The organism is Cellvibrio sp. PSBB006 (genome assembly GCF_002162135.1).
Classification (GTDB): Bacteria; Pseudomonadota; Gammaproteobacteria; order Pseudomonadales; family Cellvibrionaceae; genus Cellvibrio.
This window is the reverse complement of the sequence record NZ_CP021382.1, coordinates 4,073,557-4,131,227: the sequence shown is the minus strand read 5'-3', so window position 1 is coordinate 4,131,227 and position 57,671 is coordinate 4,073,557. Positions and strand designations below refer to the sequence as shown.

The 57,671-nt window shown below is 52.8% G+C and carries 49 protein-coding genes and 1 pseudogene (1 of these 50 running past the window's edge); 29 read left to right on the top strand and 21 right to left on the bottom strand.

Features of this window, described 5'->3' with window-relative positions:
- Nucleotides 1-75 precede the first annotated feature (75 nt).
- The 4 genes from CBR65_RS17120 (at nucleotide 76) to CBR65_RS17105 (ending at nucleotide 3,639) form a co-directional block, all read left to right on the top strand.
- A complete protein-coding gene (locus CBR65_RS17120) occupies nucleotides 76-321 on the top strand; it encodes an exodeoxyribonuclease VII small subunit (protein ID WP_087469134.1) in 246 nt (81 codons plus the stop codon).
- Nucleotides 318-1,220: a (2E,6E)-farnesyl diphosphate synthase gene (ispA, locus tag CBR65_RS17115; protein WP_087467983.1), complete on the top strand. Its 903-nt coding sequence runs from the start codon at nucleotides 318-320 to the stop codon at nucleotides 1,218-1,220. The genes CBR65_RS17120 and ispA overlap by 4 nt, the downstream gene beginning before the upstream one ends.
- Nucleotides 1,221-1,344: 124 nt before the next feature.
- The gene (gene dxs / locus CBR65_RS17110) at nucleotides 1,345-3,252 is read left to right on the top strand and encodes a 1-deoxy-D-xylulose-5-phosphate synthase (protein ID WP_087467982.1); all 1,908 of its coding nucleotides are present in this window, start codon (nucleotides 1,345-1,347) and stop codon (nucleotides 3,250-3,252) included.
- A gap of 39 nt (nucleotides 3,253-3,291) precedes the next feature.
- The gene (locus CBR65_RS17105; RefSeq protein ID WP_087467981.1) at nucleotides 3,292-3,639 is read left to right on the top strand and encodes a Dabb family protein; all 348 of its coding nucleotides are present in this window, start codon (nucleotides 3,292-3,294) and stop codon (nucleotides 3,637-3,639) included.
- Between the two features lie 5 nt (nucleotides 3,640-3,644).
- Here CBR65_RS17105 and CBR65_RS17100 read toward each other — a convergent pair whose 3' ends face one another.
- Entirely contained in the window at nucleotides 3,645-4,535 is an 891-nt protein-coding gene (locus tag CBR65_RS17100) for a LysR family transcriptional regulator (RefSeq protein ID WP_087467980.1), read from the bottom strand.
- Nucleotides 4,536-4,688: 153 nt separating this feature from the next.
- On the opposite strand from CBR65_RS17100, the gene CBR65_RS17095 reads away from it, so the two are divergent.
- The 8 genes from CBR65_RS17095 to yjfF all read left to right on the top strand — a co-directional run bounded on the left by CBR65_RS17095 (nucleotide 4,689) and on the right by yjfF (nucleotide 14,369).
- On the top strand, nucleotides 4,689-5,798 hold the full coding sequence (locus tag CBR65_RS17095; RefSeq protein ID WP_087467979.1) for an S-(hydroxymethyl)glutathione dehydrogenase/class III alcohol dehydrogenase: 1,110 nt from the start codon (nucleotides 4,689-4,691) through the stop codon (nucleotides 5,796-5,798).
- A gap of 128 nt (nucleotides 5,799-5,926) precedes the next feature.
- On the top strand, nucleotides 5,927-6,778 hold the full coding sequence (gene fghA / locus CBR65_RS17090; protein WP_198300775.1) for an S-formylglutathione hydrolase: 852 nt from the start codon (nucleotides 5,927-5,929) through the stop codon (nucleotides 6,776-6,778).
- A 260-nt stretch (nucleotides 6,779-7,038) separates the two neighbouring features.
- Nucleotides 7,039-8,781: an IlvD/Edd family dehydratase gene (locus CBR65_RS17085; RefSeq protein ID WP_087467977.1), complete on the top strand. Its 1,743-nt coding sequence runs from the start codon at nucleotides 7,039-7,041 to the stop codon at nucleotides 8,779-8,781.
- A gap of 52 nt (nucleotides 8,782-8,833) precedes the next feature.
- On the top strand, nucleotides 8,834-9,604 hold the full coding sequence (locus CBR65_RS17080) for an SDR family NAD(P)-dependent oxidoreductase (RefSeq protein WP_087467976.1): 771 nt from the start codon (nucleotides 8,834-8,836) through the stop codon (nucleotides 9,602-9,604).
- Between the two features lie 226 nt (nucleotides 9,605-9,830).
- Complete coding sequence (locus CBR65_RS17075; RefSeq protein ID WP_087467975.1) at nucleotides 9,831-10,778, top strand: ABC transporter substrate-binding protein; 948 nt, start codon at nucleotides 9,831-9,833, stop codon at nucleotides 10,776-10,778.
- Nucleotides 10,779-10,882: 104 nt separating this feature from the next.
- Nucleotides 10,883-12,385, top strand: coding sequence for a sugar ABC transporter ATP-binding protein (locus CBR65_RS17070; protein ID WP_087467974.1), 1,503 nt, complete (start codon nucleotides 10,883-10,885; stop codon nucleotides 12,383-12,385).
- A 30-nt stretch (nucleotides 12,386-12,415) separates the two neighbouring features.
- On the top strand, nucleotides 12,416-13,426 hold the full coding sequence (locus CBR65_RS17065; RefSeq protein WP_087467973.1) for an ABC transporter permease: 1,011 nt from the start codon (nucleotides 12,416-12,418) through the stop codon (nucleotides 13,424-13,426).
- Nucleotides 13,419-14,369, top strand: a complete 951-nt coding sequence (yjfF, locus tag CBR65_RS17060; RefSeq protein ID WP_087467972.1) for a galactofuranose ABC transporter, permease protein YjfF — start codon at nucleotides 13,419-13,421, stop codon at nucleotides 14,367-14,369. The genes CBR65_RS17065 and yjfF overlap by 8 nt, the downstream gene beginning before the upstream one ends.
- A gap of 60 nt (nucleotides 14,370-14,429) precedes the next feature.
- On the opposite strand, the gene CBR65_RS17055 is transcribed toward yjfF, so the two are convergent.
- The 8 genes and pseudogenes from CBR65_RS17055 to grpE form a co-directional block, all read right to left on the bottom strand.
- Entirely contained in the window at nucleotides 14,430-15,971 is a 1,542-nt protein-coding gene (locus CBR65_RS17055) for a DUF5924 family protein (protein WP_232461235.1), read from the bottom strand.
- 131 nt (nucleotides 15,972-16,102) lie between these two features.
- On the bottom strand, nucleotides 16,103-17,323 hold the full coding sequence (locus tag CBR65_RS17050) for a sugar MFS transporter (RefSeq protein WP_087467970.1): 1,221 nt from the start codon (nucleotides 17,321-17,323) through the stop codon (nucleotides 16,103-16,105).
- 119 nt (nucleotides 17,324-17,442) lie between these two features.
- Nucleotides 17,443-18,585 (bottom strand): Gfo/Idh/MocA family protein, encoded by a 1,143-nt coding sequence (locus tag CBR65_RS17045; protein ID WP_087467969.1) that lies wholly within the window; start codon nucleotides 18,583-18,585, stop codon nucleotides 17,443-17,445.
- Nucleotides 18,586-18,649: 64 nt separating this feature from the next.
- On the bottom strand, nucleotides 18,650-19,708 hold the full coding sequence (locus tag CBR65_RS17040) for a sugar phosphate isomerase/epimerase (RefSeq protein ID WP_087467968.1): 1,059 nt from the start codon (nucleotides 19,706-19,708) through the stop codon (nucleotides 18,650-18,652).
- A gap of 440 nt (nucleotides 19,709-20,148) precedes the next feature.
- Nucleotides 20,149-20,967, bottom strand: coding sequence for a polysaccharide deacetylase family protein (locus CBR65_RS17035; RefSeq protein ID WP_087467967.1), 819 nt, complete (start codon nucleotides 20,965-20,967; stop codon nucleotides 20,149-20,151).
- A 259-nt stretch (nucleotides 20,968-21,226) separates the two neighbouring features.
- Complete coding sequence (gene dnaJ, locus CBR65_RS17030; RefSeq protein ID WP_087467966.1) at nucleotides 21,227-22,360, bottom strand: molecular chaperone DnaJ; 1,134 nt, start codon at nucleotides 22,358-22,360, stop codon at nucleotides 21,227-21,229.
- A gap of 138 nt (nucleotides 22,361-22,498) precedes the next feature.
- A pseudogene (dnaK, locus tag CBR65_RS17025) lies at nucleotides 22,499-24,442 on the bottom strand (molecular chaperone DnaK); the annotation flags it as partial.
- Nucleotides 24,443-24,621: 179 nt separating this feature from the next.
- Nucleotides 24,622-25,197, bottom strand: a complete 576-nt coding sequence (gene grpE / locus CBR65_RS17020) for a nucleotide exchange factor GrpE (protein ID WP_087467964.1) — start codon at nucleotides 25,195-25,197, stop codon at nucleotides 24,622-24,624.
- A gap of 205 nt (nucleotides 25,198-25,402) precedes the next feature.
- Here grpE and recN point away from each other — a divergent pair, with 205 nt between their 5' ends.
- Complete coding sequence (gene recN / locus CBR65_RS17015) at nucleotides 25,403-27,070, top strand: DNA repair protein RecN (RefSeq protein WP_087467963.1); 1,668 nt, start codon at nucleotides 25,403-25,405, stop codon at nucleotides 27,068-27,070.
- Between the two features lie 148 nt (nucleotides 27,071-27,218).
- Here recN and fur read toward each other — a convergent pair whose 3' ends face one another.
- On the bottom strand, nucleotides 27,219-27,629 hold the full coding sequence (gene fur / locus CBR65_RS17010; protein ID WP_087467962.1) for a ferric iron uptake transcriptional regulator: 411 nt from the start codon (nucleotides 27,627-27,629) through the stop codon (nucleotides 27,219-27,221).
- A 76-nt stretch (nucleotides 27,630-27,705) separates the two neighbouring features.
- On the opposite strand from fur, the gene CBR65_RS17005 reads away from it, so the two are divergent.
- Nucleotides 27,706-28,161: an outer membrane protein assembly factor BamE gene (locus CBR65_RS17005; RefSeq protein WP_087467961.1), complete on the top strand. Its 456-nt coding sequence runs from the start codon at nucleotides 27,706-27,708 to the stop codon at nucleotides 28,159-28,161.
- Between the two features lie 42 nt (nucleotides 28,162-28,203).
- Here CBR65_RS17005 and CBR65_RS17000 read toward each other — a convergent pair whose 3' ends face one another.
- Nucleotides 28,204-29,844: a diguanylate cyclase gene (locus CBR65_RS17000; protein WP_087467960.1), complete on the bottom strand. Its 1,641-nt coding sequence runs from the start codon at nucleotides 29,842-29,844 to the stop codon at nucleotides 28,204-28,206.
- A gap of 228 nt (nucleotides 29,845-30,072) precedes the next feature.
- On the opposite strand from CBR65_RS17000, the gene CBR65_RS16995 reads away from it, so the two are divergent.
- The 4 genes from CBR65_RS16995 to CBR65_RS16980 all read left to right on the top strand — a co-directional run bounded on the left by CBR65_RS16995 (nucleotide 30,073) and on the right by CBR65_RS16980 (nucleotide 34,329).
- On the top strand, nucleotides 30,073-31,290 hold the full coding sequence (locus CBR65_RS16995) for an HD-GYP domain-containing protein (RefSeq protein ID WP_087467959.1): 1,218 nt from the start codon (nucleotides 30,073-30,075) through the stop codon (nucleotides 31,288-31,290).
- Nucleotides 31,291-31,658: 368 nt separating this feature from the next.
- The gene (locus CBR65_RS16990) at nucleotides 31,659-32,609 is read left to right on the top strand and encodes a tetratricopeptide repeat protein (RefSeq protein WP_198300774.1); all 951 of its coding nucleotides are present in this window, start codon (nucleotides 31,659-31,661) and stop codon (nucleotides 32,607-32,609) included.
- Between the two features lie 104 nt (nucleotides 32,610-32,713).
- The gene (locus CBR65_RS16985; protein ID WP_087467957.1) at nucleotides 32,714-33,889 is read left to right on the top strand and encodes a DNA topoisomerase IV; all 1,176 of its coding nucleotides are present in this window, start codon (nucleotides 32,714-32,716) and stop codon (nucleotides 33,887-33,889) included.
- 11 nt (nucleotides 33,890-33,900) lie between these two features.
- Nucleotides 33,901-34,329 carry a phosphate ABC transporter substrate-binding protein gene (locus tag CBR65_RS16980; RefSeq protein WP_369825626.1) on the top strand — a complete coding sequence of 143 codons (429 nt, stop codon included), beginning with the start codon at nucleotides 33,901-33,903 and terminating at the stop codon, nucleotides 34,327-34,329.
- A 59-nt stretch (nucleotides 34,330-34,388) separates the two neighbouring features.
- Here the strand turns inward: CBR65_RS16980 and CBR65_RS16975 are convergent, their stop codons facing one another.
- From CBR65_RS16975 to CBR65_RS16965, 3 genes are read right to left on the bottom strand one after another with little or no spacing between them, the layout of a single operon-like run.
- Entirely contained in the window at nucleotides 34,389-34,772 is a 384-nt protein-coding gene (locus CBR65_RS16975) for a response regulator (protein WP_087469132.1), read from the bottom strand.
- 16 nt (nucleotides 34,773-34,788) lie between these two features.
- Nucleotides 34,789-36,753 carry a PAS domain-containing protein gene (locus tag CBR65_RS16970; RefSeq protein ID WP_087467956.1) on the bottom strand — a complete coding sequence of 655 codons (1,965 nt, stop codon included), beginning with the start codon at nucleotides 36,751-36,753 and terminating at the stop codon, nucleotides 34,789-34,791.
- 36 nt (nucleotides 36,754-36,789) lie between these two features.
- On the bottom strand, nucleotides 36,790-41,076 hold the full coding sequence (locus CBR65_RS16965) for a response regulator (RefSeq protein WP_087467955.1): 4,287 nt from the start codon (nucleotides 41,074-41,076) through the stop codon (nucleotides 36,790-36,792).
- A gap of 154 nt (nucleotides 41,077-41,230) precedes the next feature.
- On the opposite strand from CBR65_RS16965, the gene CBR65_RS22170 reads away from it, so the two are divergent.
- Nucleotides 41,231-41,422 (top strand): hypothetical protein, encoded by a 192-nt coding sequence (locus CBR65_RS22170; protein ID WP_157672128.1) that lies wholly within the window; start codon nucleotides 41,231-41,233, stop codon nucleotides 41,420-41,422.
- Nucleotides 41,423-41,543: 121 nt separating this feature from the next.
- Here CBR65_RS22170 and CBR65_RS16960 read toward each other — a convergent pair whose 3' ends face one another.
- Entirely contained in the window at nucleotides 41,544-41,888 is a 345-nt protein-coding gene (locus tag CBR65_RS16960; protein ID WP_087467954.1) for a hypothetical protein, read from the bottom strand.
- Nucleotides 41,889-41,929: 41 nt separating this feature from the next.
- Between CBR65_RS16960 and CBR65_RS16955 the strand changes: the two genes are divergently transcribed.
- From CBR65_RS16955 to CBR65_RS16915, 10 genes are all read left to right on the top strand, one after another.
- Entirely contained in the window at nucleotides 41,930-42,229 is a 300-nt protein-coding gene (locus CBR65_RS16955) for a hypothetical protein (protein ID WP_087467953.1), read from the top strand.
- Between the two features lie 76 nt (nucleotides 42,230-42,305).
- Nucleotides 42,306-42,578 carry a hypothetical protein gene (locus CBR65_RS16950; protein ID WP_087467952.1) on the top strand — a complete coding sequence of 91 codons (273 nt, stop codon included), beginning with the start codon at nucleotides 42,306-42,308 and terminating at the stop codon, nucleotides 42,576-42,578.
- A 159-nt stretch (nucleotides 42,579-42,737) separates the two neighbouring features.
- Nucleotides 42,738-43,145 carry a BlaI/MecI/CopY family transcriptional regulator gene (locus CBR65_RS16945; RefSeq protein ID WP_232461234.1) on the top strand — a complete coding sequence of 136 codons (408 nt, stop codon included), beginning with the start codon at nucleotides 42,738-42,740 and terminating at the stop codon, nucleotides 43,143-43,145.
- The gene (locus CBR65_RS16940) at nucleotides 43,145-44,125 is read left to right on the top strand and encodes a M56 family metallopeptidase (protein ID WP_087467951.1); all 981 of its coding nucleotides are present in this window, start codon (nucleotides 43,145-43,147) and stop codon (nucleotides 44,123-44,125) included. The genes CBR65_RS16945 and CBR65_RS16940 overlap by 1 nt, the downstream gene beginning before the upstream one ends.
- A 13-nt stretch (nucleotides 44,126-44,138) precedes the next feature.
- Nucleotides 44,139-45,305 carry a TolC family protein gene (locus CBR65_RS16935; RefSeq protein WP_198300772.1) on the top strand — a complete coding sequence of 389 codons (1,167 nt, stop codon included), beginning with the start codon at nucleotides 44,139-44,141 and terminating at the stop codon, nucleotides 45,303-45,305.
- Between the two features lie 2 nt (nucleotides 45,306-45,307).
- Nucleotides 45,308-45,673, top strand: coding sequence for a hypothetical protein (locus CBR65_RS22165; RefSeq protein WP_157672126.1), 366 nt, complete (start codon nucleotides 45,308-45,310; stop codon nucleotides 45,671-45,673).
- Nucleotides 45,663-47,186 carry an efflux RND transporter periplasmic adaptor subunit gene (locus tag CBR65_RS16930; protein ID WP_157672125.1) on the top strand — a complete coding sequence of 508 codons (1,524 nt, stop codon included), beginning with the start codon at nucleotides 45,663-45,665 and terminating at the stop codon, nucleotides 47,184-47,186. The genes CBR65_RS22165 and CBR65_RS16930 overlap by 11 nt, the downstream gene beginning before the upstream one ends.
- A 38-nt stretch (nucleotides 47,187-47,224) precedes the next feature.
- Nucleotides 47,225-50,323 (top strand): efflux RND transporter permease subunit, encoded by a 3,099-nt coding sequence (locus CBR65_RS16925; RefSeq protein ID WP_087467948.1) that lies wholly within the window; start codon nucleotides 47,225-47,227, stop codon nucleotides 50,321-50,323.
- Nucleotides 50,320-50,670 (top strand): DUF3147 family protein, encoded by a 351-nt coding sequence (locus tag CBR65_RS16920; protein WP_087467947.1) that lies wholly within the window; start codon nucleotides 50,320-50,322, stop codon nucleotides 50,668-50,670. The genes CBR65_RS16925 and CBR65_RS16920 overlap by 4 nt, the downstream gene beginning before the upstream one ends.
- A gap of 205 nt (nucleotides 50,671-50,875) precedes the next feature.
- On the top strand, nucleotides 50,876-51,925 hold the full coding sequence (locus tag CBR65_RS16915; RefSeq protein ID WP_087467946.1) for a sulfite exporter TauE/SafE family protein: 1,050 nt from the start codon (nucleotides 50,876-50,878) through the stop codon (nucleotides 51,923-51,925).
- Between the two features lie 82 nt (nucleotides 51,926-52,007).
- Here the strand turns inward: CBR65_RS16915 and chrA are convergent, their stop codons facing one another.
- The 6 genes from chrA to CBR65_RS16885 form a co-directional block, all read right to left on the bottom strand.
- A complete protein-coding gene (chrA, locus tag CBR65_RS16910) occupies nucleotides 52,008-53,375 on the bottom strand; it encodes a chromate efflux transporter (protein ID WP_087467945.1) in 1,368 nt (455 codons plus the stop codon).
- A 25-nt stretch (nucleotides 53,376-53,400) separates the two neighbouring features.
- Nucleotides 53,401-54,159, bottom strand: coding sequence for an alpha/beta fold hydrolase (locus CBR65_RS16905; protein WP_087467944.1), 759 nt, complete (start codon nucleotides 54,157-54,159; stop codon nucleotides 53,401-53,403).
- Nucleotides 54,156-55,295, bottom strand: coding sequence for a DUF2817 domain-containing protein (locus CBR65_RS16900; protein WP_087467943.1), 1,140 nt, complete (start codon nucleotides 55,293-55,295; stop codon nucleotides 54,156-54,158). Before CBR65_RS16900 ends, CBR65_RS16905 begins: the two co-directional genes overlap by 4 nt.
- A 235-nt stretch (nucleotides 55,296-55,530) precedes the next feature.
- Nucleotides 55,531-56,076 carry a glycine zipper 2TM domain-containing protein gene (locus tag CBR65_RS16895; RefSeq protein WP_087467942.1) on the bottom strand — a complete coding sequence of 182 codons (546 nt, stop codon included), beginning with the start codon at nucleotides 56,074-56,076 and terminating at the stop codon, nucleotides 55,531-55,533.
- Nucleotides 56,077-56,263: 187 nt separating this feature from the next.
- Nucleotides 56,264-56,593, bottom strand: coding sequence for an RnfH family protein (locus tag CBR65_RS16890; protein WP_087467941.1), 330 nt, complete (start codon nucleotides 56,591-56,593; stop codon nucleotides 56,264-56,266).
- 79 nt (nucleotides 56,594-56,672) lie between these two features.
- Nucleotides 56,673-57,671: the 3' portion of a hypothetical protein gene (locus CBR65_RS16885; protein WP_087467940.1), read on the bottom strand. It continues 489 nt past the right edge of the window; only the last 999 of its 1,488 coding nucleotides appear in the window; the start codon falls outside the window, past its right edge; the stop codon is at nucleotides 56,673-56,675.

The following is a 57,671-nucleotide window of genomic DNA, read 5'->3' as shown; positions in this document are numbered from 1 at the left end:
CCCTTTGCAGGCGACGCCATATCCCCTAATAAATCGATGCGACGCAACCACAAAGCCCCACCCTTGGAGCAGACTATGGCAGTAAAAAAGAAAGGCGCAGACTTTGAGCAGTCCCTTAATGCGCTGGAAACCCTGGTTAACAAGATGGAACAGGGCGACATGACACTGGAAGAGTCCCTCAAAGCGTTCGAAACCGGCATCCAATTAACACGGGATTGCCAGGCACGGCTGGCGGCCGCCGAGCAACAGGTACAGAAATTGGTGGAAAATCAGGGCGTTATCAACCTCGAGCCATTTGACGCCCAAGGCGACGACGAATGAGTGACGATTTCAGTCAGTTTGTAGCCAATTGCCGCCATCGTGTCGACAGCGCCTTGCAGAATCTGCTCCCTGTCACCATGGGTGCCGGCGAACGCTTGCGGGACGCCATGCGTTACAGCCTGTTCAATGGCGGCAAGCGCGTGCGCCCCATCCTGGTCTATGCCAGCGGACTGGCGGTCGGCGGCGCGTTAAACCCGGCACAACAGGCTTCTCTCGATACCATCGCCTGCGCGCTCGAATGTATTCATGCCTACAGCCTCGTTCATGACGACCTACCCGCCATGGATGACGATGATTTGCGGCGCGGCAAGCCCACCTGCCATATTGCCTTTGATGAAGCTACAGCCATCCTCGCCGGTGATGCGCTGCAAACCCTGGCGTTTGAGTTACTCAGTGAAGCACCCCACCTGGACGATGCCTGCAAGATTACCTTGCTGCAACAGCTGACCCGCGCCTCCGGGGTACGTGGCATGGTGTTGGGTCAATCCATTGATTTGGCTGCGGTCAACCATCAATTGGATTTAACGCAACTGGAAACCATGCACCGCCATAAGACCGGTGCATTAATTAGCGCAAGCGTTGCCATGGGTGCTATTGCCTGTGGCGCAGATGAACCACGATTACACGCGCTTGGCACCTATGCCGCCGCTATTGGGCTGGCGTTTCAGGTGCAGGACGACATCCTGGACGTTATTACCGATACCGCGACTCTCGGCAAGCAGCAAGGCGCAGATATAGCACGCAACAAGCCTACCTACGTGTCTTTATTAGGGTTGGATAACGCACGCGCCAAAGCACGGGAATTGCACCAGCAGGCTCTGGCGGCGCTGACGGAATTTGATCAACGGGCTCAGCCGTTACGGGCTCTTTCGGCGTATATCATCGAACGCAGTCACTAAACCGCTGCCTTAATCTGGGAATACGCATGTAATCGGGCGCTAGGCAATGAGCCGCAGCCCGCCTACAATGTCGCCCTTTGACCGGCGTAATATAAGATCAATTTTGACCAACCGATGGCAGTCAATGTTTAACGAGATACCCACCAGCCGACCGTCCACCCCGCTTCTGGATAGCATTGACTCTCCAGCGGAGCTGCGTGCGCTCAACGAAAAACAACTGCCCGAACTGGCTGAAGAACTGCGCGCGTTCCTGCTTTATACGGTAGGCCAGACCGGCGGTCATTTTGGTGCCGGCCTCGGTGTGGTGGAACTCACCATAGCACTGCATTACGTTTACCAGACTCCCGATGATCGCCTGGTATGGGATGTGGGCCACCAGACTTACCCGCACAAAATTCTCACCAACCGCCGCGAACGGATGCACAGCATGCGTCAGGGCGGCGGTTTATCGGGCTTTCCCAAGCGCGATGAAAGCGATTACGACACCTTTGGTGTCGGCCACTCCAGCACCTCCATCAGTGCCGCATTGGGCATGGCCATCGGCAGTCAGATGGCCGAAAGCGAGCGCAAATGTGTTGCCGTGATCGGCGATGGTGCCATGACCGCTGGTATGGCTTTTGAGGCGCTGAACCATACGGCGCACATCAACAGCGACATGTTAGTCATCCTCAATGACAACAATATGTCGATCTCGCCCAATGTGGGCGGATTGGCCACCTATCTATCCAAGATCTGGGGCAGCAAGTTTTACAACTCCCTGCGCGAAGGCAGTAAGCAAGTACTCACTAAAATCCCGCAGGCCTGGGAATTTGCCCGTCGCACCGAAGAACACTTCAAGGGCTTTGTCTCTCCCGGCACCCTGTTTGAAGAGATGGGCTTTAACTATATCGGCCCCATCGATGGCCATGACCTCATCAGTCTGGTGCGCTACCTGCGCAACCTGCGCGAAGTTAAAGGCCCCAAGCTGCTACATGTGATAACCCAGAAGGGCAAGGGCTTTGGCCCTGCCGAGGAAGATCCGGTGGGGTATCACGCGCTCAACAAGATCGAACCCAAAAAAACAGTTATCAAAAACGCCAACATCGCCGTAAAGCCCAAATACCAACAAGTCTTTGGTGACTGGTTATGTGATATGGCCGCACAGGATGAACGCCTGGTCGGTATTACCCCCGCCATGTGCGAAGGCTCAGGCATGGTGGAGTTTGCGCAGAATTTCCCCGAGCGGTTTTACGATGTTGCCATTGCCGAACAACATGCGGTAACCCTGGCCGCCGGTATCGCTTGCGAGGGCCAGAAGCCGGTGGTGGCGATTTACTCCACTTTTTTACAGCGGGCATACGATCAGTTAATCCACGACGTAGCCTTGCAAAACCTCGATGTGACCTTTGCCATCGATCGCGCTGGCATGGTCGGCGAAGACGGTGCAACCCACGCCGGTGCCTTTGATATCAGCTTCCTGCGCTGTATTCCCAATACGGTAATCGCCGCACCGAGCGATGAAAATGAATGCCGCCAGCTGCTCTATACGGCCTACCAACATCCCGGCCCCGCCGCTGTGCGCTATCCGCGCGGCACCGGCACCGGCGCAGCTATTAACGCCACCATGACGGCTTTACCCCTCGGCAAAGGTCTGATCAAACGCGAAGGCAAACAGGTGGCGATTCTCAGCTTTGGCACCTCGCTGGCAAGCGCCTTACAGGCAGCCGAAAAGCTCAATGCCAGTGTTTGTGATATGCGCTTTGTAAAACCGCTGGATACTGAATTGATTGAGCGTATGGCCGCCGAACACAGCCTGCTAGTAACGCTCGAAGAAAATGTCATCGCCGGCGGCGCAGGTGCAGCAGTCAGTGAGCATCTGGCCAGCGCCGGCGTGGTTATGCCGGTCCTGCACCTGGGGTTCAGTGACCGCTTTGTTGAGCAGGACAGCCAAAAACAACAACTGGTTGATCAGGGGCTGGATGCCGCCGGCATTGAGCAGGCGATCATGGCCCGCCAGGCATTGCTGGCAGGAAAAAAGATCGTTGCGAGCTAATTGATTCCTTCAGGAGCGAACTATGAGCAGGAATGAACTATGAGCGGCCACATTGCCAAGCTATCCCACCAGGTGTTCTTCTGGCTGAAAAACCCCGACTCTGCCGAAGACCTGGAACAACTACTCGCCGGTATCCGCAGTTTGTCCGCCATTGAAACGGTGCGCGGCATGCATGTGGGCGTGCCCGCTGCTACCGAGCAGCGCCCGGTGATCGACAACAGCTATAGCGCCTCCGAATTACTGTTCTTCGATAGCATTGAAGATCAGAACACCTACCAAAACCATCCGCTGCACGAGCAGTTTATCGCCGAGTACTCCCACCTGTGGAGCAAGGTGATGGTGTTTGATTCCATCAGCCGCGCCACTGAAAATGAGTTTGGCCTCTAAGCCGGTTACTGCTCCCACGGGATACCGGCTGCAAATTTTTCCACCAGAAAATCAATAAACAGGCGCACCTTGGCGGCGAGATAACGTTGTTGCGGATACAAAACCCAGACACCCGTATCGATGAATTGATACTCATCCAGGACAGGTATCAGTTGCCCGCTGGCCAGATACTCGGTGACGTAATAGTCCGGCAGTTGCGCCAGACCAATACCACGCAAGGCGGCATCCACCAGAGCGGGACCGGAATTGGCATGCCAGTTACCGGTAACCACCAGATCCTTACGAGCGCCCTTATCCAGAAACAACCAATGATCGCGCGAGCCAATCAGGCAGTTATGCTGCTCCAGCTCTGCCAACTTGCGCGGTTGGGGATGGTGAGCAAAATAATCCGGCGATCCCACCACAAATTCCCGTCGATCACATAAACGGCGCGCCACCAGGGTGGATTCTTTTAATACCCCCATACGGATCGCGATATCGTAGCCTTCCTCAATCAGCTCCAACTGTCGATTCGTCAGGTGCATACTGATTTTTAACTGCGGATACAGGGTATGAAATTCATTGACCAAGGGCGCGATATAACGCTCGCCAAAGGTGGTGGCGGCAGTAATCTTTAATAAACCGGTCGGATTGGTTTGATGGTGGTCCAATGCCAGTTCGGCATCTTTAAAGCCTTCGAACAGCTGGCGACAACTTTCGTAGTAAAGTGCCCCACTGTCGGTCAGGCGGATCTGGCGGGTGGTGCGATAGAGCAATTGGGTACCCAATTGTTGTTCCAACTGGCTGACCAGCCGGCTGATATGCGAACTTGATACTTGCAATTGCCGGGCTGCTGCCGAAAAATTCCCCAAACGTACCACTTCAACAAAAGCTTCAATTCTCTCCCAACGCTGCATTATTGTCCCTCTGCAATAATTATCTGTATTAGTCGATGTTTATGATGTGTGCGGGGATAGTCTACACTGATCGACTCAGCCAATGAATCCGTTAAAACAAACCTTAACCCTTTACACTCCAAGCTGCTTCTACCAATTCCCGGAGGAATGCCCATGAAATCCCGAGCTGCTGTCGCCTTTGCTGCAGGAAAACCGCTGGAACTTGCCGAGATTGATGTTCAAGGCCCCAAGCAGGGAGAAGTGCTGGTAAGAATTGTGGCTACCAGCGTCTGCCATACCGATGCCTATACGCTCTCCGGCGCTGATCCTGAGGGTTTGTTCCCGGCGGTGCTGGGCCATGAAGGCGCCGGTATCGTAGAAGAGGTCGGTCCGGGCGTCACCAGCCTCAAACCGGGTGATCACGTCATTCCGCTGTACACCGCCGAATGCGGCAAGTGCAAATTCTGCCTCTCCGGCAAAACCAATTTGTGTGGCGCCGTGCGCGCGACCCAGGGCAAGGGTTTGATGCCGGATTCCACCTCCCGTTTTTCGCTCGATGGCAAACCGCTGTTTCACTACATGGGTACCTCAACGTTCTCTGAATACACCGTCCTGCCGGAAGTGTCTCTTGCCAGGATCTCGCCTGAAGCGCCTTTGGACAAAATTTGTTTGCTGGGCTGCGGCGTGACCACCGGCATCGGTGCGGTGATCAATACCGCCAAGGTACAACCCGGCTCCACCGTCGCAGTGTTCGGCCTGGGCGCCATCGGCCTGGCGGTGATTCAGGGTGCGAAGATGGTGAATGCCGCGCGCATCATTGCTATCGATATCAATCCCGATAAATTCGAACTTGCCAAACAATTTGGGGCAACAGATGTTGTGAATCCCAAGGACTACGCTGATCCAATCCAGCAAGTCATCGTCGGTATGACCGATGGTGGGGTGGATTATTCCTTTGAATGCATTGGCAATGTGAACGTCATGCGTTCAGCGCTGGAGTGCTGTCACAAAGGTTGGGGTGAGTCCATCATCATCGGCGTGGCCGGTGCCGGCCAGGAAATCTCCACCCGTCCCTTTCAGTTAGTGACCGGGCGAGTATGGAAAGGCTCAGCCTTTGGTGGGGTGAAGGGCCGCAGCCAATTGCCCGGCTACGTGGAACAATACATGCGCGGCGAGATCAAGATTGATGAGTTCATCACTCACGATATGCCGTTCGAGAAGATCAATGAAGCATTTGATTTGCTTCATGAAGGCAAGAGCATTCGTACAGTCTTGCATTATTAATTGAAAGCATCCGATCCCGTAGGTCGGATTAGCGCGGCGTAATCCGACAAAGCTGTTCGAATGAGATCGCGTCGGATTACGCCTGCGGCTAATCCGACCTACGACTATTACCCTACAACGGAATGATCATGTCAGATACATCCCTCACCTTAGTCTCCTCCACCAAAAGCTTCGGCGGTTGGCTTAAACGTTACAAGCACACCTCAAGCGTTCTGAACTGCGAGATGATCTTCGCCATCTATCTGCCACCCCAAGCGGAACACAGCACTGTGCCGCTGTTGTGGTGGCTCTCCGGGCTCACGTGTACCGACGAAAATTTTATGCAGAAAGCCGGGGCGCAGCGTATGGCGGCCGAGCTTGGTCTGGCGATTATCTGCCCCGACACCAGCCCGCGCGGCGTTAACTTGCCGGGGGAGGATGACAGCTACGACTTCGGCTCTGGTGCCGGTTTCTATGTCAATGCCACTGAGACGCCCTGGAGCCGGCACTATCGGATGTATGACTATATTGTCGATGAATTGCCCGCATTGGCTGGCAATCATTTCCCGCTGAATGGCCGGGAGGCGATCAGTGGCCACTCCATGGGCGGCCATGGTGCACTGGTGATGGCGCTACGCAATCCAAAACGTTATGCCTCGGTGTCAGCCTTCGCGCCCATCGCGAATCCCAGCCATTGCCCCTGGGGGCAAAAGGCTTTCAAAGGCTATCTCGGCGACAATCCCGACTTGTGGGCGCAGTACGATACCTGTGAGTTGATCGCCAGTGGCGCCTCCAAACAACCCTTGTTTATTGATCAGGGCGAGAATGACAACTTCCTCAAAGATCAATTAAAGCCCGCATCGCTTGAGCAGGCCTGCCGGGACAACAACCACCCGCTTACCCTGCGGTACCAGCCGGGCTACGACCACAGCTACTTTTTTATCGCCACCTTTATCGATGAGCACCTGCGTTATCACGCAGAGCATCTCCAGAACCCGTGATGGGGCTCGGCAAGGATGCCGCTTTTAAAACTCCCCGCCCTTTCTCTCTCAGCTCTCCCTTTACCTCTCTTTACCCCATTTTGGTCAGGCCAAACCGCGACTACACCTTGCCCGCGCCACCGCTTTCGGGTAACCTTTTGCACAATAGATTATATTATATTACTAATTAAACCCGATGTTTTTGACTCAGCCTTAGCCTTGATAGCAGTAACGCAGCATGCAGCTGCGCTGATCCTTATCAGGCTCTTGAGTGGTAATTGATGTCTGACAATAACAAGATCAAAAAACCCCTTCGCTCGGCGCAATGGTTCGGCCAGAGAGATAAGAATGGTTTTATGTACCGCAGTTGGATGCGCAATCAGGGCATTCCCGAGCATCATTTCCAGGGCAGGCCCATCATCGGTATCTGTAATACCTGGTCGGAGCTGACTCCCTGCAATGCCCATTTCCGTGAACTGGCCGACCGTGTGCGGCGCGGTGTGCTGGAGGCAGGCGGCGTACCGGTAGAGTTCCCGGTGTTCTCCAATGGTGAATCCAACCTGCGCCCGACTGCCATGTTGACCCGCAACCTGGCCTCCATGGATGTTGAGGAATCGATTCGCGGCAATCCCATTGATGGTGTCGTGCTACTGGTGGGCTGCGATAAAACCACTCCCGCGCTACTGATGGGCGCAGCCAGCTGTGATCTGCCAACCATTGTCGTCACCGGCGGCCCCATGCTCAACGGCAAGCACAAAGGGATGGATGTAGGTTCCGGCACCCACGTCTGGCGCATGAGCGAAGATTACAAAGCCGGGCTAATTTCGTTACAGGAATTTATGGATGCGGAGGCGGATATGTCGCGCTCCGCCGGCACCTGCAACACCATGGGTACCGCCTCCACCATGGCCTGTATGGTGGAAGCCATGGGCGCCTCCCTGCCACACAATGCCGCGATTCCGGCGGTCGATGCGCGACGCAATGCCCTGGCTTTCGCTTCCGGTATGCGCATTGTGGAGATGGTTGCCGAAGACCTCAAACTATCGCAACTGCTGACCCGCGAAGCTTTTATCAATGCCATTCGGGTCAATGCAGCTATTGGCGGCTCGACTAATGCGGTGATCCATTTGAAAGCCATTGCCCAGCGGGTCGGCGTTGAGTTGACGCTCGATGACTGGCAAACCTACGGTCAGGACGTGCCGACCCTGGTGAACCTGCAACCATCCGGCCAGTATCTGATGGAAGAGTTTTACTATGCCGGAGGCCTGCCCGCTGTGCTGCGCCGGCTGGGCGAAGCGGATTTGTTACATAAACCCGCCCTGACCGCCAACGGTAAAAGCTTATGGGACAACAATCGCGACGCACCGTGTTACAACGACGACGTGATTCGACCGTTGAACAACCCTTTATGCGAGAGCGGGGGTATCTGCATCTTGCGCGGCAATCTCGCCCCGCGCGGCGCAGTACTTAAACCCTCTGCCGCAACCCCGGCATTGATGAATCATCGCGGATGCGCCGTGGTATTTGAAAACTTTGAGCATTATAAAGAGCGCATTATGGACCCGGATCTGGAGGTGGATGCCACCTCTGTCCTGGTGATGAAGAACTGCGGGCCCAAGGGCTATCCCGGCATGGCGGAAGTCGGCAACATGGGCTTGCCGCCGAAGCTGCTGAAACAAGGTGTAACGGATATGGTGCGCATCTCTGATGCTCGCATGAGCGGCACCGCATTTGGTACCGTGGTGTTACATGTGGCACCGGAGGCGATGGAGCTCGGTCCGCTGGCTGCCGTGCAGGATGGCGATATGATTCATCTTGACGCGCACAACGGATTGCTTGAGATAGACATCAGCAACGAAGAATTACAGGCACGCATCGCGCAGCTGCGTGTCACGCGTAAACCGGTACAACCCGGCGGTTATCTACAGTTGTATATTGACCATGTGATGCAGGCCGATGAGGGCTGCGACTTTGATTTTCTGGTGGGCTGTCGGGGTGCTGAAGTGCCCGCACATTCCCACTGACATAATCAAACCCATTAACAACAGCATGCACATAACAACATAAGAGCCGTCGATGAATCTCAGTAACCAGTACCCGAGTTTACGCGGGAAGATCGTATTGATTACCGGCGGCGCTTCCGGCATTGGCGCCAATTTGGTAGAGGCGTTTTGTCGCCAACACGCACGCGTAGCGTTTATCGATATCCGCAACGAGGATGCAGAAAAACTGGTGGCGTCGCTCAGTGATATTCCCGACTGCATAGCGCCGGTGTACTACCACTGCAATTTGCTGAATATTCCGCGCGTGCAGGAAACCATTGCCAGGGTGCGCAAAGAATTAGGGTTGGTGAGCGTGCTGATCAACAACGCCGCCAACGACACGCGTCACGATTTTCGTAAAGTGACTGTGGCCTATTGGGATGAACGCCTGGCAGTCAATTTGCGACATCATTTTTTTGCGGCGCAGGCAGTTTACTGGCACATGAAAGAATTGGGCGGAGGCTCGATTATTAATCTCGGTTCCATGAGTTGGTACGCTACCCAGGGCGGTATGCCCGGCTACACCAGCTCAAAAGCCGCGATCGAAGGTTTAACCCGCGGCTTGGCGCGGGACATGGGCAGCGACAATATTCGCGTAAATACCCTGGTGCCCGGCTGGGTGATGACCGAGCGACAATTGGCGATGTTGATGAACGAAAAAAGCGCGCAGACGATCCTCGACAACCAATGCATGAAAAAAAATGTCATGCCGGAAGATATCAGCGCGATGGCTTTGTTCCTTGCGTCGGATGACAGTCGAGTGTGCACCGCGCAACACTTTATCGTCGACGGCGGCTGGATTTAATATGACTCCAAATCGTAAACCGTAGGTCGGATTAGCGCAGCGTAATCCGACAAAAACATTAAGAAAGAAAATACGTTTTAAACAAGTACCACATAAAAATTACGGGGTGATTATTTATATATTGCACCCGGACAGTGTCGGATTACGCTGCGCTAATCCGACCTACAAAAGCAATTAAAGTAACACGTGAACATCCAATAATTTTATTCGTCACGAGGAAGTCACAATGAAACGATTTTTACGCTCGCTCTACACCACCGCGCTCGCATCCAGCTTCTTGATCGCCAGCACTGCCTCTGCACTAACGGTCGGGTTCTCCCAGGTCGGCTCGGAAAGTGGATGGCGCACCAGCTTTTCTGAATCCGTGAAAGCCGAAGCTGAGAAGCGCAACATCACACTGAAATTTTCCGATGCACAACAAAAACAGGAAAACCAGATTAAAGCCGTGCGCAGTTTTATTGCGCAGGGTGTAGATGCCATCATCATCGCGCCGGTGGTAGAAACCGGTTGGCAACCAATCCTGATGGAAGCCAAACGCGCGCGCATTCCTGTGGTGATTGTTGACCGCAATGTGGCCGTCAATAACGATTCACTCTACCTCACCCGCATTGCGCCCGACTTCGAGCTGGAAGGTGAAAAAGCCGCAAACTGGTTGATGGAAAAAACCGAGGGCAAATGCAATATTCTTGAACTGCAAGGCACTGTCGGTTCCAGCGCGGCTATCGGACGGATGAAAGGGTTTAATAAAGTATTGGCGCAAAACCCGGATGCCAAAATTGTGCGCAGCCAGACTGCTGAATTCACTCGCGCCAAAGGCAAGGAAGTGATGGAAAGTTTGCTGAAAGCCGAAGGCGGTGGCAAAAATATTTGCGCGCTGTGGTCACACAACGATGAAATGGCGCTAGGCGCGATTCAAGCGATTAAAGAAGCGGGCCTGCAACCGGGCAAAGACATCCTCGTGGTATCCGTGGATGCTGTGGACGACGCACTCAAAGCCATTGTTGATGGCACCATCAATGTATCGGTCGAACTCAGCCCTCACCTGGGTGGTCCGGCCTTTGATGTCATTGAACAACATCGCAACGGTAAAAAAGATTTTGAAAAGTGGATTCGCATGGGCGGTAAAGTCTTCACTGCCGAAAACGCCGCCGATGAATTAGCTAAACGCCAATAACCTAGGTCGGATTAGGCGTGCAACGCCGTAATCCGACATCATGCACATTTAACTTCTTCGTCGGATTACGCTGCGCTAATCCGACCTACTGCGACGATTGATTTATGTCTAACGCTATTGCTGTTCTCCAGTTACGGGGAATCCATAAAAAATTTCCCGGTGTTCACGCCCTGAAAGGCGTGGATTTTACGTTGCGCGCTGGTGAAATCCATGCCTTGCTCGGCGAAAACGGCGCAGGAAAATCCACGCTGATTAAAGTGATGACCGGTGTGTATACCCGCGACGGGGGTGACATCCTGCTGGACGGAAACGCTATTTTTCCCGGTAACACCGGCGACGCTCAGGCGCTGGGTATCAGCACCGTCTATCAGGAAGTTAACCTGCTGCCCAACCTCAGCGTTGCACACAACATTTACCTCGGCCGTGAGCCGAAACGCTGGGGTTTGATCGACTGGAAAACCATCAATCAAAAATCCCACGCATTGTTGAAAGATTACGACCTGGACATTGACGTTACACAACCGCTGTCCAGTTACTCGATTGCCGTGCAGCAATTGATTGCCATCGCGCGCGGTGTCGATATGTCAGCCAAGGTGTTGATTCTTGATGAGCCCACGGCCAGCCTGGATGCAGACGAGGTGCAATCCCTGTTTCGCATCATGCGCAGCTTGAAAGAGCGCGGCATTGGCATCGTGTTTGTTACACATTTTCTCGATCAGGTTTACGCGGTATGTGATCGCATCACGATCTTGCGCAACGCGGAACTCGTTGGCGAATTTGATGCTGCCACCCTGACACGCCCCGAACTGGTGGGGCATATGTTAGGCAAAGAATTGGCGGCACTGGAAGATCGTTTGCACCAAACAATTGGCGAACAACAGGCGCCGCCAGCATTAACGCTAACACAAGTCGGCAAGTCCGGTTCGCTGGAACCTATTGACTTGCAAGTCGCGCAAGGCGAAGTGGTCGGATTGGCGGGTTTGCTTGGTTCGGGTCGTACAGAATTATGCCGGTTGATTTTCGGTGTAGATAAAAAACAAACCGGCACGGTAATTTTTCACGGCAAGGAAATTAATCTGTCGTCCACCAAAGACGCGATTGATCTGGGTATGGGTTTGTGTCCGGAAGATCGCAAGCACGATGGCATCCTCGGACCACTGTCGATCCGTGAAAATATTATCCTGGCGCAACAGATCAAACAGGGCTGGTGGCGATTTATTCCGCGCAATCAACAAAATGCCATCGCGGAAAAGTATGTAAAAGACATCAATATCGCTACCTCGGATATCGAAAAACCCATCGAGCAATTAAGCGGTGGCAATCAACAAAAAGTCATCCTCGCACGCTGGCTTGCGTCAAACCCCAGCCTGTTGATTCTTGATGAACCTACACGGGGTATCGACATTGGTGCCCACGCCGAGATCATCAAATTAATCCGGCAATTGTGCGAGCAAGGGTTGTCATTGATCGTCGCCTCTTCGGAGCTGGAAGAACTGGTAGCCTTCAGCGATAAAGTGGTTGTGCTGCGCGATCACAAAAAAGTGGCCGAGTTAACCGGCCAGGACATTCAACCCAATACCATCATGCGCGCGATTGCATCCGCATAACTTTCAGCCGAGACGTAAACGAGCCCGACTATGAATGCTTTCTTATCCAACCCGCAACTGCGCCGCTATATTTGGCCACTTGCCGGACTGTTACTCCTGCTGTTAATCAACCTGATTATCTCACCGGAATTTTTTAACCTGACATTTAAAGATGGCCGCTTCTACGGCAGCCTGATTGATGTTTTAAATCGCGCAGCACCGATAGCCTTGCTGGCCATTGGCATGACCCTGGTTATTGCCACCGGCGGTGTAGATCTTTCCGTCGGCTCAGTGATGGCCATTGCCGGCGCCGTCAGCGCTTATTTAATCGTGTCCGGTGTCGACAGCCTGACCGTAATCATTGCCGGCGGTCTTGCGGCCGGTTTGGTGGGCGGCATGATCAACGGTTTGTTGGTGGGCTATTTAAATATCCAGCCTATTGTTGCCACGTTAATCTTGATGGTCGCCGGGCGTGGCGTAGCGCAATTGATTAATGAAGGGCAGATCGTCACTTTTCAGCACGATGCGTTCAGTTTTCTCGGCACCGGTTATTTTCTGGGGCTGCCCTTTCCCGTGGTGCTGGTGATCATTACCTTTGTGCTGGTGCAATTATTGATGCGCCGCACAGCACTCGGTTTGTATGTCGAAGCCGTCGGCGCCAATGCCTCGGCAAGCCGTTATCTCGGCATCAACGCCAAGGCTATTAAATTAAGTGTGTACTGTCTGGCCGGTCTGTGCGCTGCCCTGGCAGGCATGATTGCCGCCGCTGACATTAAAGGCTCTGATGCGAATAACGCCGGCTTATGGCTGGAACTTGATGCGATTCTGGCCGTGGTTATTGGTGGTGCTTCATTGATGGGTGGACGCTTCTCATTATTTTTATCCATCATCGGCGCACTGATTATTCAAACGCTCACCGTCACCATCATCATGAGCGGTATCCCACCCAAATTTAATTTATTGATCAAGGCTTCGGCCATTATCCTGGTGTTGCTGATGCAATCTCCGCGTTTCCAGCAACAGCTGTCCAGCATCATGGTGTGGAGAAAGCGTCATGGTTAATCGTAAGTTTATTCCACTCATCGTTACCTGCTGCCTGTTTTTTTTATTGTTTGGCATAGGCTCGGTACAATTTGAATCCTTCGGTACACCGCGCGTTTTTTTCAATTTATTAACCGACAATGCGTTTTTGATTATCGCTGCTGTCGGCATGACCTTTGTGATTTTATCGGGCGGCATTGATTTATCCGTGGGCGCTGTTATTGCATTGACAGGCGTGATCAGCGGTGTATTGATTTCACAATACAACTGGCATCCGCTGGTGGTGTTTCCGGTGGTATTGCTGCTCGGTACCAGCTTCGGCGCCGCCATGGGCGCATTGATTTATGTGTATAAGCTGCAACCGTTTATTGTCACCTTGGCCGGCATGTTCCTCGCGCGCGGATTGGCCAGCGTCATCAGTGAAGAATCTATCCCTATCACGCATGAATTTTATGACGCTGTTTCCATGTTCGGCTTTGAATTGCCGGGCGGTGCCTGGATCGGCAGCTCCACGATAATCTGTTTATTGGTGTTGATCATTGCCATTGTGGTTGCGCATTACACACGCTTTGGTGGCCGGGTGTACGCATTGGGTGGCGACAACAATTCTGCTGCGCTGATGGGTGTTCCCCTCGCGCGTACTACTATTGCCATCTACGCCACCAGCTCATTTCTCGCCACACTTTCCGGTATCGTCTACTCGTTCTACACCTTTTCCGGTTACTCACTCGCCGCCGTCGGGGTAGAGCTTGATGCAATTGCCGCCGTCGTTATCGGCGGGACATTGCTCACGGGTGGTTATGGTTATGTTATCGGAACGTTGATCGGCGTGTTGATCATGGGCGTCGTGCAAACCTATATTTCGTTTGACGGCACGTTAAGCAGCTGGTGGACCAAGATCGTGATCGGTGTACTGTTATTCTGTTTTATTGCCATGCAGCGGGTGTTGAGTAGAGGTCGCTAATTTTCCTTCTGCTTTGGGTGGTCTTGAGATAATCAAGGTCACCCACATCAAGCGGCTCATTTATTCTGCTGGTTCTGAGGAATGCTCGGAACTCTCCGATGTTATAGACTCTTCTTCCACTACATCCTGTTCTATTTTTTCCTGATCCGGCTCTTGCTCAACAATCTCTTCAACCCTCTCGTTGGATGAATCTACTTGCTCATCCTTCTCCTCATCACGGGGCTTATCAATCGAATCGTCGGTTGTTTGATCCGGCGACGGTGAAGACGGAGGTTGTTCGGATGCATCTCCATCGGTCGATATCTGTTCAGGTTCTTCTTCAACAGGTTCATCCGCAGGTAATTCTTCCGGCGAGAATTCAGACTCCTGGGCTGGTTGTGCAGATTCATTCTCGCCAGAAATATCTTCCTCAGAAACACCAGTTTCTTCTTGATCGCCATCGGTTTCTGATTGTTTATCTTCACCACCCAATTGCTCAAGCGGAATCAAATCTTCCGGCAGCACCGCGCGAATCTTTTCCACCGGATTCATATCATCGTCTTCAACAATGACTTCGTCCGTCGACTCAACTACCTGAAATCGCAGGATGCCAATTACCTGATTCGCTTCGGTCACTACATGAATTTGCCAGCGGCCGCTGGGATAAGGGGGAAAGTTTAATTTGTGGGTCCAGGCGCGGTATCCCGCCTCGCGCCCGCCACTGATATCGAGCGCAATTTTATCCACGATGCGACCGTTGCGCCGCCAAACGTGATAGATGCGCTCGTTTAATCCGCGTGGTGCACGAATCGCCGTATAGGCATAAAGTCCCGAGCGCAACTGGTCTACGCTAATCACTTTTAATGAATTTTCCGGTGAGCGATTGCGATCATCAATGCGATCTGTCACGGCAACTTCAGTTAAACGCAAGGTGGCGGGTGGAATCCAGGCGCGCACAGATACACCGATAATGGCCACAATCACAATGCCGGTTATTGTTAGCAGGCTGCGCTTCCACCAATTGAACGGCAAGGCGCGCACGATTCCCGGCAAGGAAAGGAGTATGGCGATACCCAGGGACAGCAAATAGCTTTTTGGGGTGGGTAGTTGGAAGATAATCGGTAACGCGGTGAGCAAGACAGCGAACAGCGTTACACCGTGAAAGATAAAATATAACCAGCGTCTGGCGGCCAGCCAGCGATAATAAATAGGATCAACAATTGAGATAAACGCGGCGATGATCAGCAGCGAGGTAAACACCATCTGCCCGCCGTTCCACACTGTGGTGATAAAGAAAAAGGGGACAACGAAAAACAAACTTTCCTGATGCACTAGCTGCGTGGCAAAACTCAATAAGGGCGGCGGCAGTTTAAAACCAAACCAGGATGACACACTGCGCTGTAATAAATTTTCCAGCGCCAGCCAGCCCCAACTGAGCAGCATCAATGCCGAGACTATCTGGGCAAATTTTTCCTGTTCCCGTTCGACTAACAGAAAACTGGCCACACCGGAAACAAAACCGAAGATCGCCACAGCCCAGGGAAAACGGGTAACCAGCGCAATGCACTGCAACACCACCATCTTGGTGACGTTCATCGAGCTTGCTACCAAGGGTCGCATCATCGGGTCTACTCAATCTCTCGTCAGGTGTAAGTCGGATCAACCATTAAAAAAGGCGATAACATACCGGATGTTATCGCCTTTATCAGTTGTATGACGCACTTATTTATGCGCCGTTAAAAATTAACGCTGACTTATTCCGTTGCGTGAACCTGGCGCTCAAGCTTGTGCCGCATAAAGAACAGCAGACCAAATGCAAGGATCAGAAATGCCGGGAACAAAGCCAGGTTTTGCAAGGTGGCCTGCCCGGCCGCCACTTCGACCGCCTCGGCGGTTACGCCACTGGCAATAGCCTCTGCTTTTGCTTCATCGAGCCAGCCGCCAATAACCGGATTCCAGATAGACATGGAAAACATACCCGCCCCGCCAATCAACGACATACCCAAAGCACCGGTTTTAGGTTGGTATTCACTGATAAAGCCGATCATGGTTGGCCAGAAGTAAGTAACCCCCAAGGCAAACACGACCGCGGAGATATAGACCATCGCGCCCGACGCCGTGCTCAGTAAAAAGATACCTATCGTGGTAATAATCGCCGACATCAGTAACACACCCACCGCATTAAAGGCTTCAACAATGGGCCCCGCAAAATAACGCCCCAGAGCCATTACACCGGTAACCAAAGCCAGGAACAACATCGGATGCGCACCGGATGCGCCGAAGATTAATTCTGCCCATTGGGTTGTGCCAAATTCCGAGGCAGCGGTAAGCGTCATACAGAAGAACATAAAGATAAATAACGGCGAGAAAAGCGCACGGATATTTGTTGCGGTGGAAGTCTCGGAGTTCGCTGTCGCCGGGAACGGATGGCCGAAGATCATAAAGCCGTAGATGATAGTAGGAATAATCATCACCGCAATTTGCAATTGCCAACCCAACCCCATCTTGGTCATCGCTGCGGACACCAGGGCACCGATCACAATACCGCCGGGGAACCACACGTGGAATTTATTCAGCATGGCCGTTTTGCGCGTGTGGTACATGTCCGCAATCAACGGATTACACGCTGCTTCTACTGAACCATTAGCAAAACCGATGAAGAAACTGGATAACAATAATGTCCAGAATCCGGTGGCGGTCATGGTTAACACCAGGCCAAGCAAGTGGCAAATAAATGCCAGGTACAATAATTTTTTTGCGCCCAGGTAGTTATAAATCAAACCACCAAACATCATCGCCACTGGAAAACCGAAGAATGCCATGCCGTTGATCCAACCGAGTTGCTGGTTGGTCAGATTAAAGCTGAGGCTGAGGTCGTTGAGGATACCCGCGCGAATGGCGAAGGTCATGGCAGTAACAATCAGCGCGATACAACTCGCATTGAAAATTCGTGAGGGATTAACGGTATTAACCATAGCGTTTACCTAATTATTGTTGTGACGATGTTATGTGTTGGTGATTCATGACTCTTGGCTTACGACATCAAGCGGGGTGCGCGCGCTTTGCATCACCCCGCTCGTTATAAGCACACGGGTTACAGTGCTGTCCAGGTACCGTTTGCGCCGGATGAATGTAGCACGGCCTGAATAAAACGCATACCTTCAACACCGGTTTCGATACCAGGCACCCAGGCTTGCATCTCATGGGTTTTGCCTTGCTGACGCGCCAGGAGGATATCGGCAAAGTCCTGATACAAGTTGGCAAAACCTTCGAGGTAACCTTCCGGATGGCCACCCGGTGTACGCATACCGCGCGCCGCTATGTCACTGCCGATATCACCGCGACGGGTAACGCGCTGGCGCGGCTTGTTTAATTCACAGAACCATAATTCGTTGGGATTTTCCTGCGCCCATTCGATGCCGGCTTTTTCGCCGTAGACGCGAATGCGCAAACCGTTTTCACAACCCGGAGCAACCTGGCTGCTCCACAACATGCCTTTGGCACCTTCGGCGAAACGCAACAGTACATGTACGTTGTCATCCACCGGGCGGCCGTCCACAAAACTGGCCAGATCGGCACACACGGTTTCCACTTTTTGTTGCGTAATAAAACGGGCGAGTTGAAATGCATGGGTGCCGATATCCCCCAGACAACCGGCCAAGCCAGAGCGCGCCGGATCAGTACGCCAGGACGCTTGTTTATTGTCATCGTCGGCCGCTTCAGTGAGCCACTCTTGCGGATACTCCACCTGCACCACACGCAACTTGCCCAACTTGCCCTGGGCAACCAATTCGCGTGCATAACGTACCAGTGGATAACCGCTGTAGTTGTGCGTCAAACCGAAAAAGCAACCCGAGGACTGCACGAGTTTTTCCAGCTCCAGCGCTTCTTCAAGGGTGCGCGTCACCGGCTTGTCACAGATCACATCCATACCCGCTTCAAGACAGGCTTTCGCCACGGGAAAGTGCATGTGGTTCGGCGTAACGATGACGACGACCTGCGCACCATCCGGGCGATTTTTTTCCGCGCGAATCATGTCTTCATAAGAGGTATAAGCACGATCGGCAGCAATGTGTAAATCCGTTGCGGAAGCCTGTGCGATATCCGGTTTGGATGAAAGTGCGCCGGCGACTAATTCAAAGCGGTCGTCTATCCGCGCCGCAATACGATGCACTGCACCGATAAAAGCACCGCGACCACCGCCAACCATTGCGTATCGAATTTTTGGAGTTGTCATTGTGAATCTTCTTTTGTGTGTTGTGGAAAATGCCTGCATGTTCTCCATGCAGGACGCACGCGAATTAAATTTTTAAACCGAGAATACGACGGTTGGCCACTTCATCGGTACCGCCTTTGGCAAAATCATCAAAAGCTTTTTCAGTGACACGGATAATATGTTCCTGAATAAATTTCGCACCTTCTTTCGCGCCATCTTCCGGATGCTTCAGGCAGCATTCCCATTCCAGTACCGCCCAGCCTTCATAATTGTAAGACGCGAATTTGGAGAAGATTTGTTTGAAGTCGACCTGGCCATCACCCAATGAACGAAAACGTCCGGCACGGTCTACCCAATTTTCATAACCACCGTATACGCCTTGCTGTGCGGTGGGATTAAATTCCGCATCTTTCACATGGAACATCTTGATGCGGTCGTGGTAGCGGTCGATAAACGCGAGGTAATCCAGTTGTTGTAAAACGAAATGGCTGGGATCGAAAAGAATGTTGCAGCGCGGGTGATCTTCAACAGCGGCGAGGAAACGTTCGAAGGTTGCACCATCGTGCAAGTCTTCACCGGGATGGATTTCATAACAGACATCCACACCGGCTTCATCAAACGCATCCAGAATCGGTAACCAGCGCGCCGCCAGCTCACGGAAACCGGTATCCACCAAACCGGCAGGACGTTGCGGCCAGGGATACAAATAAGGCCACAATAATGCGCCGGAGAAGGTCGCGTGCGCATTGAGTCCGAGATTTTTACTGGCTTGCGCCGCCAGCATCAATTGGTTCACCGCCCACTTCTGGCGCTCAACAGGATTGCCGCGCACCGACTCCGGCGCGAAGCCATCGAACATTTCGTCATAAGCCGGATGCACGGCTACTAACTGGCCTTGTAAATGCGTGGATAATTCAGTGACTACCAGGTCATATTTGGCCAGGATAGATTTAAATTCATTGCAGTATTCCATGCTGGTCGCCGCGCGCTCCAGATCGAATACGCGACCATCCCACGTGGGAATCTGCACGCCTTTGAAGCCCAAACTGCTGGCCCAGGCGGCGATGGTATCGAGGGAGTTAAAGGGCGCTTCATCACTACAGAATTGCGCGAGAAATATTGCGGGACCTTTGAGGGTTTTCATGGCCGTTCTCCAAAGCGATTTCAGATGAATTTATTGTAATGAGGATATTGTCAGGCAAATTATAGTCCGCAAGACTTTATTCCATGTCGTATAGCGGTGCGACAGATCAAACAGTAATTTACACAACTTAACGCTGCTCGGACAGCGATGATTTCTACCTGTTCAAACGGCGCATAATTTTTCATTTTCGCCATGAAACAGGATGCGCATTTTGTTACATCCGTTTTGTTTTTCCTGTGCGAGTCTCCAGTGTCGGTATTTTACTGGTAAAAAACTGCAAGGCGAGTAAGGTTTTGTGAACGTGAGATTCAATGCAGGAAATGTGACCCGAGCGTGGCGCAACGGAATCGTTACGCGGCTCGTGATGTATAAGCTGAGTGATGTGTGTCGGATTACGCAGCGCTAATCCGATCTACATGCGACTCAGGTTTTGCTTGCGACTATAGGCGCGCTTGTTCGGCTTTAACGTGTTTCATGATATTGAGAAAGGTATCCGTCCAATAGGTATCTTTGTTGTCGGCCAGATATTTGAGCAGTTCTTCGTGCGCCTCTTTGGATACCGATAAATGATCACCGCCAATGCCGTGGAACGTGAAATTGGCCATGGTGCCTTTTTCAGCCGCTTCTTTTACAACCGCGATTAATTGCTTGCCGGTAACATTTTCGGGAACAGCGACTGTCACTGCGTAAGGATCAAGGGTTGCCATATCCGGGATAACGCCGCCGAAGGCTGATTTGATTGCAACGAATTCTGATTTGACAGCGGGCAAGTAGGCTTCGCCGCCGGCTTTTAAATCGCCGCAAGGCGTGGTGTAGGTCCGCTCGCGTTTACCATCGATAGAAAACAGGACGGTGTTGGCAAAACGAATTTGATCAGCCAGTGCATCCACGCTGATCTTGTCCAGATCGCGATGAGGAACCACCCAACTTTCACGTCCGGGAATCGCACCGGAGCATTGATGGAAGATGGTATGGTTCGCCAATTCATGGCCATTAGCCGCCGCCGCGCGCCAATCTTCCAATCGCTTATCAATGGTGTCGCTCGCCAGCGTCAAATAAAAACTGCCTTTTAATTTGTATTTATCCAGCGCAGGAATGGCATTATCCAGCTGTGAATTCAGTGCATCATCATAGGCAAGATTTACCGCAGCCTTGGCACCGTTAGGCCAGGTAAACGGTTTTTTCTCCGCCGCAAACCCGGATGGCACGGTTGCGGCTACACCCAATAATAAAAATGCTTTCAAGAATGTAAATTTCATGGTTTCCCCTCGTTATTGTTACTCACGCATCATCATCGCGTAGGTCGGATTAGCATCAGCGTAATCCGACACTGGATCACGTTCAGGCTAGGCTCTATTTCGTGGTACAGCCAGTAACTTTATATTTATTAACGCTTCGGTTATTTGAGGCTTTTTGTCGGACTACGCTGGCGCCAATCCGACCTACGGGATTAAAAAAAACGGGTTGGTCCTTGTGGGACCAACCCGTTTGCTTAAAAGACTGAATAATGGGTCATGATTAAATTTTCATATCACCGAAAAAATTTTTCATGCCGTCAAACCAGCTGCGTTGTCGGGGCGAGTTTTTTCCGCCGTGCATGGTAGCCTGGAACTCGCGCAGCAAATCTTTTTGTTTGGCGGTGAGGTCCACCGGTGTTTCTACCACTACGCGACAAAGTAAATCACCGGCTTGACCACCGCGCACCGGCGTCACACCTTTGCCACGCAATTTAAACATCTTGCCAGTTTGGGTTTCGGCCGGAACTTTCAATTTTACGCGGCCATCCAGCGTGGGCACTTCCAGTTCACCGCCCAATACTGCATCGACAAAATCAATCGGCACTTCGCAATATAGATCATTACCTTCGCGCTCGAAGATATCATGGCGGCGCACGCTGACTTGCACATACAAATCACCGCTGGGGCCACCACCAAAGCCGGCTTCGCCTTCACCGGACAAACGAATACGATCACCGGTATCCACACCAGCAGGCACTTTAACGGAAAGGGTTTTGGTTTCTTCTACACGCCCTTGGCCGTGACACGACTTACAGGGATCGGAGATCACCGTGCCGCGTCCATGACAACTTGGACAAGTCTGTTGCACCGAGAAAAAGCCCTGCTGCATACGCACCTGACCGCGTCCACCGCAGGTGGTACAGGTCACCGGTTTACTACCGGATTTTGCACCACTGCCGTCGCAGGTTTTACAGGACACCAGAGTAGGGACTTTGATTTGAACCGTCGTACCTTTAACGGCTTCTTCCAGGCTCAGCTCAAGGGTATAGCGCAGGTCTGAACCGCGACTCGCACCGCCACGTCCACCACGACCACCCGCCGCTGCACCGAAGATATCGCCAAAGACATCGCCAAAAATATCACTGAAATTACTGAAGCCGGCACCGGCGCCACCCATGCCGGATTGCGGGTCTACTCCGGCGTGACCGTATTGGTCATAGGCCGCACGCTTCTGTGCATCAGAGAGTACTTCGTAGGCTTCGTTGGCCTCTTTGAATTTTTCTTCAGCGGATTTGTCATCCGGGTTGCGATCCGGATGATGCTTCATTGCCTCGCGGCGATAGGCTTTTTTTAAATCCGCGGCAGACACGTCGCGAGAGACGCCCAGCACTTCGTAGTAGTCGCGTTTTGCCATGCTTGCAGCTTTCCAATAAATCAATTCAAAAAAATCGTTGAGGTGGAATTTTCGTTATAAAAATACGATTCGCCTTAACGTGACAAATGCGGGACTTGCCCGCATTTGTCGTCGCTCACTTACACGTTCGGATAATAATTATTTTTTATCATCCTTCACTTCTTCGAATTCGGCTTCTACTACGCCGTCATCATCAGCTTTTCCGTTGTCCGCTCCGCCAGCAGCACCTGCGCCACCCTGGCCTTGAGCAGACTGTTCTGCGTAAAGTTTCTGCGCCAGTGAACCGGAAGCTTCCGTCAACTTGGTCGTGGCGGCCTGGATTTTCTCCAGATCTTCACCTTTAACAACCTCTTCCGCTTCCTTGATGGCCGATTCGATGGCTGACTTCTCGTCACCGGTCGCTTTATCGCCCGCTTCTTTCAAGGTTTTTTGCGTAGCGTGAATCAAACCTTCCAGAGTGTTGCGCGCACCAACAACTTCCGCGAACTTGCGATCCGCCTCGGCATTGGCTTCAGCGTCTTTCACCATTTTTTCGATTTCGTCATCGGATAAACCGGAAGACGCTTTAATCACAATAGACTGCTCTTTGCCAGTAGCCTTGTCTTTCGCGCTCACGTTCAAAATACCGTTAGCGTCGATATCGAAGGTCACTTCAATTTGTGGCATGCCACGCGGTGCCGGCGGAATGTCACTCAGGTCGAAACGACCCAGGGATTTGTTTTGTGATGCCTGCTTGCGCTCACCTTGTACAACGTGAATCGTCACCGCTGTCTGGTTGTCATCCGCCGTGGAGAACACTTGTGATTTCTTGGTCGGAATCGTGGTGTTCTTGTCAATCAATGGCGTTGCAACACCGCCCATGGTTTCGATACCCAATGTCAGCGGGGTAACGTCGAGCAGCAATACGTCTTTTACATCACCGGCCAGTACCGCGCCCTGAATCGCCGCACCGATTGCAACAGCTTCGTCCGGGTTAACATCTTTGCGCGGCTCTTTACCGAAGAAATCAGCTACCGCTTTTTGCACCAATGGCATACGGGTTTGGCCGCCCACCAGAATCACATCATCAATATCGCTGATGGATTTGCCGGAATCTTTAATGGCCATCTTGACCGGGTCCATCGAGCGAGTCACCAGCTCTTCAACCAGTGATTCCAGTTTGGCGCGAGTCAATTTCACCACCAGGTGTTTCGGGCCGCTTGCATCAGCAGTGATGTACGGCAGATTCACTTCCGTCTGCTGGCTGGACGACAATTCGATCTTCGCTTTCTCAGCCGCTTCTTTCAAACGCTGCAAAGCCAGAGGATCGTTATGCAGATCAATACCGCTGTCTTTCTTGAAGGTATCGGCCAGGAACTCGATCAAACGCAGGTCGAAGTCCTCACCACCAAGGAAAGTATCACCATTGGTAGAAAGCACTTCAAATTGATGCTCACCATCAACGTCTGCAATTTCAATGATAGAAATATCGAAAGTACCACCACCCAGGTCGTATACCGCAATGGTGCGATCGCCTTTGCCTTTATCCAAACCGTAGGCCAGTGCGGCAGCGGTCGGTTCGTTGATGATACGTTTTACATCCAGACCGGCAATCTTGCCCGCATCTTTGGTTGCTTGACGTTGTGAATCATTGAAGTAAGCCGGTACCGTAATAACGGCTTCGGTGACTTTTTCGCCGAGATATTCTTCAGCGGTTTTCTTCATTTTTTTCAGCACTTCGGCAGAAATTTGCGGCGGTGCTTTTTTATCGCCTTTCACTTCGACCCAGGCATCCCCATTGTCGGCAGCAACAATTTTGTAGGGCACCATCTTGATGTCTTTCTGAACCACGTCGTCTTTAAATTTACGACCGATCAAACGCTTGACAGCATAAAGCGTGTTGTTAGGGTTGGTAACGGATTGACGCTTTGCACTCTGGCCCACCAGAATTTCGTCATCGCCGGTAAACGCGACGATAGACGGCGTCGTGCGGTCGCCTTCAGAGTTTTCAATTACCTTGGGCTTGCCGCCTTCCATAATGGAAACGCAAGAGTTGGTGGTGCCCAAGTCGATGCCGATAATTTTACCCATGTGATATCTCCTGAATTTTTTACCCGGCGCAAGCGCTGCTCACGCACATAAATCTTGATTGAATGTTTACTGTCTCACCGGCACCCGGCCTGTTGTTGACACTTGGTGATCTATATTGGCCTGCCCGTGTGGATTTCAAGGCTGGGGACGACAAATCCCTACAAACAGACCGACTATTTTCAGCGGTTTGATCAATCCGCTGCCTTGGCTACCACGACCATGGCCGGGCGCACAAGACGACCGTGCAAGGTGTAGCCTTTCTGGAATACATTAATTACCGTGTTGGGCTCAACATCCGGGTTTGGCACAGCTGAAACCGCTTGATGAAGTTGCGGATCAAAGGGCGCACCCTGTGGGTCAACAGCGACCACCTGATGACGAGCCAGAGAATCGAGAAAGGATTTCAGCGTTAACTGGATACCTTCAGTTACCGGCGCAAAGGATTCGTCGCTGGTATCTATCGCTGCCAGTGCACGCTCAAGGTTATCAACCACTGGCAAGAGGTCATTTACCATTCTTTCCAGGCCGAATTTATGGGCTTTTTCCACATCCTGTTCCGCGCGACGGCGGGCATTCTGGGCCTCGGCCTGAGCGCGCAACGCATTTTCGCGCGCAGTATCCAGGTCAGCAGTTAAACTGGCAATTTGCGCCTGCAGGGCTTCGACGGACACGTCAACGTCCACACCGGTTTGCGTCTCGGGGGCGCTGGCTTCGGCTGTGGGGGATTCTTGCTGATACTCTTCGTTGTTAGCCACGCTGGCCTCCATCTTCTATTACAGTCTTTCACTTGGGCTTATATATATGTCGACATCTGTACGCAGCTGTCGGCTAAGCTGTGCGGGGTATATGGGGCTAGCAGTTCGGGATTCAAGGCAATGTCCACAATTTTGGCCAGGGCTTTATTTCCCCTCTGGTCGACGCGAGCCAGATACTGTATAAATAACCAGAAATCTCCTTTGTGCCGAGGCGCCCATGCTCACTCATCTCAGCATTCAAAACTTCACCCTGGTCGATCATCTGGACCTGGACCTGAAACCGGGTATGACGGTTATCACCGGCGAAACCGGCTCGGGCAAATCCATTATGCTCGAAGCATTGGGGCAGACTCTGGGTGACAGAGCCGATGGTCAACGGGTACGCCAGGGCGCGCAGCGCGCCGACATCAGCGCCAGTTTTGATACCAGCAAGATCCGTGTGGCCAATAAATGGCTCAAGGAACACGACCTGCAACAGGATGAAACGCCCAGTGAATGTCTGTTGCGCCGCGTTATCAGCAGCGATGGAAAATCCAAGGCGTATATCAACGGCCAACCGGTCACCCTGCAACAACTGCGCACCCTGGGCGAGATGCTGATCGACATCCATAGCCAGCACGAACACCAATCCCTGTTACTAAAAGACACCCACCGCCGCCTGCTGGATGAGTTTGCCAATCAGGCGGAACTGGCGCGCCAGGTTCGCCAGGCATTTCGCGAATGGCAGAGTCGGCTGGAGCATTATCTGCATTTGCGCGATAACGCCGCTGAAGTCAGCGCCCGATTCCAATTACTTAATTATCAGGTGCAGGAACTGGATCAGCTGGGATTAAAGAGCGGCGAGATGGAAGCGCTCGAAGCGGAACAGCGCACTTTGGCCAACGCGGAAGACATCCTGAGGGGCAGCCAACAATTGGCAGCCATTTGCAGTGACGATGAACAAGGGCTTTCGATTAATCTACATCGCGCACTCCATATCCTGCGGGCTATGCCGGAAAAAACCGCTGCGCTGCAAGAAGCGGAGCAATTGCTTACCAGCGCGCAGATACAGGTGCAGGAGGCACAACACGAAATTGAGCATCATATCGACGGCTTTGCCCTGGACCCGGAACGTCTCGCTTTTGTTGAAGAACGCTTGTCGGCTATCTATGACATTGCCCGCAAACACCGCATTACGCCCGAGCAATTACCTGAGTTGATTGCCCAGCTCAGCAGCGAACTGGCTGAATTGCAAGGCGGGGATGCGCGGCTGGATGTGCTTGAACAGCAGGTTAATGAAGCTGAGCGGCAATACCGCCAGTTGGCCGAAACACTGTCTGCACAACGCCAAAAAGCAGGTGTAAAACTGGCCAAACAGGTCAATGCGCAGTTACAAAAATTGGGGATGGAGAATGCCCATTTACTGGTGAGCCTGATTCCATTCAACGACAAACCGAGTCTGCACGGATTGGAAGACGTCGAATTCCTGATCAGCACCAACCCCGGTCAGCCACCGCGCCCTCTGAATAAGGTTGCCTCTGGCGGCGAGTTGTCGCGCATCAGCCTCGCTATCCAGGTCATCACTGCACAAACCTCCGCCACCCCCACGCTGGTGTTCGACGAAGTGGATGTCGGCATCGGTGGTGCTACCGCTGACGTGGTCGGCAATCTGCTGCGTCAGCTGGGCGAAAAGGGTCAGGTGATCTGCGTCACCCACCTTGCCCAGGTCGCCAGCAAAGGTCATCAACATCTGCAAGTCAGTAAAACCGCCCGCAAAAACAGCGCTGAATCTACTCTGGTGGAGTTGAGTGGTGATGCAAAAGTGGAAGAGATAGCACGTATGCTCGGCGGTGCAAAAGTGACCGAACAATCCTTGGCCCATGCGCGGGAAATCCTGGAAAATTAGGGATATCTGAACATTAAGGCGCTAGCGAGAGAAGGGATAAATAATTGCTTCGCAGGTAACTTTGATTTGCTTGATATAAGTTTGGTGTTAAGGCTTTTGTTTCGCAACAAAAGCCCTAATGCCAGACGACGACGTACTTTTTACTTGCCTACTTCTTCATCGGTTTAACGTAAAGCACCAGGCTGTGGTCGGTGAGCTGGAAGCCGTGTTCAGCGGCGATGCGCTTTTGCAGTTCTTCAATTTCGTTGTTGTGAAACTCAATCACTTCGCCAGTGTCTACACGGACCATGTGATCGTGATGGTCACCTCGCGCGATTTCGAAGACTGAATGGCCTCCATCAAAATTATGACGAACCACCAAGCCCGCACTTTCGAACTGGGTCAACACACGATAGACCGTGGCCAGGCCGACATCGTCGCCTGCTTCCATCAGTGCCTTATAAACATCTTCGGCACTCATGTGGTGCTGTTCTGCCGATTCCAGCATTTGCAGAATCTTTACGCGCGGCAAGGTAACCTTAAGTCCAACCTTGCGCAGTTCCTGGTTTTCGTCTGCCATTTTTCCTCCGAAATCTTCGCAGTATCCCCGTTGATCGGGTATTATCCCCATTCTTTTGCCAAGTGGAAGCCCTAATATGAAATTAGCCAGTCGCCTCATACTGGTCGCTGTTGTGATTGCAAGTCTTGCCGGTTGTACCAATTTCCGTTTCCCTGGCGTGCACAAGATCAATATTCAACAAGGTCACATCATCACTGAAGAGATGGTCCAACAACTCAAGCCCGGCATGACCAAACGCCAGGTGCGTTTTGTACTGGGCAACTCGCTCCTACCCAATACCTTTAACGATAATCGTTGGGACTACTATTACAGCTTGCGCCGTGGTGCAGATGATAAGTTCTTTGATCACTTGCTGACGGTATATTTTGAAGGCGACAACATGGTCCGTTGGGAAGGTGATTATCTGCCCGGCCCGGCGCCGCTGAGCAAGGATAAATCAGAAGATTATCTGGAAGATGCCAAGCTGAATACACCGCTGCCCACCAACATTGACGACCCCGTGCCTCCGGCTGCACCGGATCTTGAAGATTAACGAATTATCCCCGCTTCGGCGGGGATAATTGTTTTTAGCGGGTCATTCGGCAATACAGATCTGGTCACGACCGCCGTGCTTGGCCAGATATAGGGCGTCGTCAGCCATTTGCAGAAGGGTATCTGCTGTCAGGGTGTGCGCCACATCAGCACAGGCAACACCCGCGCTGAGCGTGACATTGAAATGTTTGCTGTCCACGCTAAAGCTGATTTCTTTGAAATTCTGCCGCACATCATCAAGCAGCCGCTGCGCCTCTTTGGCGTCGCAACCGGGCAACACCGCAACAAATTCCTCTCCACCGTAACGCCCGATACTATCCGTCTTGCGCAAGCGCTGGCGCAGCAGATGCGCCAGCGCCTTGATAACTTTATCGCCCGCCGGGTGGCCGTAGGTATCGTTAACGGATTTAAAATGATCCAGATCAACCATTGCCACGCATAATTGCTCACCACTGCGCCGGGTGCGCGCCAGTTCGATGTCCACCTGCTCCTTGATGCGCGAATGTTTGAGCAATCCCGTCAGGCTGTCGCGATCAATCGCGTTACTCAGCTGCCGGCTGCGGGCGGCGCGGATAGACACCGCCGAGATGAGTTCGCGGTCACTGATGGGTTTGGCGATGAAATCGTCCCCGGCCTGCCCCATCGCTTTAATACGCTGATCCACATCGGTTTCCGATGACAGGTAGGTAATGGGCACACGCAACCATTCATCGCTCAGGCGAATTACCCGCGCCAGTTCAGGACCAGAGTATTCGGGAATGTTCAGGTCCAGCAGGATCATCTCCGGGTTAAAGTTGCGCAGGGCGGTGAGCACCTGTTCCGGGTGAGTCACCAGATCCACCAGCATCCCCGCCGAACTCAGCACCAGCCGATAATGCTCTGCCAGCGTTTCATCGTCATCCACAATCAACACGCGATAGGGCAGTTCACGGCGCCGGTCGAGGTACTGTTCAAGCCGGTCCACCAGCCGAATCACATCCAGGGGTTTAACAAAGTAACCGATAGCGTCGGCCTTAACGGCTGCATGGTAGGCCGCAAAATCATCGCGCGCCGAGATAAAGACGACCGGCAAGGGTTTGGATAGCTTTTGCTGTAACGCCGCGATCAGTGCCGGGGACTCGCGTCCTTCGGCTTCAAACACGATATCCACCACCATAAAATCCGGCGGCGCCCGGAGGATGACTGCTTCGGCCTGTTCCAGCCGATCAAAGTGTTCAACACGATGACCAAAATGGCGCAGGTTCAGCACGATGTCTTCCGCTACGGCGGGGTCATCCTCAAGCAAATAAATCAACGTTTGGGCCGCGGATGTTTCGGCATCCGTCACACCGACATAGGACGGCGACTGATCGGGCTGGGCCAGAGCGCCAAGTGCGCCCACGGCTATGCAGAAGACGCGCCGTTGACCCGGGTCAACGGCCTGCGCTAACCACTGTTGCACCTGGATCTCCAACTGCTTGGCTTGTTTGCCGAGCTGCGCAAAACCAAAACTTCCGGCAGAGCCGGCCAGCTTATGCAGGCGCTGGTGCAGTTGCGTAAGTTGCACCGTCTGCGGAGCTCCCGATGCGGTCAGGGCCTGCTCTGCCAGTTCATGCAACGCGGTTAATTCCTGCGGCAGTCGGGCAGCATAGTCCTCGCGCAGCGCTTTTAATTTTGCAGTGATGTCGGCGTTTGTCGTCGGCACAGGCTTCTCGAATCAGGGCAAAAAGATGGTTTTCTTCGGTTGCGCTCGCCAGCGACGCACCGATGCAAGTAATTTCTTTAAACACTATAGACGCTATCTATACTTAACTCACCAGGGATTCTGTCAGTCTGGATTGATCGGTACTGTATTGATCAGATCTGTGCGCGGCTGGGCAATCGTGTTCGCCGGAATGTAAATAAGAATGAAAAAACCGAGACATAAACCCCGATGCTTAAACGAATCACGATCCAGGACCTTCGTCTTGGTATGTACATCCAGGAGCTCTGCGGTTCCTGGATGGAACACCCTTTCTGGCGCGCCCGCTTTTTACTCACCCAGCAAAATGACTTGAAGACCCTGCTCGCCAGCGGCATACAGGAAGTCTGGATCGATACCGGCAAAGGGCTTGATGTGGAACAGGGCGCTACCGCCAGAACCGATGAAGAAGTAGACCAGGAAACGGAATACCTGTTGCGCGAAGCCGATAAGCCACTGTCCACCGCGACCACCAGCATGGCGGACGAAGTTCGCCATGCCATGCAATTGTGTAATACCGCCAAACAATCCGTGGTGGACATGTTCAGCACGGCACGTATGGGCAAGGCCATTGAGGTCGGCCAGGCGCTGAATCTGGTCGAGGATATTGCCAACTCGGCATCGCGCCACCCCCATGCGCTGATCAGCCTCGCCCGCCTCAAGAATGTCGATGAATACACCTACATGCATTCCGTTGCCGTGTGCGGCCTGATGATCGCCCTGGCGCGCCAGCTGAACATGAGCGAGGAGCAGGTGCGGGAAGCTGGCCTGGCGGGGTTACTGCACGACATTGGCAAAATCGCTATCTCCAACCAGATCCTCAACAAACCGGGCAAGTTAACCGATACCGAATTTGCGGTGATGAAGACCCACCCGGAGCGCGGACTGCGCATCTTGCAAAAGAGCGACTCCGTAAGCCCGGCAGTGCTGGATGTTTGCCTGCATCATCACGAAAAGATCGACGGCACCGGCTACCCTCACGGCCTGCAAGGCGATGGCATCAGCATACTGGCCCGCATGGGCGCAGTAAGCGATGTCTATGATGCGATAACCTCGGATCGCCCTTACAAAAAAGGTTGGCTGCCGGCCGAAGCCATCCGCAAGATGGCCGAGTGGAGCAAGGGGCACTTTGATGACACGGTATTCCAGGCTTTCGTCAAAACCGTGGGCATTTATCCCATAGGCTCATTGGTGCGCCTCACCAGCGGGCGCCTGGGCGTCGTTATCGAACAAAATCCCGACTCGCTGTTGATGCCCAGGGTCAAGGTATTCTTTTCCACCAAATCGCGGGTGCAAATTGCGCCGGAGGTGGTGGATCTGGCACGCCAGCAGGAAGAAAAGATTGAGGGGCGGGAGTCGGCCGACACCTGGGGTTTTCGTCATCTGGAACACCTGTGGATAGATCAATAGGCAGCGGCCGACACGCCAAAGAAGCGACAATGACCAGCCTGTATGGCAGGACCAGCCGTAAAACAAGCGAAGCCGCGCCAAAAAGATTGTTCTATGCCACATTTTTGGCATGTAAATTTGCATTTAACCAAAGATCGTTCATACTTCGCCCAACATAGGCCGCAGGTGATATCAGACGGCCCCCTGATTGCCGCTCGGCGGTCAGTTCCCATAAATCCTTGCTTGCTACACCTGACGGATCACAGGTGTGCGGCGGCAACGGTGACATGTTGATTCGCAGTCGACGTCTTTATTTTGTCGCAGTGATAATTTCTATCCGGCGGTGTGCAGTCCGTCGCTACCCAATTGCAGGACGTAATGGATATCCAATGATGAAACGGTTGTTATTTATCCTGGGGTGTTTGATCAGCACCACAGTCTCCGCCACCTTGAACGATGGCATTAAAGCCTTCAACAAACAGCAATACGATGCCGCCCTGGCAGAATTCCGCACCCTCGCCACCGTGGGTAACGCGGAAGCGCGCTATTACCTCGGCATCATGCAAAAAGACGGTCTGGGCATGCCGCAGGACAAAGGCCGCGCGCTGGGCTGGCTGAAAAAATCCGCGCGCCAGGGGCATGCGCTATCCAATTACCAGGTCGGCAAGATGCTGCTAGATGGCGACGGAATCCCGCAGGATGTACCCGATGCGATCAAATGGTTGACCACCGCTGCCAATGCCGGCATTGAGCCCGCCCAAATGGAACTCGCCACCCTGTACTACGACGGCAACAAGACCGAAAGAAATCTCCCCCAAGCGCTCATCTGGTTTGAAAAGGCGGCACAGCAGGGTAACCCCCAGGCGCAATTCCAGTTAGCGAACAGTTTTTTCAAAGGTGAAGGCCAGGCTCAGGATGACCAACAGGCCATTCAGTGGTACCAAAAAGCCGCTGACCAGAACCACACCGAAGCGCAATACACCCTCGCTTATCTTTATATGGATGGCACGCGCATTCCGCAGAATTACGCCACCGCGTTTCACTGGTTTGAAAAGGCGGCCCACGCTGAGCATCCCCAGGCGCAATTCATGCTGGGTTATCTCTATGACCAGGGCACGGGCGTAACCAAAAATGCCAGGTCCGCCCACGAGTGGTACCTGAAAGCGGCCCAACAAGGTTACGACGAAGCACAACTCATCGTGGGCTATATGTACTTTGCCGGCAAAGGCACCAAAAAAAATCCGCAGCTGGCGGAGGAGTGGGTACAAAAAGCCGTTGCGCAAGGTAATACCAAAGCACAAAAAACCCTGGACGATATTCGCAAGGCCAAAGCGCAATAAGCCGTGCTTTGGTGTGCGTCTGCGAAAAGAAGTACGCGATAGACAGTAGTAAAAAGCGTGTTTGATGGGAAAAAGGCGTGGCTAATTTTATGAGAGGTTAATCCATGAATGTAAACAACACACAACACAAAAAGCGCGGCCTTGCCTTGGCCGTTGCCGGCGTGATGCTATCGCCTTGGGCGCAGGCAGCGGATGTCAACATTTCCGGTTTTTTATCCGTAGGTGGTGGATTCGTTGACGATGAAAACAGTATCGCCTATGGCGGTTACGACGATGAAGATTTGACGTTCGACAAGAACCTGCTCGGCTTGCAAGTGAGCGGACAGGTAAACGAAAAAATTTCGGCGACGGTGCAAATGATTGCCCGCAGCAACGACGATTACGACCTTACGGCAGAGTGGGCTTACCTGACCTGGCAAGCCACTGATAACAGTAAAGTGCGTGTCGGTCGTTTGCGCACACCGTTTTATATGTTTTCCGATTACCTGGACGTGGGTTACACCTACGCCTGGATTTCGGCACCGCAAGAACTTTATTACTTGCCGTTCAACAACGTTAACGGGATCGACTATTACCTGACTTCTGCGTTGGGTAGTTTCGACACCAGTTTCCAGGTTTACTTCGGCAGTTTTAATGATGACTTCGTGCTCACCGGTATTTCTGCGACCGCAGAATCCAAAAACCAGATGGGCGTCGCGGCCACTATCGGGCGCGATTGGTGGACACTGCGTGCCGCCTACCACCAAACGGATCTGACGATTGAGTTCAGCGATTTTCAGTTGAGCGAAACCGTCAGCTTCAATCAATTTCTGGGGCAGCTGCAAGCTTCACCTTTTGCCGATACCGTAAGCAAAGTACTGGTTGATGAAGACCGAACCACCTTCGCTGAAGTGGGCCTCAATATCGACACGGGCCGTTTTGTTGCGGCGGCGGAATATGTGGAATTTGACGTGGAAGATTCCTTCCTCTCCAAAAATATTCGCCACTACATCATGGGTGGTGTGCGTGCCGGTGACTTTTTATTTCACGTGACCAGCGCCAAGTCTGATGACGAACTCGCTACGCCGGAAGCCGGTATTCCGGCCAGCGCGGAGACAGCACCCCTCATCGGTACCTTGCAAGCCATTGCGGCAACCCGTGGTGAATTCCGCGATACCATGTCCTATGGTGTGCGTTGGGATGTCAGCTCCGGTGTGGCCTTGAAGCTGCAATACGACGACGTGGATGATAATAAAGGCGAACAGAAAGTTTTCTCTGTTGCGTTGCAATCAGTGTTTTAAGAGGAAGCGCCATGATGAAAAATTTCTTACGTTCTTTAGCCGCTCTGGCGATCATCAGTTGGTCCGGCCTGGCACTGGCGGAGGTCGCCGTTATTGTGCATCCTTCGGCGAGCGTTGACAGCCTGACAGCAGACGAGATTTCCCGTTTGTTTATGGGCAAAAGCAAAAGCTTTCCGAATGGTTCGCCGGCAATCCCCTTGAATCAGGATGATGGCTCGGCAACACGCGATGTATTTAACCAGGAGATTTGTAATAAAAGTCCCAGCCAGTACAAAGCGTATTGGTCCAAACTGGTGTTCACCGGCAAAGGCACGCCACCCAAAGACAGTGGTGATGACGCAGCGGTGAAGGCATTGGTCGCCGGCAACCCGAAGATGATCGGTTATGTGGATGCCAGCGTCGTTGATGATTCGGTTAAGGTCATTCACAAATTGCCGTGATCGACACATTCAACAGGCTTGATTAAAAACGCCCGGTAAATCCGGGCGTTTTTTTGCCGCTACTGACGCTCCCAGATCTCCCGCAACTGATCTGCCAGAATCATGGGATCAAAGGGTTTGGCAATCACACCGACCGCGCCGAGATCCAGATAAGCCTGTACCTCCTGCGGTTGTACCTTGGCCGTCATAAAAACCACGGGTGTCACGGCCAGCGTCGGAAATTCCCGCAGCCGTTCGAGTGTCTCCGGGCCATCCATATTCGGCATCATCACATCCAGCAATATCAGATCCGGATTAAATGCCTCTGCCTTTTGCACGGATTCATTGCCAGACGAACAAACCTCCAACGTAAAGCCCTGGATCGTCTCCAGCACCATAACCGCAATCGCTTGAATATCCGGGTCGTCTTCAACATAAAGAATACGTTGCAATTCAGTGTGCATGATGCGTTCTCCCACTCTATTCCGTACAGGGTAAGCTAATCGTAAAACAACTTCCCAGGCCCGGCTGCGACTCAACGCTGATTTTACCGTTCATGTTTTCCAGCAACTCTTTGGTTATAGCCAACCCCAGACCTGTTCCACCTTTTTGGCGGGAATCCGATGCATCAGCCTGGGAAAATTTCTGGAACAGACGATGTTGAAACTCCAGGGGTATGCCGCTGCCATAATCAACCACCGAAATCCTGACGTTTCCATCCTCTGCTGCGGTGCGAATATCCACCCGATTGCCGGGCGGTGAAAACTTGGCCGCATTGGAGAGCAGGTTACTCATAACCTGTAAAAAACGTTGCTCATCCACCATCACCTGAAGCGTGTCGGCAACCGGTGCCAGCTGAAAGCTCACCTGGTATTGGTCACCGTAGGCTCTGTTTTCATAAACCGTCTGTTCCAGCAGCGTGTGCAAGGGTTGTTTGTGCAGGTTGAACGCCATCTTGCCCGCCAGCAGTTTTTCCATGTCGAGCAGGTCATTAATCAACAAGGTGAGCCGCTGGCTGTTCTTGTAAGCAATGTCGAGCATGGTGCGGGATTTTTCCGGCATCTCACCCAAGGCGCCACTGACCATTAATTTCAGTGCACCGGAGATGGAAGTAAGCGGCGTGCGCAATTCATGACTGACCGTGGAAACAAATTCATCTTTCATTTGTTCCATATTTTTTCGCTCGGTAATATCCCAGATAAAACCGTCCAGATATTTCAATTGGCCCTGCTCATCAAAGATACCCCGCCCGACTTCCTGCAACCAACACCACTGACCGCTGGCTCGCTGTACCCGATACTCCAGGGTAAATTCGCGCTTTTCCGTGATGGCATTGCGCACAACTCGCGCGACATGTTTCGCATCATCAGGATGCGTGATATCACTGAAACTGCGCCGCCGGTTATCGATAAAATCTTCAGCGGGATAACCAGTCAGCTCTTCCACTTCGTCGCTGAGAAATTGCATGCTCCACTGATGATCGTTGATGCAACGATAAACGGCACCGGGCAAATTACTCAGCATACTGCGAAAGCGTTCTTCATTTTCTTCCAGCGCCCGTCGCGACTCCATCAATGCCGTGACATCCACATGGGTACCGAACATCATTAATGGTGCGCCTTCCTGGGTGCGCTTGGAAACGCTGCCGTGGGCGTGAATCCACACCCAATAACCCAGTTTGTGGCGCATACGAAATTGACAATCGTAATATTCCGACTGGCCTTGAAAGTGACGCTGGAGCATTGCCTGGGCGCGCACCAGATCTTCTTTGTGGGTCAGCGATGACCAGGTCGACATGTTCAGCGGTTGCAATTCTTCCAACGAATAACCGAGCATTTGTGCCCAGCGTTCATTAAAGGAGGCTCCCCCGGTCTGGACATTCATCTCCCAGGTGCCAACGTTAGCGCCTGTAATAATGGACTGCAAATTTTCGGCATTGCGTTGTAACAAATGGTTGGCGGAGCGCAAATGGAATAGCTGCATAACCTGACGCGCCAGCGCCATCAAGGCTTGTTGTTGTTCGGGAGTGATATCACGCGGTTTATAGTCAGCGACACATAAAGTGCCCAAAGCAGCACCGTCCTCCGTCACCAAAGGCGCACCGGCATAAAAACGAATATGCGGATCGCCGGTGACCAGTGGATTATCGACAAAGCGTTTATCCAGTAGCGCATCCGGCACAATGGTCATCTGCTGCGGTTGCAGGATGGCATGCGCACAAAAGGCAATATCGCGAGCCGTCTCGGTGCCGTCCAGACCGACGCTCGATTTGAACCACTGGCGCTCCGCATCAACCAACGAGATGATGGACATCGGCACATCACAAATCATGCTGGCAATGGCTGTTATATCATCAAAGTTTTTTTCCCGTGGTGAATCCAGGATCAACAAGTCATAGAGTGCTTGCAGACGCAACATTTCATTAGCGGGCAGGGGCGGCTTCATGGTGTTATACCGGGATAGTCTTTTGACATACGCGCCTCAGCGCCGGGTAAATAATGTTTCAATAACATCGAGAAATTCCTGGCTGGATTCAGGATTTTTAACAAATGCCAATTCGATTTCCTGTTTTTGTGTGTCGGTGAGTTCACGGGAAGACAAGACAATAACCTTGGCATCGGGTTGATACCGTTGCAATTCCGGCAGTAAGTCCCAGCCGTTGCCATCGGGCAAACCCAAATCAAGGATAACCAGTTGATAGAGGCCTTGCTGCATTTTCTCACGCGCTTCGGCCAGGCTGGCCGCACCATCGAATTCCGCATAACGATGACCGATAAAGGCGATCAAACGCTGCAGGTCCACATCGTCTTCAATATGCAGAATATTAATCGGTGCCGATTGATTCTGGCTCACAGCTTCCTTGACCAAGGATAACAAACGCGTTTCGTTGATGGGTTTTTCCAGCCAATCCACGTGGGATAAAGCCAGGTCACTGGTGACCGTCAAACGCCCTTCATCGACGGCGGCGGAGACAACCACGACCGGTATGGCTGCGGTACTTTTGCGCGCACGAATTTGTTGCAGGACTTGCAAGCCACTCATATCCGGCAACATCAAATCCAGTGTGACAGCGCCATAAAGTTTTCGGGAAAGACTTAATAGTGCCGCCGCCCCCGTGTCGGCGATATCGACTTGATAGCCGGCGTTGCGCAACATGGTTGCAATCAAGTCAGCCACTTCATGGTTATCCTCCACCACCAGAATAGGCCGGGACTCATGCGCCGATGCTGTACGCGCCGAAAAATTTACGCTTGAGGTGTTAACGCAGGGCAAATCAAAATAAAAGGTCGAACCCATACCTTCCACCGATTCAAAACCGATACTACCGCCCATGCGCTCCACCAATTCCTTGCAGATTGCCAACCCCAGACCGGTACCGCCTTTCTGGCGCCGATCCGATGAATCCGCCTGGGAAAATTTCTGGAAGATACGCGAGCGAAATTCTTCCGGAATGCCGCTGCCATTGTCACTTACTGCGACGCGCACTTGTTCACGGTGGAGGCTGACGGTGATCTTGACGATGCTGTCGGGCGGTGAGAATTTGGCTGCATTGGAGAGAAAATTGGTGAGCACTTGCAGGAAGCGGCTTGCGTCCACAACCACCTGTACATTGACCTCAACGCCCTGCAATTGGAACCTTACCTGATGCTGTGTGGCATACGCAGAATTTTCCTCCATTGCCTGTTGCAGCAGTGGCACCAGCTCGTGAGAACGCATATCAAAATGCATCTTGCCGGCAACCAGTTTTTCCATATCCAGCAAATCGTTAACCAGATGATTCAATCGCAAACTGTTTTTGTGCGCGATGTTGATCATCTTGAACAGATTTGGCGGTAACTCGCCGGTAGCGCCGCCGACAATTAAACCCAGAGATCCGCTGATCGCAGTCAAGGGTGTACGCAATTCATGGCTGACGGTGGAGATAAATTCACTTTTTAAGCGATCAGTGCGTTTGAGGTCTGTAATGTCGCGCGCAATGCTGAGAAAACCGTTGGTATTTCCCTGTGCATTGCGCAGGCTGGTTACTGCCAGCAATACCGGAACATCGGTGCCATCACGGTGAAGATAAGTCCATTCATTTTCATCTTTTTCACCGCGCCGCGCCTTGGCCACCAGCGCTTCAAAATCTTCCGCAACGCTGTAGCCCAACTCCGCCGATAACACCCGTGCGTGCATGGCAATCTCTTCCTGACGGTGAAAGATGGTCAGGGTTTGTTTGCCCACCACGTCCTGTGCCGTGTAGCCGAGCATCGATTCGGCACCGCGATTGAATGTCTTGATGATGCCTTTTTCATCCACCGAAATGATGGCCACGCTGGCAGCATCAAAGATTGCCTGGCGCAGCGCGTTGGTTTCATGCAATCGCAGCTCAGCATCTTTTGCGGCGGTGACATCAGAGATAAAGCCATGCCAGAGTATGCTGCCATCATCCAGCTTTTCCGGTTGCGCATCGCCCTGCACCCAAATCAAACCTCGTTGCGGATGATTGACACGGTAGCTGACTCGCCAGGTTGATAAGTGTTGGGCCGACTCGTTCACTGTCGTCGCAACCAGCTCGCGATCATCCGGGTGTATCACTTGATAGATCGCTTCAGAATTAATAGACGCTTGCGCCGGATTAATACCATAAACATATTTGATACCAGTGCTGGCATAAGGAAAAAATGAACTGCCATCGGGATTCAGTTGAAATTGATACAGGAAGCCGGGCAACCGATCACTCAATTTGGTGAAGCGTCGATAAAGCGCGCGTTGGCGGTCATCCTGTTGCCAGTGCGTAATCACTGAACCCATCCAGCGGGCCAGCAGACGCATAAAATCTTTATCCTGCGCGTCAAAGGGTGTAGCACGAGCGCCACTGCCGGACGAAAAACTGACCGTGCCATAGACGTCGCCCTCAACCCATAACGGCACACCAATATAAGATTGCAGTTGCAATACCGTGTGCGCGGGATGGTTAGCGAACTCGGAATCTGTAAAGCGCTGCACGGCGACGACATCACCATCCGCAAGGGTTATTCCACAGGGCGTTTGTTGCAAAGGAAGTTGCTGTCCATCGCTAAAACGTGCGTCGGGAGAAATTTGCACCAGGATGGTGTAATCGGTATTTTTTACCCGGCTGATGATGCCGTATTGCATGCCCAGATGACGCGCACCGAGAATTAACGAACGACGCAATTGTTCTTCAAATTCTACGGCGGGCAGCGAAGCGATTTCGTTCAGCGCACGCAGCGCTGCCTGTTGGCGCAAGATGGTGAGTTCATTATTTTTGCGCGATGAAATATCGGTGTAGACACCTAACATTCGTGCGGCGCGTCCATCCGGCAGCCACTCAACCACTTTACCGCGGGTGTAAAACCATTTGTATGAAGCGTCATGAATACGCAGGCGATGTTCATTTTCGAACATGGGCGTTTCGCCTTTAATATGGCGAGTCATGTCATTCACACACTGCTCTTTATCATTGGGATGCAAACGGCTCAGCCATTCTTCCCCATCGTTCTGGACCGGATGATCCACCGGCACCCCGCAGATCTGTTTCCATTCCAGTGAAAAGGTGGCCTTGTTGGTGACGATATCCCACTCCCAAAAACCCGAGTCGCTGCTGGCTAATGCCAACTGCAACCGTTGCCGAGCCATGTCGCTGGAGTCGCGTTCCTGTTCCAGCTGGATGCGATGCTCGTCAATCAGCGCGCGAATATAGCGGCGAGTAAAGTGCCATAAAAGCAACATCATCACCTGCGCCAGGAGCAATGCAAATAACCATTTCACCAAGGTATAACGACGCGTCTCGTCGTAGATGGCCTGCTCTTTGGAGATATCCCGCCAACTGAGGATGGCGGCAACCGGTGGCCGCTGCGCATCAGCTTCGCCCAGAAAATCTTTTATCGTCACAGAATGAATTAAATATACTTTGTCTTGCCAGGTCACCATCCGATACCCCGGACGCGACGGATCGGGCAACAGGCCATCAAGATACCAATGCTCAAATATCGGATCGGAAAAATTTTCCAGCAGCCACTGTTTTTCGGTCCGCTGTTCCGGCAGCGTCAGTTCAGCACGCGCCCTGTCCCACAATACGGTATTGAATATCTCCGGCGCTAATAAGATGGCGCGCCCGGAACCTTCGGCATGGGGTCGGTGAGCCAGTAAACCTATCCCGACTTCGATGGCCGCAATCGGTGAACTGCCAGCATTATCCGCAGGAAACACCGGTACCACGCCCCGGTATCCTGCACCATGACGGCTCACCTCCATCCCCTCACCAATTTCCCCGGTGGTAAAAACATCCATCACCAGCGGGCGCAAATGCATCAGCCGATCACCAAAACGTTCCGGTCGATGCATACGCAACAACACGGTAGCTTCCTGTGCCAGACTCACTTGCAGATAGCGTGCGTTTAATGCTTTCAGATCGCGCCAGTAAGGTTGCAGTTGACGCTCCAGCTCAGCGCGTATTGAGGCCATATCAGCACTGCTTTCATTGGGATCATCCTGATGGACAGCATAGGCGGCGCGAATGGTCGCCAGGATTTGCGGGTTCGCCGCAATCAGCTCCGCACCTTGCACGGCCTGTCGTGTCAGGTGCCAGCGATTGATATCCACCTGCACCGCCAACATCTCGACACCCAACCCCAGGCGCTCCCGCCACAAGTTGTCCTGTTGTCGCCATTCATAATGCAGCAGCACCACAAATACGCCGGTCAGCACCAGAGCCAACAGCCAAGGCATCACCCGGAACAGGCGTTTTATCTTTTCATAAGGCATGGATTATCTCTGACAAACAGGCGCTAAAAAAACCAGACAAACATTGACTCAGTGTAGTGCAAAATTCCCAAAACGCCTGTTGCCAACCCCACCCCCGCAAGCCATTTATCTATAACCTTGTTATGCCCTGCCAAACACTACTGAAACCCGTCGAATGATATTTATCACCACGCCAACAACCTGTCCTGAATCAAATGTCGCTATTGACTCATTCCGTGTCTTACAGGCGCTGAAAGATTTGCACAATATGCAAATCGGAAAATTAGCTTATCGTATCCCTGGTGAAACAAAAGCAGGAAAGGAAAAAACAAACATGATGATGAGGAGATACTCGATTGACGCATGAAGGCATTCAAACGTCAGCGAGTTTGATTACAGCAAGAAAGGAAGAAGTCAGAGATTGTGACAACGATGGTCTTTTGGTTCAGCAGCACCGTTAACCAACAAGAGGATGAATAATATCGGTTTTATTTGCCCTCAGGCCTGAGCAACTTTCGCTGTTCGAGCGCCTCTGCAATGAGTTTTCTCGCCATCCACGCAACAGTCCTGTCCTGTCTTTTGGCAAGCAACCGAATGGCGTTGTTAATTTCCGTATCCACCCGCAGGGTGAGAACAACTTCTTTTTTCATGGCTAACAGCGATGAGCTTCCAGTGAATTCAGCGTATAGGAAAAGGCGTTTCCATACCTTGGACGATAGTACCAACACCATTTTCAGGTTTTCAATGAATACAATGTATTCATTGTATGGGTTAATTTCCGATGCTATATATTGTCTGACGGCAAACAAAGAGTTAAAAATATATTTGCGCATAATGCAATATCGATTATATGAGAAGTTACAAAGGAAATGCAATGCAGTTAAAAGAGAGCATCCGCGCCCGGATCTGCACATCACACAAGTACAAGACCACTGCACTGACGTCGTTTATCCACTGGGCGAGAATGATAGATGAGGTCGCCGTGTATGACGTATTACGCGAAATTCATGAAGAGCTGCAAGAGGAGGTGAAGCACTTTCACGACATAAGTCAGTTAATTGGAAAACCCTTATTGCATCACCAATTGCGATTACAGTGGTGTCATTTCTGTGCCCAGCTGCAAGCCTATTACTGCCCGCTAAACCAGCAATATAGCGTGGCAAAATTACATTGACGTTCAGAGTGTTGTTATGCAGGAACATTGCACGGACATAAAATCAGCCGTAAGAAGCAAGATTTGCATCATCAGGATGACGCCCAACTACCCCTTGGGTAACTTTGTCGACTGGGCAGAAACACAACGCCTCGACACCACACTATTGATAGATTTGTTGGATACCATCCAAACCGATCTGGATGCAGACGAAACCATGTTGCGCAATAGCGTCAACAAAAACTCATCCCAGTTGCGTCTGCATCTTCTTCACTGTTACTGGTGCCTTTATTGCTCCCAAATTCGCGCCTATTACAAAGCGGTACTTCGCGATCCACACTGCAAGCGGAGTTTGTCGTTTTTGTTGTAGCGAATTTGCGGAGCAATCTTTTTGCTCTTGATCACTGACTCTTCTGCTGCCGTTAAACAACTGCACATTAATAACATTCGCCCGAAAAAACCGATTGACAGTCGGTTTTTTCGGGCGTAGCTTTCTGTGGCCTGAAGCAGCCACCAACAGAGCCAAACCATGATGCAACCTGCCGACCCCTCGTCTGTACCACCGCTGGGTGAATTGGAAATTGCCGTACTGGAATATGTCTGGCATCAACCGCGTGTTTCTGCCAAAGAAGCGCACGCGGCTATTGGCGCAAGCAGGGGAATTTCTGCCAATACGGTGCAATCCACACTGGAACGTTTATTTCGCAAGCAACTGTTACAACGCGAAAAGCAGGGGCATGCGTTTTATTACACTGCAAAGGTTCCGCGTCAGCAGTTGCTGGTGGGTTTAATCAATGATGTGCTGGGTCGCTTTGGTAGCGATACGACCTCATCACTTGCCGCCTTCGTTGAAGCCGCTGAGCAACTTGACGAAAACGCATTGCAAACACTGGAAGCAGAAATTATCGCGCGCCGCGAGCGTGGAGGTATTCGCTGATGATGGATCTCGGGGGCATGCTGTGGTCACTGTGGTTGTTAGCACTTGCCGGATGGCTGCTGGGTAATTTGTGGGCCTACATCAGCCTGCGTTTTGCAGATAATCCCTATTTTTCACCCGAGTCCCGCGCACGGCGGGTGTTATTGCTAGCCACCCTGCCATGGCTGTTACCCCTGATCCTGATCACGCTTCTGAACGCTGTACCCTTGGTCAAAGCCAACCACTGGCTTACGGATCATTGCCGCGATCACAGCCACGGCCATCTCCATGCGTGTGATGCCACGGCACTTTCATTCAACCTTCCACTCGACCTGGGTTACGCCAATCTCGCCGTCACCGGTTTGATCATGTTGTTTCTGTTTACCAATTTCCTGCGTTTGTTATGGCGTGAGTGGCAAATGCATCAGCGCCTGCACATGCTGTCTGTTTTTGCCCACGGCCGGCAACGCTTGCGCGTTCTGGATGACCAACGCCCCATCGCGTTGGCAGCGGGTCTTCACAACCGTTTTGTTTTGTTATCGACGGGCTTATTGCAACAATTAACCTATCGGGAAAGGCGCGTTGTACTGGCCCATGAATTCGCTCACCTCCGTCGCGCGGACCCGTTACGCAATCTGGTCTTTGAGTTTTTATTAACGCTTCACCTGCCCTGGCAAGCCACTACTTTGCGTCGCCTGTGGCAGCAGGCACAGGAAGAAGCAGCCGATGATGCGGCGGTGTCTCACTTCGGACGCGATACGGTGGCCAGCACCTTGTTGCGCGTGATTCGTGTCAGCCAGGCTTATCGCTCAGAGCGCTGCTCGGCAGTCGGAGCCAACGCTGTCCAACGCATTCAGCGGTTGCTGTCCTCCGGGGAGCACGAACCCCGATCACTCGTGTTTGAAAGCACTCATATGCTCGGCCTGCTCGCCCTGGGAGCACTGGCGTTGCTCCATCACCACACGCTGGAAACGCTCGCAGCCTGGATTATGGGGGTGTGATGTGCGGAGTCTGGTGCTGGGTTTACTTTTGCTAAACAACCTTGCGTTGGCCGCTGATTTGACAGAGTGGGCGGCGGTTGACCGCGCTTTGCAACAGCCGGATATCGCAACGCAACTGGAGGCCCGTCGCGCACTTGCCCGCAGCGAGATGGAGCGCGTCGGACGTTGGGACAATCCTCAAGTTGAATATGCCCGGGAAACGCTTGATACGCCCGGCAGCAACGAAGAAACCGTCTATCTCCTACGCCAACGCCTCAATATTGCCGGCGTTAAAGGGCTTGAACGCCAGTCCGCCCGCACCGCGCTGGATGCGGCTGAGGCGCAGCTGGAATCGCGCAAGCGGGAGATCATCAGTGAAATCCGCCTGCTGTTTTACCAGGCAATTGCCACAGCAGAGCAACACCGCACCTTACAAACGTGGCACCAGCGGTTGGACAAACTCACCCAAGATCTCCGTGTGCGAACGGCCGCGGGCGATACCTCGCGCTACGACCAGGCACGGCTGGAACGGGAATTGGCATTACTCACCGGCGAGCTGTTGCAGGCGCGCAGTGAAGCCGAATCTGCCGAGGATCATCTTCTCCTTCTGGTCGACATGGAAACAGCATCTCCTACGGGCGACCTGTTACCACCGGCGCCTACCCGCGTGGTAACGCCAGCCATTATCGATAATCACCCCTCGTTACACGCCCTGCGCGCCAAGGCAGACAGTGCGGCTATTGATCAGAAAGCGGCAAAGCGCGCGCGCTGGCCCGACATTACGTTAGGTCTCGGCCAGCGTGAAGTCATTGATGGAGGATTAAAGGCCGATGGCCATGTGGTATCGGTGGCCGTCGATATTCCTTTATTTGACCGTGCCCAGGGCGAGGCCTCGGCGGCCGGCCACCGGTCGCGCCTGCTGCGTGCCGAGCACGCACTGGAAGAACACCACCTGATGGCCCAGGCGCGCCGGATTCAGCGCGACTGGTCTGCCCAACGCGAGGCAGCCATAGCATTACAGCAGAGCAATACCCACAGTCTGATTCCGATGGCTGAAGCCGCCTTCACGGCAGGCGAGATCAACGCGATGGAATTAATTGATGCGTACCGTACAGAAATCGCTGGCAGGCAGGCATTGATACATCGCTCGCTGGCGGCACGACAGGCTTACATTCAATGGCAAACCTTCATAGGAGAATAATCATGGGATTTTCTATCAACTCAGTGCGCACGGCGCGAGCCACCTTTAACAAACAACGGCTCGTGAAAGGTTTATTCATTGTCATGACCGGTGTGATGCTGGCCGCTTGTAGCCCCGACAAACAAACGGGCGATGACCACGGCCATCCCCACGGCAGCGGTGCTGACCACCAGGCTCATGGGGATGACAGCCATGATCACGGCGACGGCATGCACACCCATGAAGACGCACCGGAGACGGAAGCATTTTATGGCGATGAAGCCGAAGCAGCAGAAGCGCCATCAATCACTGACGAACACACGCACAGCAGCGACGCTCACGAACATTCCCACACCGACGGCGAGCACGATCACGGCCATGACCATTAAACCTCTGGGCCTGGCGCTCTCGGCATTGCTGCTGTTGAGCGCTTGCGCCGACCACGAGCAGGCTGATCCTCATGATCACGCCGGAGACACGGCGCTGGTCTATACCCATTACACCGAGGCAAGCGAACTGTTTGTCGAGTTTCCGCCCTTGGTGGTGGGGCACAGCGCGCGCTTGCTGGCTCATTTCACCAACCTGGCTGACTACTCCCCGGTCACCCATGGCACCGTTGATGCAGCGTTGCAGAAAGATGGCAATACGCTGGCCCGCTTTCGTGTCAGTGCACCGACACGCGACGGATTGTTTACACCCACGGTGACGCCGCGCGATGCCGGGACGTTTAACCTGATAGTGACGTTACGACATGACGGACAAACAGCAATCCATGATCTCGGTCCGGTCACTGTTTTTCCGTCGGCCGACGCCGTGGATGTTCACCAGCCGGAACCCGAGGGCGACATCAGTTATTTGAAAGAACAACAGTGGCAAAATCCATTCGCCACAAGTCTGGCCAGCCATCAACCCCTGCGCCCCTCGGTGCCCGGCTACGCTGAAGTCATGGCGCCGGCGGACGCGGGCGCCGATATTCCCGCACCCGCCGATGGGTATATGGCGGCAATCGACCTGATCCGCGCTGGTGACACGGTAGCGTCCGGCGATGTACTCGGCTATCTGGTCCCGCGACTTGGCGAAGGCGCCGACCTGGGCGAGGCCCGTGTCGCCCTGCAACGTGCACGCAGCCAGTTACAGTTGAGCGAGCAAGAGCTTCAACGCACCCGAAACCTGGTCACGCAAGGTGCAATTCCCGAACGTCGCCTGCAAGAAGCACAACAGACCTATGCCATTGCCCAGGCAGAGTGGAAAGCAGCACAAGCGCGCATCGAACAGCGCCAGAGCGGCAATCAGCAGGCCGGTCTGGCGCTACGTGCCCCCGTCGCTGGAGAGGTGATCGAGGTGCGCGCACAACCCGGCGCGTTTGTGCGTGCCGGTGAACGCGTCTTCCGTATCGCCGCACCGGACCGGCGCTGGCTGCACGTCCAGATACCGGAACACCTCGCGACAGATCTGCATACCGCCAGCGGTGCCTGGTTTGAATTGCCCCGTCAGGACAGCCGTTTACTTGACGAAAGCACCGGCGCGAAGGTTGTGCAGGTCATGACCGCTATCGAACCGGTGACCCGTACCGCCGGTATTACCCTCGAATATCCCAGTACCGCCGGCCCCACCCTGATCGGTAGCCGCTTCACCGCCCAGGTCTATATCGGCGCACCCGAACAACGCCTTGCCATTCCGCGCTCAGCTCTGGTTGATGACGGTGGCCAGCAGGTGGTTTACGTGCAAAGCAGTGGTGAAACCTTCGCCCGCCGTCCGGTGCAAACCGGCGTCATCGACGGGCCACAAGTCGAGGTGGTAGCTGGTATCCAGGCCGGGGAGCGCGTGGTCAGCCGCGGTGCTTACTACGTCAAGCTCGCGTCCGCCGGGGGCGACGAAATCGGCCACGGCCATGCGCATTAATCACCTCTCCACTGACACGACAATAGCCAGGCAAACCCATGATTGATCGCATAATCCAATGGTCGCTGAATAACCGTTTGCTGGTGCTGGTCGGTGCGGCGGCACTGCTGTGCTGGGGCGGCTGGACGGCCATAAAAACGCCGATCGATGTATTTCCTGATCTTACCGCCCCGGCCGTGACCATCGTTGCCGAAGCCCATGGCATGCCGCCGGAAGATGTCGAGTTACTCGTGACTCACCCCATCGAAACCGCCATGAACGGCGCCGTGGGTGTCCGCCGGGTACGCTCGAATACCGGCGTGGGCAACGCTGTCATCACCATTGAATTTGAATGGGGTACCGATATTTACCGGGCGCGGCAGATCGTGGCCGAGAAACTGCAAGGTACGCTGGCCAGCCTGCCCGCCGACTTGCCGCCCCCCCAGCTCGCACCGGTTTCCTCCATCATGGGCGAGATCATGTTTATCGCCCTGCATTCTGAATCCCACGATGAGATGACCCTGAAAACCACCGCCGACTGGGTGGTGCGCCGCCGCGTGCTGGCGATCCCCGGCGTGGCAGAAGTCATTCCCATTGGTGGCGAGACTCGCCAGTATCAGGTCATCGCCAAGCCCGAGCGGTTAGCCGCCTACGGCGTTACCCTCGATCAGGTCAAACAGGCCACTGCCGCCGCCAGCCGCAACGCCTCAGCGGGGTTTGTGACGGACAATGACCAGGAATTTCTGATTCAGGGGATCGGACGAGTAGCGGATATCCGCTCACTGGAACAAGCATTGGTCGTAACGCGCGAGGGCATACCGGTCGTCATTCGCGATCTCGCAGAGGTCCGTATCGGCCCCGCGCCGCGCCGCGGAACTGCGGCTTACAAAGGGCAACCGGCTGTGGTGTTGGGCATCCAGAAACAGCCGGGCGTAAACACGCTGGCGTTAAGCGAACGACTGGAAGCTGTGTTTGCGGATTTGCAAAAAACCTTACCCGACGGCATGCGTATTGAAACCAACGCGTTCCGCCAGGCAGATTTTATTACCACGGCGGTGGATAACCTCAGCGTGGCCCTGCGCGACGGCGCCATACTGGTCGTCGCCATCATGTTCGTCTTTTTATTCAGCGCTCGCGCCACCGGCATTGCCTTGCTGGCCATTCCGCTGTCCTTGCTGGTCGCGGTGCTCACCATCCGCTGGCTGGGTGGCAGTATCAACACCATGACCCTCGGCGGCATGGCGATTGCGCTCGGTGCCTTGGTGGATGACGCCATCATCGTGGTGGAAAATATCGTCAAACGCCTGCGTGAAAACCATCTCAAACCGGCAGATCAACAACAAACCTCGCTGGCCGTGGTATTCGCCGCGACCCGCGAAATTGAAGGTTCTATTGTTTTTGCCACGCTGATAATCATCCTGGTTTTTCTACCGCTATTTTTCCTCAGCGGCGTTGAAGGACGGTTACTGCAACCATTGGGTCTGGCTTATGTGGTGGCGCTCGCAGCCTCCTTGTTAGTCGCCGTGACCGTCACGCCGGTGCTGTGTCTACTGGGTTTACCGGGCACGCAGACAGTGCGCGAGGACCACGACACCCGTCTGATTCGCTGGCTGAAAGCGGGCTATCGCCCATTGCTTGACCATGCGCTCCTGTATTGGCGGTGGGTCGTGGGTGCGTCGGTGGTGTTATTGATAGCCGCGCTGGCCTCGCTGGCTTTGGCGGGACGCGGCTTTTTGCCGGAGTTTAATGAAGGCAGCCTGACACTCAGCGTCGTGACCCTGCCCGGAACGGCACTGGACACCTCGGACAGAATCGGCCGCGAAGTGGAGGCACTCTTGCTGGCACAACCGGAAGTTGTCGCAACGGCGCGCCGCACCGGTCGTGCAGAACTCGATCCCCACGCCCAACAAGTCTTCGCCTCGGAGATTGATGTCACACTGAAGATGCAAGATCGGACGAAAGACGAACTGCTGGCGGATTTGCGCCAATCCTTTGCCCGGCTGCCCGGCACCAACGTCATCATTGGCCAACCCATCTCCCACCGCATCGACCACATGCTCTCCGGTACCCGTGCCAATATTGCGATCAAGATTTTTGGGGAAGACCTGGCCGAACTGCGACGCCTTGGCGGTCAAGTGGAATCCCTGGCGGCGGCCATTCCCGGCGCGGTGGATGTGGCCATGGAAGAGCAAAGTGAAATTCCGTTCATCAGCGTAAGCTTTGATCGCCCGGCACTTGCCAACTATGGGCTGACGATGGCAGAGGCGGCTGAATCCCTGGAAACCGCGTTTATCGGCACGACGGTAGGCCGCATCCTGGAAGGCCAAACCAGTGTTGACCTGGTGGTTCGCCTGCCCGTATCCGCTGGAGACAATATCGAAACCCTGCGGCAAACACTGTTGACGCTACCATCCGGCGCACTGGTGCCCTTTTCCGCACTGGCAGACATTCGTTACAACCGTGGCCCCAACACCATTGGGCGTGAGAATGTTCAACGCAAACTGGTGGTAATGGCCAATGTAGCCGAGCGGGATCTTATCAGTGTGGTGAACGATATCCGCGCCGCCATCGACACCGATGTCAGCTTACCCACGGGTTATCACATTGAGTACGGCGGTCAGTTTGAAAGCGCGGAAGCCGCCAACACGCGCTTATTGCTGCTCGGCGCGGCCGTTATTGTCGGCATCTTTTTCCTGTTGATGACGGCCTTTAATTCCGCGCGCGATGCCAGTCTGGTCATGCTTAACCTGCCCCTGGCGCTGATCGGTGGCGTGGTGGGTGTCTGGCTATCGGGCGGCATCGTGACCGTCGCGGCCATCATCGGCTTCATCACCTTGTTCGGCATCGCTACGCGCAACGGCGTGATCCTGATCGATCACATCGGCCGTCTGATGCGCGATGAAGGTCTGGATATAGACAGCGCCATTCGGCGCGGCGCCGAAGAACGGTTGATCCCGATCCTGATGACAGCCCTGGCGACAGCGCTGGCGTTGGTGCCCCTGGTATTGGCTGCTGGTGAGTCGGGCAGCGAAATTCAGTCGCCTATGGCGGTGGTGATTCTGTGGGGATTAATCAGTTCTACAGCCTTGAACATGTTGGTCGTCCCGGTGGTGTACCGCTGGTTGGGCCGACCTGCAACGACGGAGACACATCAATGAGCTGGATCATCACCAAATATTTGATCACAGCCGGGCTTGTTGTTCTGATTTCCGAGACCGCCAAACGCAGTGATAAGTTAGGCGCGCTGATCGCATCACTGCCTCTGGTGACGGTGCTGACATTAATCTGGTTGTACGTCGAACAACAACCAGCCACCAAAATCGCCGATCATGCGTGGTACACGTTTTGGTATGTAGTACCTACCCTGCCGATGTTTTTACTGTTCCCGATGTTGTTAACACGCTTTGGTTTTTGGCTCGCGCTAGTGAGTTCTGCGTGCATCACCATGGTGTGTTTCGGTCTTTTCGCATTATTGTTGCGGCGTTTCGGCATTGTGCTTTGGTAGTACTCATAACCTCACCGGCTTCAGCCCGCCGTTACACCAACCTGATACTCGATAGTCAGATTCTATCGCCCAATTATTGTGAGTAGCCTGGCAATTCTTTATAACTCGCGCCTTAGTTTTATAGCGTGCCTTACTTTTATAAGTGCCTTACTTTTATAAAGAGTAACGACAACAAAACAATAAATATTTTTGTGCGGGCGAGTTCATGAATATTCAAAAACCGTTAAAAACCTATCTGTGGGTCTGGGGCTTATGGCTACTGGGCTTCTACGCCGTTTGGCTGTGGTTGGTACTCGGCATGGGTTATTGGTCTGAAGCCAAGGCGCACTGGCCGATAGCGCTGGCTATGGCGTTGGGCAGTTACGTGGCCGGCTCCACACCGATGGGCGGTGGGACCGTGGGTTTTCCTGTGCTCGTACTCTGGTTTGATATGCCTGCCACATTGGGCCGGGACTTCAGCTTTGCGGTGCAATCCATCGGTATGACCAGCGCCAGTATTTTCATTCTCGCGCGGCGCGTACCCCTGGCTTGGTCAATATTGAAAGGTTCGGCACTGGGAATTCTGATCGGAACACCCATCGGTATTTTCTTTATCGCCCCCTTTATTTCCGATCTCTGGATTAAAGTCGTATTCGCTGTAGTGTGGGCTAGCTTCGGGATATTGCATCTGTATCGAATCAATGAAATTGCCGGCCACACAGGAATGACTGAATTTAACGAAGGCTGGGACTTTCGTCTCGGCATCATCCTGGGTGTACTCGCCGGAGCCACCATCGTGTCGGTCACTGGTGTAGGTATCGATATGGTGGTGTATGCCGCGTTGGTATTGCTGTGCCGGGCCGACCTGAAAATTGCGATCCCCACATCAGTGGTGATCATGGCGATTGCGTCGGTTTACGGCGTGGCAATTAAATCCGTTACCACCGGGATGCAACCGGGGGTATTTGAAAACTGGCTGGCCGCCGCTCCCGTTGTGGCGCTCGGGGCGCCACTGGGTGTATTTATTGTGGGGTTGATTGGTCGAAAGCCCACGCTCCTGTTTGTTGCAGTCTTGTGTGTGGGGCAATTTATCTGGACCTGTGTCAACGAGTATGAGTACTTGCAGTTGACCGGTTTAGCCCTGGCGCTGCTCGGCGTCGGCATCATGCTCTGGCTGTTTGAGAAACTTCGTCGCTGGGGCGCCGTACTTGCAGGAGATGTCGTTTTGCCAGATCACGTCGACAGTCTCGGTTACTCAAAAGTCGATCCGCATTAAGTAAATTTCACCTGGGACTCATACAAATCAATATATGAGTCCCAGGTGTTCTGTGGCGTCCGTCTGCATTCGGTATGACGGTCTAATTGAGGCCGATTAACGACACAATAAGCCCTATCAGCGCACAGGCAATAATGACTCTGATAACACCAAGCTTGTAACGAAACAGCGCAATACCTGCACCCAAAGCAATCAAGGCGGATGGCCATTCGAATGCACCATCGAATCCTTCCGGCCAGAGAACGTGGTAACCAAAAAATAAGGCGAGATTTAAAATTACACCGACAACGGCGGCGGTAATCGCCAATAGCGGCGCGGTGAATTTTATCTTGTTGTGCGTCGTTTCAATAAAGGGCGCGCCGGCAAAAATAAAAATAAACGATGGCAGGAAGGTGAACCAGGTAACGATCGTTGCTGCAACAGCACCGGCGAGGAATACCATGTCCGGACCAAACACGGCGTTAACATAACCGCCCACAAATCCCACAAATGCCACCACCATAATCAGCGGTCCCGGTGTGGTTTCACCCAAGGCAAGGCCATCGATCATTTGCGTTGGTGTGAGCCAGCCATAATGATCGACAGCGCCTTGATAAACATAGGGCAACACGGCATAGGCACCACCAAAGGTGAGCAGCGCCGCCTTGGTAAAGAACCAGGCCATTTGCGTAAACGTGTGCGTCCAACCCAGCATGCCCCATAGCAGCAACAGTGGAACTGCCCACAACAGTAAGCCAGCCAGGATGACATAGGTTAAGCGCGACCAGCGAAACAATGCATGCGCTGGTGTCGCGGTGTGATCATCAATCAAGGCCGCACCGAAATCCTGCTGTGCCTTTCCGTGACCACCACCGCCTTCGAAATAGACGGGAGCAAAACGTCCACCCACATAACCGATGAGGGCCGCCGCCACAACGATGTAGGGAAATGGAATATTGAGTGCAAAGATCGCCACAAAAGCGGCGGCTGCGATGGCCCACAGAATATTGTTCTTCAGTGCGCGCGCACCGATACGATGCGCCGCCTGAACGACGATGGCAGTAACCGCAGGTTTGATGCCATAAAACAAACCGGCCACCCAACTGACATCACCATAGGCGATGTAAATCCACGAAAGGGCGATAAGAATAAACAGCGAAGGCAACACAAAAAGTACGCCGGCAACAATACCGCCCCAGGTGCGGTGCATCAGCCAACCGATATAGGTCGCGAGCTGTTGTGCTTCCGGCCCCGGCAATAACATGCAGTAGTTAAGCGCGTGCAAAAAACGCTTTTCACTGATCCAGCGGCGCCGCTCCACCAGTTCCTGATGCATGATCGCGATCTGACCGGCGGGGCCACCAAAACTGATAAAGCCCAGCTTAAGCCAGAATAAAAACGCCTCCCAAAAACTGACGTCTGACGGTGCATACAACGAATCGGTTGTTGTTTTGCCAGAGGAAGGATGCATGTTTTTTCCTTGTGGACACAATGCGCTAGAGTCTAGCAGATGTTATCCACCGCTGAAGTTCCTGCACCACCCACCTTGCATCATCCATCGGCAAGTCGTGTCCTGCGTGCGGATGATCTATCAACGGCCACTGAAATGTTTGTGCGATAGCTTCACTGGCACGAGGCGCAACCATACGGTCACCACGACTGGTTAGCACCAACCCTTTCACCGAACATTCCTTACGAGGACGAAAGTTTGCGGCGGCACGCAACATCTTCAGGATTGTCACTCGCGTTATCGGGCGCTGTTGTTGGATGTCCAACCATTGCTGCAGATTTTTTTGATAGGCGGCACTATCGTTACTTACCATGCGCAAAACCCGCGCTTCCCGCTGCCGAACCGGCAACAGCAACGCCAGTAATACATTTGGCCAGGCAGCCGGTTGCAAGCGCCAGAAAAGCGGTTGGTCACCAGCGCTGGAATTAATTAACACGATGCCCTTAATCTCCTGCGGAAAACGCTGAGCCCAATCCAGTGCAACCATACCGCCCATGGAAATGCCGATAATAAATACCGGCTCACCGGAAGCCAGCACAGCGGGAACATTGCCTTCGTTGCGCGCATGACCAGTCATGGCGACAATGGAATGCAATGCAGGGCGTTGGTAATATTTTCCACAACCGGGAAAATCAATGAGATGCAATTGACACTGAGCGCCGAGCGCTGCCTGTAGTTGTTCAGGAAAGCTGTGCCAATGAGCCGCTTCCCGCGCGAGTCCGCGCAATAAAATAATGTGCATCATGAAAACCACAGGCTGTTGGCGGCTTGCGTGAGCAGTCCCGTTTGCTTATCGTCCGGCAGCCAATGCTTACTATTTAGTGTTGCTGCCAGCATAAAATCCAATAGCAGGATATGCCGCCGCAATACCCGTGCGTGACGGTGTTTCATTTGCGGATTAAATAAGCCGGCAAAATTCAATAATTGTCGCGGACGTTTTTTTACCCATGCCCAGGAACCCATCTCCAGGGTCAGCGATAGAAAATGCTGCGGTTGTTGCGTCTGCCGGCTATTGAAAATATCGTGAAAATAATCCCACACGTCACCGTGCGACAGATAGTGAATTGATTGCGGTTCAAAGATATAAATGTGGTTGGGGTAGGTACGTTCCCACAACATTTTTAACGCAACATAATCGGCGATATTTTCGATGGGTTTGCGCCGATAGGCATGAGGAAACCAAAGCCGGTCCTGCACACCAAAACCCGAATGCAGATCAAGCGCCAGCGCCATAGGACGACCAAACACCTGCCGTTTGATGACGCGCTCCAACGCGAGATTTTCCGGCTCCATCGGTGCATCTTTCCTACCGCGATACCAGGGTAGAAATCCCCCGAGTCGATGACCGCCACCTAACAGCTTCACATCATCTTCTGCGTCTATCGGCGCATTGCGATTCAGATCAATGCCGTTGCCGTTACAGCGGCGATTGAGCCACATCCCCACCGGATTCAGGATTGGCATAAACACCAGCTGGATCTGGCTGGCGAGCTGACACAGATGTGCATCCCACTTCATGCGTTCGAGCAAGGTTTGCATCCATGCGATCAACACCTGTGAGCCGATGCGCTCGACACCGTGCATGCCCGCCGTCATCAACACGGCGGGCGCCTGCGGGTCGCGCGAGCCAATGGTCACGGAATAGAGTGGCAACTGCCAATCACGCCAGGACAACATGTACTCTACACGCGCCGTCAGTGTCTGCGGGTGTTGCGCAATCAAGCGCTCCAACTCAAGTAATTCGGGAAGCTGTTGTGCAATCATTTTTTGTTGTGCTGAATCACGCACAATGGGAAGGCTGGTATCTGCGTTATTGATGCTATCGCCCGCAACCAGATTTAACCGTCGACTTGCGTCGGATGTACTTTCCCGCTCGTTCATCTGAAATCTGCCCCGCTATTCTGCGATACCCAAGGAACCTCTGAAAAATGTTTGCGATGGCAACGCAGGTAATTTTTCAGAGGTTTCCTAGAGTATAGCGAGTCAAACGTATCAATATTGTACGCAGTCGAACATCCGTAAACGGTGTAATGAAAAGTGCAGTGAAAAAGGGGTTGGCAGGGCGCGTGGGCGAATACACCCTGCCAAATATGAAGGATTTATGACTGAGTATTAATTACTGAACAGCGTCTGCCGCAGGTGCCAATACCAACTGGCCATCTTTAACCGGAATACGTTGGCCTGGATCGTAAGTCATCTTGACGGTCGCTTCTTCGTCGTTCAGGCGATAGGTCACGTTATAACCGGTGATTTCTTCGCGGGTTTCGTACACGGTGTTACAGACTTGCTCGGTGGTGGTGTAGGTATTATTTTTTTGCATATTGTCCTGCACGCGATCGCCAGCATAACCACCAGCAACAGCACCCGCCACCGTGGCCACTTTTTTCCCGCTACCACCACCCACCTGATGACCTAAAACCCCACCGACCACCGCACCGATCGCTTTACCGGCAATACGATGCTCATCTTTCACCGGCTTTTGACGCACGACCGTTTCATCGCGACATTCTTCGTGAGGAATCTGAATTTGTTTTGTCAGCGGTTCAGTTTTGACCACCTCGGCATGAGTGGGCTCTTTCAACAATTGATAACTGGCAATAGCACCACCGGCGGTAGCGATTCCAATACCTAATACAGTGCCAACAATCATGGATTTATTCATTGCGGTGACTCCTTTGACTTTAAAAACGGTTTTCACAGATCGTGGGTATCAGTTATACATGCGCCGTCTTAACGAAAGCTGAATGCAAAAAACAAACCCCATTCTTCGTCTGGAAGAATGGGGTTTGTTTTTTCTGATACACGACAATTTTTATAAAATGTGAATCCCTTAACATTTACATGATGAATCAGTCACCAGTGTCTGCCTCTTTGGTTTTCTCCGCCCGCTTGCGCCGCGCCTCTTTTGGGTCAGATTTCAACGGACGATAAATTTCCACACGATCACCGGGATGCAGTTCGTAAGTATCCGGTGGATTCAGCCCTTTCGTGCCGAGTGCTTGCCCGAAGATTCCCATCCTGGCACTGGTAATCTCAATCTCCGGAAATATTTTGACAATGCCGGAACGCTCGACCGCTTGTAACGCCGTTGTGCCCGGTTCAACTAATAGCTCAATAATTTTTTGTTGATGAGGCAACGCGTAAGCTACCTCTACCGTGATTAGATCAAAATCTGCCATAGGTGTCTTGTACCTTCAGCTGGTCAACCAGTAGTTAGGTTTATTGAATAGATAAAACTGCCGACCATATAGTTCCCAATTACCAAAAATCGAAAGGGTCTGACAAATCTTCAATCAATGATTTTACTTTGCTTGCACCGGGGATAATAGCATCTAGCGGACCTATGCTTTCATTAAAAATATTAAACCCACCAACAGCTATTCTTACACTACCACCATATTTATCAACTTTTGTTCTTATTTCACCACTACCAAAAAGAATATCGTGCTCTGTTTGCAGCCCTTCACTAGAAACAATAACAGATTGGGCAGACGTAATATCGGATTGTTCTATGGCTATCTGATCTCTTCTTACAATAGCTGCCGCACTAGCAATTCCTGTAGCAACTGACACGTCTATTCCCGTTTTGCTTACAACATTTCTCAAACTAACCGTTGTTAAGGGCCCCAACGTTATAGAGCCATTTAAAGTGCAGCTTGCCTCCTCTCCCCCTGTGCAAGATGCATCAAGCTGCACCTCTATATCAGAAACAGAAACTGTAAGAACCTCCATCCCACTGGGCTCTGATAAAATATAACTGCCCTTATCGTTTATATCTAACAACTGCGAACTAAATTGCTCAAAGTCATTCACAACCCAATCATACGCATACTTCGTATGGCTAGAATTATTAGAGCAAGAAGCACAGTAAACTATTTTATGTTCTCCGAGCCCATAGTTGTTATAACCAGAGATTGTTTTATCTGAAACAGTAGATGCTGATACGTAGGAAAACGGTAGCCCGTCAAATTTAAGATAGCCAGACATATCAAGATTATTCTGCGTAGGATATAAATCCCCAAAAATAGGCACAGCAGTAGGGTCCAACAACGCCACATGTAAGTTTTTTATATTTCCCACCCCAGCCAAACGACTGCTCAAATCGTGGGCAAATATTCCGCCTCTGCTGTAACCTATCAGGACAACATTCCAAAGATCATTCTGCCCGGAAATAAATTGTTTGATAGCTTCTGCGACGTCAACCGTCTGAGATCCAATTTGTTTGCTGGATTCCCAATCAACAGCAAAGTGCTTGTA

Coding starts and splice junctions, on each gene's coding strand:
- CBR65_RS17065 (WP_087467973.1), top strand. CDS start 12,416: ATGAATGCTTTCTTATCCAACCCGCAACTGCGCCGCTATATTTGGCCA.
- CBR65_RS17100 (WP_087467980.1), bottom strand. CDS start 4,535: ATGCAGCGTTGGGAGAGAATTGAAGCTTTTGTTGAAGTGGTACGTTTG.
- CBR65_RS16990 (WP_198300774.1), top strand. CDS start 31,659: ATGATGAAACGGTTGTTATTTATCCTGGGGTGTTTGATCAGCACCACA.
- dnaJ (WP_087467966.1), bottom strand. CDS start 22,360: ATGGCAAAACGCGACTACTACGAAGTGCTGGGCGTCTCTCGCGACGTG.
- recN (WP_087467963.1), top strand. CDS start 25,403: ATGCTCACTCATCTCAGCATTCAAAACTTCACCCTGGTCGATCATCTG.
- yjfF (WP_087467972.1), top strand. CDS start 13,419: ATGGTTAATCGTAAGTTTATTCCACTCATCGTTACCTGCTGCCTGTTT.
- dxs (WP_087467982.1), top strand. CDS start 1,345: ATGTTTAACGAGATACCCACCAGCCGACCGTCCACCCCGCTTCTGGAT.
- CBR65_RS16975 (WP_087469132.1), bottom strand. CDS start 34,772: ATGCACACTGAATTGCAACGTATTCTTTATGTTGAAGACGACCCGGAT.
- CBR65_RS16940 (WP_087467951.1), top strand. CDS start 43,145: ATGATGGATCTCGGGGGCATGCTGTGGTCACTGTGGTTGTTAGCACTT.
- CBR65_RS17075 (WP_087467975.1), top strand. CDS start 9,831: ATGAAACGATTTTTACGCTCGCTCTACACCACCGCGCTCGCATCCAGC.
- CBR65_RS16920 (WP_087467947.1), top strand. CDS start 50,320: ATGAGCTGGATCATCACCAAATATTTGATCACAGCCGGGCTTGTTGTT.
- CBR65_RS16890 (WP_087467941.1), bottom strand. CDS start 56,593: ATGGCAGATTTTGATCTAATCACGGTAGAGGTAGCTTACGCGTTGCCT.
- CBR65_RS16970 (WP_087467956.1), bottom strand. CDS start 36,753: ATGAAGCCGCCCCTGCCCGCTAATGAAATGTTGCGTCTGCAAGCACTC.
- CBR65_RS16915 (WP_087467946.1), top strand. CDS start 50,876: ATGAATATTCAAAAACCGTTAAAAACCTATCTGTGGGTCTGGGGCTTA.
- chrA (WP_087467945.1), bottom strand. CDS start 53,375: ATGCATCCTTCCTCTGGCAAAACAACAACCGATTCGTTGTATGCACCG.
- ispA (WP_087467983.1), top strand. CDS start 318: ATGAGTGACGATTTCAGTCAGTTTGTAGCCAATTGCCGCCATCGTGTC.
- CBR65_RS17050 (WP_087467970.1), bottom strand. CDS start 17,323: ATGGTTAATACCGTTAATCCCTCACGAATTTTCAATGCGAGTTGTATC.
- CBR65_RS17105 (WP_087467981.1), top strand. CDS start 3,292: ATGAGCGGCCACATTGCCAAGCTATCCCACCAGGTGTTCTTCTGGCTG.
- CBR65_RS17095 (WP_087467979.1), top strand. CDS start 4,689: ATGAAATCCCGAGCTGCTGTCGCCTTTGCTGCAGGAAAACCGCTGGAA.
- CBR65_RS16965 (WP_087467955.1), bottom strand. CDS start 41,076: ATGCCTTATGAAAAGATAAAACGCCTGTTCCGGGTGATGCCTTGGCTG.
- CBR65_RS17055 (WP_232461235.1), bottom strand. CDS start 15,971: ATGATGCGACCCTTGGTAGCAAGCTCGATGAACGTCACCAAGATGGTG.
- CBR65_RS17070 (WP_087467974.1), top strand. CDS start 10,883: ATGTCTAACGCTATTGCTGTTCTCCAGTTACGGGGAATCCATAAAAAA.
- CBR65_RS16955 (WP_087467953.1), top strand. CDS start 41,930: ATGCAGTTAAAAGAGAGCATCCGCGCCCGGATCTGCACATCACACAAG.
- CBR65_RS17120 (WP_087469134.1), top strand. CDS start 76: ATGGCAGTAAAAAAGAAAGGCGCAGACTTTGAGCAGTCCCTTAATGCG.
- CBR65_RS16985 (WP_087467957.1), top strand. CDS start 32,714: ATGAATGTAAACAACACACAACACAAAAAGCGCGGCCTTGCCTTGGCC.
- CBR65_RS17045 (WP_087467969.1), bottom strand. CDS start 18,585: ATGACAACTCCAAAAATTCGATACGCAATGGTTGGCGGTGGTCGCGGT.
- CBR65_RS16995 (WP_087467959.1), top strand. CDS start 30,073: ATGCTTAAACGAATCACGATCCAGGACCTTCGTCTTGGTATGTACATC.
- CBR65_RS16950 (WP_087467952.1), top strand. CDS start 42,306: ATGACGCCCAACTACCCCTTGGGTAACTTTGTCGACTGGGCAGAAACA.
- CBR65_RS16925 (WP_087467948.1), top strand. CDS start 47,225: ATGATTGATCGCATAATCCAATGGTCGCTGAATAACCGTTTGCTGGTG.
- CBR65_RS16930 (WP_157672125.1), top strand. CDS start 45,663: ATGACCATTAAACCTCTGGGCCTGGCGCTCTCGGCATTGCTGCTGTTG.
- CBR65_RS16905 (WP_087467944.1), bottom strand. CDS start 54,159: ATGATGCACATTATTTTATTGCGCGGACTCGCGCGGGAAGCGGCTCAT.
- CBR65_RS17040 (WP_087467968.1), bottom strand. CDS start 19,708: ATGAAAACCCTCAAAGGTCCCGCAATATTTCTCGCGCAATTCTGTAGT.
- CBR65_RS17005 (WP_087467961.1), top strand. CDS start 27,706: ATGAAATTAGCCAGTCGCCTCATACTGGTCGCTGTTGTGATTGCAAGT.
- CBR65_RS16895 (WP_087467942.1), bottom strand. CDS start 56,076: ATGAATAAATCCATGATTGTTGGCACTGTATTAGGTATTGGAATCGCT.
- CBR65_RS16945 (WP_232461234.1), top strand. CDS start 42,738: ATGATGCAACCTGCCGACCCCTCGTCTGTACCACCGCTGGGTGAATTG.
- CBR65_RS16900 (WP_087467943.1), bottom strand. CDS start 55,295: ATGAACGAGCGGGAAAGTACATCCGACGCAAGTCGACGGTTAAATCTG.
- CBR65_RS16960 (WP_087467954.1), bottom strand. CDS start 41,888: ATGCGCAAATATATTTTTAACTCTTTGTTTGCCGTCAGACAATATATA.
- CBR65_RS22165 (WP_157672126.1), top strand. CDS start 45,308: ATGGGATTTTCTATCAACTCAGTGCGCACGGCGCGAGCCACCTTTAAC.
- fghA (WP_198300775.1), top strand. CDS start 5,927: ATGTCAGATACATCCCTCACCTTAGTCTCCTCCACCAAAAGCTTCGGC.
- CBR65_RS22170 (WP_157672128.1), top strand. CDS start 41,231: ATGATATTTATCACCACGCCAACAACCTGTCCTGAATCAAATGTCGCT.
- CBR65_RS17080 (WP_087467976.1), top strand. CDS start 8,834: ATGAATCTCAGTAACCAGTACCCGAGTTTACGCGGGAAGATCGTATTG.
- CBR65_RS16980 (WP_369825626.1), top strand. CDS start 33,901: ATGATGAAAAATTTCTTACGTTCTTTAGCCGCTCTGGCGATCATCAGT.
- CBR65_RS17035 (WP_087467967.1), bottom strand. CDS start 20,967: ATGAAATTTACATTCTTGAAAGCATTTTTATTATTGGGTGTAGCCGCA.
- CBR65_RS17085 (WP_087467977.1), top strand. CDS start 7,039: ATGTCTGACAATAACAAGATCAAAAAACCCCTTCGCTCGGCGCAATGG.
- fur (WP_087467962.1), bottom strand. CDS start 27,629: ATGGCAGACGAAAACCAGGAACTGCGCAAGGTTGGACTTAAGGTTACC.
- grpE (WP_087467964.1), bottom strand. CDS start 25,197: ATGGAGGCCAGCGTGGCTAACAACGAAGAGTATCAGCAAGAATCCCCC.